This window comes from Streptomyces sp. NPDC005402 (assembly GCF_040606575.1).
GTDB lineage: Bacteria > Actinomycetota > Actinomycetes > Streptomycetales > Streptomycetaceae > Streptomyces.
Genome location: NZ_JBEXFB010000020.1, coordinates 57,097 through 114,767, shown reverse-complemented (window position 1 = coordinate 114,767; position 57,671 = coordinate 57,097). Strand labels below are relative to the sequence as shown.

The 57,671-nt window shown below is 70.3% G+C and carries 47 protein-coding genes and 1 pseudogene (2 of these 48 only partly in view); 26 read left to right on the top strand and 22 right to left on the bottom strand.

What is annotated here, in order from left to right; all coding sequences use genetic code 11:
• The 6 genes from ABZT02_RS32685 to ABZT02_RS32660 all read right to left on the bottom strand — a co-directional run.
• On the bottom strand, nt 1-2,025 hold the 5' portion of the coding sequence (locus tag ABZT02_RS32685) for a discoidin domain-containing protein (RefSeq protein WP_356023938.1). It extends 117 nt beyond the left edge of the window; the window shows 2,025 of its 2,142 coding nt (coding positions 1-2,025); it begins with the start codon at nt 2,023-2,025; its stop codon lies off the left edge, out of view.
• 89 nt (nt 2,026-2,114) lie between these two features.
• The gene (locus ABZT02_RS32680; protein WP_356023936.1) at nt 2,115-3,695 is read right to left on the bottom strand and encodes an alpha-amylase family glycosyl hydrolase; all 1,581 of its coding nucleotides are present in this window, start codon (nt 3,693-3,695) and stop codon (nt 2,115-2,117) included.
• A 26-nt stretch (nt 3,696-3,721) separates the two neighbouring features.
• Nucleotides 3,722-4,582 carry a carbohydrate ABC transporter permease gene (locus tag ABZT02_RS32675; RefSeq protein ID WP_356023934.1) on the bottom strand — a complete coding sequence of 287 codons (861 nt, stop codon included), beginning with the start codon at nt 4,580-4,582 and terminating at the stop codon, nt 3,722-3,724.
• Nucleotides 4,579-5,535: a sugar ABC transporter permease gene (locus ABZT02_RS32670; protein WP_356023931.1), complete on the bottom strand. Its 957-nt coding sequence runs from the start codon at nt 5,533-5,535 to the stop codon at nt 4,579-4,581. Before ABZT02_RS32670 ends, ABZT02_RS32675 begins: the two co-directional genes overlap by 4 nt.
• 5 nt (nt 5,536-5,540) lie before the next feature.
• The gene (locus tag ABZT02_RS32665; protein ID WP_356023928.1) at nt 5,541-6,887 is read right to left on the bottom strand and encodes an extracellular solute-binding protein; all 1,347 of its coding nucleotides are present in this window, start codon (nt 6,885-6,887) and stop codon (nt 5,541-5,543) included.
• Between the two features lie 121 nt (nt 6,888-7,008).
• Nucleotides 7,009-8,004 carry a LacI family DNA-binding transcriptional regulator gene (locus tag ABZT02_RS32660; protein ID WP_356023926.1) on the bottom strand — a complete coding sequence of 332 codons (996 nt, stop codon included), beginning with the start codon at nt 8,002-8,004 and terminating at the stop codon, nt 7,009-7,011.
• A gap of 70 nt (nt 8,005-8,074) precedes the next feature.
• On the opposite strand from ABZT02_RS32660, the pseudogene ABZT02_RS32655 reads away from it, so the two are divergent.
• Nucleotides 8,075-8,278, top strand: a pseudogene (locus ABZT02_RS32655) (hypothetical protein); the annotation flags it as partial.
• A 95-nt stretch (nt 8,279-8,373) separates the two neighbouring features.
• On the opposite strand, the gene ABZT02_RS32650 reads toward ABZT02_RS32655, so the two are convergent.
• On the bottom strand, nt 8,374-9,024 hold the full coding sequence (locus ABZT02_RS32650; RefSeq protein WP_356023924.1) for a hypothetical protein: 651 nt from the start codon (nt 9,022-9,024) through the stop codon (nt 8,374-8,376).
• 224 nt (nt 9,025-9,248) lie between these two features.
• On the opposite strand from ABZT02_RS32650, the gene ABZT02_RS32645 reads away from it, so the two are divergent.
• Nucleotides 9,249-9,905 carry a helix-turn-helix transcriptional regulator gene (locus ABZT02_RS32645; protein ID WP_356023922.1) on the top strand — a complete coding sequence of 219 codons (657 nt, stop codon included), beginning with the start codon at nt 9,249-9,251 and terminating at the stop codon, nt 9,903-9,905.
• Between the two features lie 32 nt (nt 9,906-9,937).
• Complete coding sequence (locus ABZT02_RS32640; protein WP_356024119.1) at nt 9,938-10,468, top strand: toxin-antitoxin system, toxin component; 531 nt, start codon at nt 9,938-9,940, stop codon at nt 10,466-10,468.
• A gap of 11 nt (nt 10,469-10,479) precedes the next feature.
• Here the strand turns inward: ABZT02_RS32640 and ABZT02_RS32635 are convergent, their stop codons facing one another.
• Nucleotides 10,480-11,502, bottom strand: a complete 1,023-nt coding sequence (locus ABZT02_RS32635; protein ID WP_356023920.1) for an alpha/beta hydrolase — start codon at nt 11,500-11,502, stop codon at nt 10,480-10,482.
• Nucleotides 11,503-11,743: 241 nt separating this feature from the next.
• Between ABZT02_RS32635 and ABZT02_RS32630 the strand changes: the two genes are divergently transcribed.
• Complete coding sequence (locus ABZT02_RS32630; RefSeq protein ID WP_356023918.1) at nt 11,744-11,983, top strand: hypothetical protein; 240 nt, start codon at nt 11,744-11,746, stop codon at nt 11,981-11,983.
• On the opposite strand, the gene ABZT02_RS32625 is transcribed toward ABZT02_RS32630, so the two are convergent.
• Together ABZT02_RS32625 and ABZT02_RS32620 are read right to left on the bottom strand one after the other, a co-directional pair.
• On the bottom strand, nt 11,980-12,690 hold the full coding sequence (locus tag ABZT02_RS32625; RefSeq protein ID WP_356023916.1) for a 4'-phosphopantetheinyl transferase superfamily protein: 711 nt from the start codon (nt 12,688-12,690) through the stop codon (nt 11,980-11,982). The genes ABZT02_RS32630 and ABZT02_RS32625 overlap by 4 nt on opposite strands.
• Nucleotides 12,687-13,547: a metallophosphoesterase gene (locus ABZT02_RS32620; protein WP_356023914.1), complete on the bottom strand. Its 861-nt coding sequence runs from the start codon at nt 13,545-13,547 to the stop codon at nt 12,687-12,689. The genes ABZT02_RS32625 and ABZT02_RS32620 overlap by 4 nt, the downstream gene beginning before the upstream one ends.
• Before the next feature lie 263 nt (nt 13,548-13,810).
• On the opposite strand from ABZT02_RS32620, the gene ABZT02_RS32615 reads away from it, so the two are divergent.
• Together ABZT02_RS32615 and ABZT02_RS32610 are read left to right on the top strand one after the other, a co-directional pair.
• Nucleotides 13,811-14,953 carry an ATP-grasp domain-containing protein gene (locus tag ABZT02_RS32615; RefSeq protein ID WP_356023912.1) on the top strand — a complete coding sequence of 381 codons (1,143 nt, stop codon included), beginning with the start codon at nt 13,811-13,813 and terminating at the stop codon, nt 14,951-14,953.
• A gap of 194 nt (nt 14,954-15,147) precedes the next feature.
• Nucleotides 15,148-16,824: a carbohydrate binding domain-containing protein gene (locus tag ABZT02_RS32610; protein WP_356023910.1), complete on the top strand. Its 1,677-nt coding sequence runs from the start codon at nt 15,148-15,150 to the stop codon at nt 16,822-16,824.
• Nucleotides 16,825-16,871: 47 nt separating this feature from the next.
• Here the strand turns inward: ABZT02_RS32610 and ABZT02_RS32605 are convergent, their stop codons facing one another.
• The 4 genes from ABZT02_RS32605 to ABZT02_RS32590 all read right to left on the bottom strand — a co-directional run bounded on the left by ABZT02_RS32605 (nt 16,872) and on the right by ABZT02_RS32590 (nt 23,348).
• A complete protein-coding gene (locus ABZT02_RS32605; protein WP_356023908.1) occupies nt 16,872-18,122 on the bottom strand; it encodes an alpha-L-fucosidase in 1,251 nt (416 codons plus the stop codon).
• Nucleotides 18,123-18,125: 3 nt separating this feature from the next.
• Nucleotides 18,126-21,173, bottom strand: coding sequence for a glycoside hydrolase family 38 C-terminal domain-containing protein (locus ABZT02_RS32600; RefSeq protein ID WP_356023905.1), 3,048 nt, complete (start codon nt 21,171-21,173; stop codon nt 18,126-18,128).
• 76 nt (nt 21,174-21,249) lie between these two features.
• Nucleotides 21,250-22,587 carry a 6-phospho-beta-glucosidase gene (locus ABZT02_RS32595; protein ID WP_356023903.1) on the bottom strand — a complete coding sequence of 446 codons (1,338 nt, stop codon included), beginning with the start codon at nt 22,585-22,587 and terminating at the stop codon, nt 21,250-21,252.
• Nucleotides 22,584-23,348, bottom strand: coding sequence for a DeoR/GlpR family DNA-binding transcription regulator (locus ABZT02_RS32590; RefSeq protein ID WP_356023901.1), 765 nt, complete (start codon nt 23,346-23,348; stop codon nt 22,584-22,586). Before ABZT02_RS32590 ends, ABZT02_RS32595 begins: the two co-directional genes overlap by 4 nt.
• A 127-nt stretch (nt 23,349-23,475) precedes the next feature.
• Here ABZT02_RS32590 and ABZT02_RS32585 point away from each other — a divergent pair, with 127 nt between their 5' ends.
• The 9 genes from ABZT02_RS32585 (at nt 23,476) to ABZT02_RS32545 (ending at nt 36,859) form a co-directional block, all read left to right on the top strand.
• Complete coding sequence (locus ABZT02_RS32585; RefSeq protein WP_356023899.1) at nt 23,476-24,528, top strand: carbohydrate kinase family protein; 1,053 nt, start codon at nt 23,476-23,478, stop codon at nt 24,526-24,528.
• A 66-nt stretch (nt 24,529-24,594) separates the two neighbouring features.
• On the top strand, nt 24,595-25,881 hold the full coding sequence (locus ABZT02_RS32580; protein WP_356023897.1) for an extracellular solute-binding protein: 1,287 nt from the start codon (nt 24,595-24,597) through the stop codon (nt 25,879-25,881).
• Complete coding sequence (locus ABZT02_RS32575) at nt 25,881-26,831, top strand: sugar ABC transporter permease (RefSeq protein WP_356023895.1); 951 nt, start codon at nt 25,881-25,883, stop codon at nt 26,829-26,831. Before ABZT02_RS32580 ends, ABZT02_RS32575 begins: the two co-directional genes overlap by 1 nt.
• Before the next feature lie 14 nt (nt 26,832-26,845).
• Nucleotides 26,846-27,685 carry a carbohydrate ABC transporter permease gene (locus tag ABZT02_RS32570; protein ID WP_356023893.1) on the top strand — a complete coding sequence of 280 codons (840 nt, stop codon included), beginning with the start codon at nt 26,846-26,848 and terminating at the stop codon, nt 27,683-27,685.
• On the top strand, nt 27,682-30,606 hold the full coding sequence (locus ABZT02_RS32565; protein WP_356023891.1) for a glycoside hydrolase family 2 TIM barrel-domain containing protein: 2,925 nt from the start codon (nt 27,682-27,684) through the stop codon (nt 30,604-30,606). The genes ABZT02_RS32570 and ABZT02_RS32565 overlap by 4 nt, the downstream gene beginning before the upstream one ends.
• 39 nt (nt 30,607-30,645) lie before the next feature.
• Complete coding sequence (locus ABZT02_RS32560) at nt 30,646-32,472, top strand: LamG-like jellyroll fold domain-containing protein (RefSeq protein WP_356023889.1); 1,827 nt, start codon at nt 30,646-30,648, stop codon at nt 32,470-32,472.
• 24 nt (nt 32,473-32,496) lie between these two features.
• A complete protein-coding gene (locus ABZT02_RS32555; RefSeq protein ID WP_356023887.1) occupies nt 32,497-34,170 on the top strand; it encodes a histidinol-phosphatase in 1,674 nt (557 codons plus the stop codon).
• A 1,308-nt stretch (nt 34,171-35,478) separates the two neighbouring features.
• Nucleotides 35,479-36,243 (top strand): Crp/Fnr family transcriptional regulator, encoded by a 765-nt coding sequence (locus ABZT02_RS32550; RefSeq protein ID WP_356023885.1) that lies wholly within the window; start codon nt 35,479-35,481, stop codon nt 36,241-36,243.
• 94 nt (nt 36,244-36,337) lie between these two features.
• On the top strand, nt 36,338-36,859 hold the full coding sequence (locus tag ABZT02_RS32545; protein WP_356023883.1) for a hypothetical protein: 522 nt from the start codon (nt 36,338-36,340) through the stop codon (nt 36,857-36,859).
• Here the strand turns inward: ABZT02_RS32545 and ABZT02_RS32540 are convergent, their stop codons facing one another.
• From ABZT02_RS32540 to ABZT02_RS32525, 4 genes are read right to left on the bottom strand one after another with little or no spacing between them, the layout of a single operon-like run.
• On the bottom strand, nt 36,860-37,315 hold the full coding sequence (locus ABZT02_RS32540) for a MaoC family dehydratase (RefSeq protein WP_356023881.1): 456 nt from the start codon (nt 37,313-37,315) through the stop codon (nt 36,860-36,862).
• Between the two features lie 14 nt (nt 37,316-37,329).
• Nucleotides 37,330-38,835: an o-succinylbenzoate--CoA ligase gene (menE, locus tag ABZT02_RS32535; protein WP_356023879.1), complete on the bottom strand. Its 1,506-nt coding sequence runs from the start codon at nt 38,833-38,835 to the stop codon at nt 37,330-37,332.
• Nucleotides 38,836-38,845: 10 nt separating this feature from the next.
• Complete coding sequence (locus tag ABZT02_RS32530) at nt 38,846-39,721, bottom strand: amidohydrolase family protein (RefSeq protein WP_356023877.1); 876 nt, start codon at nt 39,719-39,721, stop codon at nt 38,846-38,848.
• Nucleotides 39,721-40,638, bottom strand: coding sequence for an SDR family oxidoreductase (locus tag ABZT02_RS32525; RefSeq protein WP_356023875.1), 918 nt, complete (start codon nt 40,636-40,638; stop codon nt 39,721-39,723). The genes ABZT02_RS32530 and ABZT02_RS32525 overlap by 1 nt, the downstream gene beginning before the upstream one ends.
• Before the next feature lie 197 nt (nt 40,639-40,835).
• Between ABZT02_RS32525 and ABZT02_RS32520 the strand changes: the two genes are divergently transcribed.
• From ABZT02_RS32520 to ABZT02_RS32505, 4 genes are all read left to right on the top strand, one after another.
• Entirely contained in the window at nt 40,836-41,255 is a 420-nt protein-coding gene (locus ABZT02_RS32520; protein ID WP_356023873.1) for a MarR family transcriptional regulator, read from the top strand.
• Nucleotides 41,252-42,073: an IclR family transcriptional regulator gene (locus tag ABZT02_RS32515; protein ID WP_356023871.1), complete on the top strand. Its 822-nt coding sequence runs from the start codon at nt 41,252-41,254 to the stop codon at nt 42,071-42,073. The genes ABZT02_RS32520 and ABZT02_RS32515 overlap by 4 nt, the downstream gene beginning before the upstream one ends.
• Before the next feature lie 386 nt (nt 42,074-42,459).
• A complete protein-coding gene (locus ABZT02_RS32510) occupies nt 42,460-43,656 on the top strand; it encodes a sensor histidine kinase (RefSeq protein ID WP_356023869.1) in 1,197 nt (398 codons plus the stop codon).
• Entirely contained in the window at nt 43,653-44,321 is a 669-nt protein-coding gene (locus ABZT02_RS32505) for a response regulator transcription factor (RefSeq protein WP_356023867.1), read from the top strand. The genes ABZT02_RS32510 and ABZT02_RS32505 overlap by 4 nt, the downstream gene beginning before the upstream one ends.
• On the opposite strand, the gene ABZT02_RS32500 is transcribed toward ABZT02_RS32505, so the two are convergent.
• On the bottom strand, nt 44,318-44,725 hold the full coding sequence (locus tag ABZT02_RS32500) for a VOC family protein (protein ID WP_356023865.1): 408 nt from the start codon (nt 44,723-44,725) through the stop codon (nt 44,318-44,320). The genes ABZT02_RS32505 and ABZT02_RS32500 overlap by 4 nt on opposite strands.
• Nucleotides 44,726-44,921: 196 nt before the next feature.
• On the opposite strand from ABZT02_RS32500, the gene ABZT02_RS32495 reads away from it, so the two are divergent.
• On the top strand, nt 44,922-47,024 hold the full coding sequence (locus ABZT02_RS32495; protein ID WP_356023863.1) for an MMPL family transporter: 2,103 nt from the start codon (nt 44,922-44,924) through the stop codon (nt 47,022-47,024).
• Nucleotides 47,025-47,213: 189 nt separating this feature from the next.
• Nucleotides 47,214-48,449 (top strand): Ig-like domain-containing protein, encoded by a 1,236-nt coding sequence (locus ABZT02_RS32490; RefSeq protein ID WP_356023861.1) that lies wholly within the window; start codon nt 47,214-47,216, stop codon nt 48,447-48,449.
• A gap of 3 nt (nt 48,450-48,452) precedes the next feature.
• On the opposite strand, the gene ABZT02_RS32485 is transcribed toward ABZT02_RS32490, so the two are convergent.
• Nucleotides 48,453-49,238 carry a helix-turn-helix transcriptional regulator gene (locus tag ABZT02_RS32485; RefSeq protein WP_356023859.1) on the bottom strand — a complete coding sequence of 262 codons (786 nt, stop codon included), beginning with the start codon at nt 49,236-49,238 and terminating at the stop codon, nt 48,453-48,455.
• Nucleotides 49,239-49,302: 64 nt separating this feature from the next.
• On the opposite strand from ABZT02_RS32485, the gene ABZT02_RS32480 reads away from it, so the two are divergent.
• Nucleotides 49,303-50,112: an SDR family oxidoreductase gene (locus tag ABZT02_RS32480; RefSeq protein WP_356023857.1), complete on the top strand. Its 810-nt coding sequence runs from the start codon at nt 49,303-49,305 to the stop codon at nt 50,110-50,112.
• A gap of 1,008 nt (nt 50,113-51,120) precedes the next feature.
• Nucleotides 51,121-52,506 (top strand): glycoside hydrolase family 16 protein, encoded by a 1,386-nt coding sequence (locus ABZT02_RS32475; RefSeq protein WP_356023855.1) that lies wholly within the window; start codon nt 51,121-51,123, stop codon nt 52,504-52,506.
• A gap of 49 nt (nt 52,507-52,555) precedes the next feature.
• On the opposite strand, the gene ABZT02_RS32470 is transcribed toward ABZT02_RS32475, so the two are convergent.
• Nucleotides 52,556-52,942, bottom strand: coding sequence for a VOC family protein (locus tag ABZT02_RS32470; RefSeq protein WP_356023853.1), 387 nt, complete (start codon nt 52,940-52,942; stop codon nt 52,556-52,558).
• Nucleotides 52,943-52,970: 28 nt separating this feature from the next.
• The gene (locus tag ABZT02_RS32465; protein WP_356023851.1) at nt 52,971-53,885 is read right to left on the bottom strand and encodes an AraC family transcriptional regulator; all 915 of its coding nucleotides are present in this window, start codon (nt 53,883-53,885) and stop codon (nt 52,971-52,973) included.
• 146 nt (nt 53,886-54,031) lie between these two features.
• Between ABZT02_RS32465 and tkt the strand changes: the two genes are divergently transcribed.
• The 3 genes in view from tkt to zwf are tightly spaced (at most 19 nt apart) and all read left to right on the top strand, a layout consistent with a single transcriptional unit that may run on beyond the window.
• Nucleotides 54,032-56,107: a transketolase gene (tkt, locus tag ABZT02_RS32460; protein WP_356023849.1), complete on the top strand. Its 2,076-nt coding sequence runs from the start codon at nt 54,032-54,034 to the stop codon at nt 56,105-56,107.
• 19 nt (nt 56,108-56,126) lie between these two features.
• Complete coding sequence (tal, locus tag ABZT02_RS32455) at nt 56,127-57,272, top strand: transaldolase (RefSeq protein ID WP_356023847.1); 1,146 nt, start codon at nt 56,127-56,129, stop codon at nt 57,270-57,272.
• Nucleotides 57,269-57,671, top strand: the 5' portion of a protein-coding gene (gene zwf, locus ABZT02_RS32450; protein ID WP_356023845.1) for a glucose-6-phosphate dehydrogenase. The gene runs 1,133 nt beyond the window's last position; 403 of the gene's 1,536 nt are visible here — the first part of the coding sequence; its start codon is at nt 57,269-57,271; its stop codon lies off the right edge, out of view. The genes tal and zwf overlap by 4 nt, the downstream gene beginning before the upstream one ends.

Below are 57,671 nucleotides of genomic sequence, written 5' to 3'. Positions count from 1 at the left end.
CGTGTTGCCGGTCGCCGGGTCGAAGCGGTAGCCCTGGGCGCCGACGACGGTGCTGTAGGTGCTGCCGTCGGTGCTGCCCAGCACGGTGACGGTCTGGGTGCGGGCCTGCCAGGCGCTCTGGGGAGGCAGCTTCAGGACCAGCCTGCGCACGGGCTCGGCCGATCCCAGGTCCACCGTCCAGGACTGAGGGAAGGAGTTGTTGGCGGACTCCCAGTAGCTGTTCGCGTCGCCGTCGACCGCCCTGCCGGGCGTGTAGACGTCCTGGGAGCCGGTCGCGGTGGCCGGGCGGCCCTTGGCGAGGTTGCGGTTCGGGTCGGGGTCGGGGTTGCCCTGCCCGGGCTGCGGCCAGGTGGAGCAGTTCGACCAGGTGCTGGTCCAGCCGGAGTTGCCGCCGCCGTCGGTGAGGGTGAAGGTGCCGGAACTCGCCGGGTAGGGGCAGTTGTAGACGCCGGCCGCGCCGACACCCGTCGCCGTGGTGTTCCGGAAGGTCGCGGCGCCCTGGGCCTCCGCCTGCACGACGACCGTACCGGTGTTGCGAACGGTGGCGCCGTCCACGGTGACGTTGCGGACGGGGTAGCCCTGTCCGCCGCCGGACACGAACTCGAAGGCGCTGTAGGGGCTGTCGGTGATGGTCGTGTGGGTGATGTTCACGGTGGCGTTGATGGCGCTGTCGTACGAGTCGACCCGCAACGCACCCATCGGATGGTTCCAGTTGGGATTCATCGCGCCGGTGCGGACCAGGGTGTTGCCGTCGACCGTGATGGTGCCGGCCAGTGGGAAGAAGGGGTCGAGGAACTTCTGGTTGGAGATCGCGATGCCGCTGCCGAGGGCGTTGGTGTCGGAGACCAGGTTGTTCCTCACCGCGATGTCGGTGCCGCCGTAGATCGCGATGCCGTTGGCGAGGTTCGGCTGGGTGATGGTGTTGTTCTCGAAGCTGCTGTTCGTGTCGGGGGCGTAGAGCGACCACATGGCGAGCGCGTCGTCGCCCTGGTTGCGCAGGAAGTTGTTCCGGACCCGCACTCCACGGGCGTTGCCGTTGAGGTTGAGGCCGTCAGCCGTCATGTCGAGGAAGCGGTTGTTCTCCACGACGAGGTTGTCGTTGTTGCCCGTCAGCCAGAGGCCGACCTTGACGTGCTGGAGCCACATACCGGACACCGAACTCCCGGACCCCAGAGAGCCGTTGACGAAGTTGTCCGGACTGGAGTCGACGCGCTCGGTGACCTCGCCGACCACCGCGAAGTCCTTGATGTGGACGCCCCCCGAGGAGCCGGACTGGTCGATGAACCGGGAGGAGTGCACGATCGAGTGCCAGCTTCCGGCGCCCTGGAGGGTGACGTTCTGGACGCCGCTGAGGGCGGACGTCAGCCGGTAGTCACCCGGTGGGATCCAGACCACTCCCCCTTGGGCGGCCGAGATCGCGTCCCGGAAGGCCTGGGTGGAGTCGTCGCCGCCGGTCGGGTCGGCGCCCTTTGAGGTGACGGACACGGAACCGGCGGGCTGACCGTCGGCCGCCGCGACCTGCTCGAAGTCGGCGACGTCGAGGGCGACCTGGGTTCCGGTCGACTCGAAGGCCACCTTGTCGCCCGCCTGGACGTTCTGGCCGAGCAGGAGGCGGGCGTTGTCGAAGAAATGGTGGGTCCGGGCGCCGGGGATCCAACCGGTGTCGATGTAGGAGTACTTGGAGGTCACGGGGAGCGTCTTGGCGAGCCTGGTGCCGTTGACGTAGACGTTCAGCGTGCCCGACTGGCCGTCCGGGACGCTGTAGGCGACGTTCACGGCGTTGGCCGCGCGCGGCACGGTGAACTCGACGCGCTGCCCGGAGGTCAGCCGTACGGCCTGCCTCCCTGACGCCTCCGAGGCGAGCGTGCCCTGCGTGTGATCCGGGCCGATCCTCGTGCCGGTCGTGGTGGCGGACTCGGCCTCGACCGAGGTGAAGGGGAGGGTGGCGCCGGCGGCCGCGTGGGCGGTGGGTGCGGTGGCGGTGAGGAGGCCGGTGGTGAGGGCCACGGTGATGGCTGCTGACATGCTCCTGACAGAGCTGCGCATGTGCTGATCCCTTCGGGTGGGGGTCTGCGGTATCAGCGATCTGGACGATCCGGGTGATCTGCTCGGTCTCAGCCTTGTAGCCAGACCGCTGTGTCCTTCGGCAGCCGGCCCTCGGGGTCCAAGGGTCCGCTGGCGAGCAGTAGTTCGGTGTGCTCCGGCAGGTGCGCGCAGGCGTCGGCGAGATTCACCACGCACAGGACGCCTCCCGCACGGGCGAAGGCCAGGACGCCTTCGGGCGCGGGCAGCCAGGTGAGCGGGCCGTCGCCGAATTCCGGCCGGATCCGGATCGCCTCGCGGTAGAGGCTGAGCATCGACCCGGGGTCCTCGGCCTGCCGGTCGACCGCGTACGACGCCCAGTCTGCGGGCTGCGGCAGCCAGGGCTCGCCGCCGAACCCCGCATGAGGTGCCCCGGCCGTCCAAGGCAACGGCACCCGGCAGCCGTCCCGTCCGGGGTCCGTGCCGCCGGAGCGGAAGTGCATCGGGTCCTCGATGCGGTCGCGCGGGATGTCCGCCTCGGGCAGGCCGAGTTCCTCGCCCTGGTAGACGTAGACGGCTCCGGGCAGGGCAAGCGAGAGCAGCGCCGCCGCCCGGGCGCGCCGGGTGCCGAGGGCGAGGTCGGTCGGGGTGCCGAAGGCCTTGGCCGCGAAGTCGAAGCCGGTGTCCGCACGGCCGTAGCGGGTGACCGTGCGGGTGATGTCGTGGTTGCACAGCACCCAGGTGGCGGGGGCACCGACCGGGGCGTGCTCGGCGAGGGTCGTGTCGATCGAGGTGCGTAGCCGCGCGGCGTCCCAGGGGCAGGACAGGAAGGAGAAGTTGAAGGCGGTGTGCAGTTCGTCGGGGCGCAGATAGCGGGCGAAGCGCTCGGTGTCCGGGAGCCAGACCTCGCCGACGAAGACTCCGTCGTACTCGTCGGCGATCGCCCGCCAGGAGCGGTAGATGTCGTGGAGTTCGTCGCGGTCGACGAAGGGGTGCGGGTCGGGCCCGGTGGCGAGGTCGGGCAGCGCGGGGTCCTTGGCGAGCAGGGCGGCGGAGTCGATGCGGACGCCCGCCACTCCCCGCTCGAACCAGAAGCGCAGGATGTCCTCGTGCTCCTGCCGGACGGCCGGGTGGGCCCAGTTGAGGTCGGGCTGTTCCGGGGTGAACAGGTGCAGATACCAGTCGCCGTCGGGCAGCCGCGTCCACACGGGCTCGGCGGAGCCGACGAACTGCGACGGCCAGTCGTTGGGCGGGAGTTCGCCGTGCTCGCCCCGTCCGCGCCGGAAGTGGAAGAGCTCGCGTTCCGCGCTGCCGGGGCCCGCTCTCAGTGCGGCCCGGAACCAGGGGTGCTGGTCGGAGACGTGGTTGGGCACGATGTCGACGATCGTGCGGATGCCCAGTTCCCGTGCCTCCGCGATCAGCTTCTCCGCCTCGGCGAGGGTGCCGAAGGCCGGGTCGATGGCGCGGTAGTCGGCGACGTCGTAGCCGCCGTCCTTCATCGGCGAGAGGTACCAGGGGTTGAACCACAGGGCGTTGACGCCGAGTTCGGCGAGATACGGCAGCCTGGCGCGGACTCCGGCGAGGTCGCCGGTGCCGTCCCCGTCACCGTCGGCGAAGCTGCGGACGTAGACCTGGTAGATGACGGCGGAGCGCCACCAGTCCTGCTGTGCCACGGGGCCTGCCTTTCTGCGGATGGGGGTCAGCCCTTCGTGCTGCCCGCGCTGATCCCGGCGACGATGTGCCGCTGGAAGACGAGGAACAGGGCAACCATCGGGATGCTGGCGATCACCATCGCGGCGATGAGCACGGTCAGTTGGATGTTCTGCGACAGCTGGACGAGGGCCACGCTGATGGGCTGCTTGTCGGTGTCGGAGAAGACCATCAGCGGCCAGAGGAAGTCCTGCCAGACGGCGACCAGGGCGAAGATCGACACCACTCCGAGGACCGGCCGCGACATGGGCAGCACGATCGACCACAGGGTGCGCAGCTTTCCGGCCCCGTCGATCTCGGCGGCCTCCAGCACATCGCGCGGAAGCTGGTCGAAGAACCGCTTGAGCAGGTAGAGGTTGAAGGCGTTGGCGGCGGCCGGCAGCCAGATGGCGAGGGGGTCGTTGAGGAGGCCGAGGTCGGCCACGGTCAGGTACTTCGGTACGACCAGGGCCTGGGCCGGGACCATCAGCGTGGCGAGGATGCCGCCGAGGACCACCTTGCCGAAGACGGGCTTCAGCCGGGACAGGGCGTAGGCGGCGGCCGTGCACAGGACGAGCTGGAACGCCCAGGCACCGGCGGCCTGGACCACCGTGTTCCACAGGTGCTGCGGGAGCTGCATGAGGTCCCAGGCGTCGGTGTAGCCGTCGAGGTGCCAGTGCTCGGGGACGAGGGTGGGCGGGGTGCGCGTCACCTCGTCCGGCGACTTCGCCGCGCCGGTCACCATCCAGTAGACGGGGAAGAGGAAGGCGAGCGCGAAGAGCACGACGACCGTGGTGAAGACGGTCCAGTACAGGGCCCTGCCGCGCGAGCGGGCGAGCGTCGCCGGTGAGATGAGAGTCCGGGTGCTCATGCGAGATCCCCGTCTCCGGACCGGGTCAGCCGCAGATACACGGCGGAGAAGGCGCCCAGCAGCACCAGGAGCATGACGCTCAGCGCACACGCGCCCCCGAAGTCGTTGTAGAGGAACGCGTACTTATAGATCAGGTAGAGCACGGTGACCGTGGCGTTCTCCGGGCCACCGCCGGTGATCACGAAGGGCTCGGTGAACACCTGCATGGTCGCGATGATCTGAAGGAGCATCAGCATGAGGATGACGAACCTCGTCTGAGGGATCGTCACATGTCGCACGCGCTGGAGGAGGTTCGCGCCGTCCAGTTCGGCGGCCTCGTACAGCTCGCCGGGGATGGACTGGAGGGCGGCCAGGTAGATCAGGACCGTGCCGCCCATGTTGGCCCAAGTGGCCACGATCACCAGGGAGACGAGTGCGGTGTCGGCGCCGTTGGACCAGTTCGAGGTGGGCAGGTGCAGGAAGCGCAGCACCTCGTTGGCGAGGCCGGCTCCCGGGTCGTAGAACCACTTCCAGAGCAGGGCGCTGACCACCGGCGGGATCATGACGGGCAGGTAGACCACCACCCGGAAGAACGCCTTCGCGTGTCGCAACTCGTTGAGCACCAACGCCATGACGAAGGGGACCGCGAAGCCGATGAGCAGGGCAAGCAGGGTGAAGGTGAGGGTGTTGCGCCAGGCCGCCGTGAACTCCGGGTCGTGCCACACGCGGGTGAAGTTGGCGGTGCCGACCCATTCGGGCTCGGAGCCCGGCGTGTACTTCTGGAAGGCGATCACGACGGCGCGGATCGCCGGGTACCAGGAGAAGAGAGCGAAGCAGACGAGTCCGCCGAGGAGGAAGCCGTAGGCGCGGGCCTGGTCGGCGAAGCGGCGCCGCCTCCGGTCCCCTGCGGCAGGCGGCGCCTGGATCGGGGGTACGGCGATGACCTCGTGGGGTGGGCTTTCCACCGTCTTCATGCAGGTCAGCTCCGGGCCAGGATGCCGTCGATCTTGCCGGAGGCGTCCCGCAGGAGCTGGTCGATGTCGGCGTCCTTCTTGGTGAGGACGGCGGATACGGCACTGTCGAGGACGGAGTAGATCTGCTGGGCGTTCGGCGGCTCGATCTTCATCTTCAGGCTCTGGTTGCCGTCGAGGAAGGCCTGGTAGTTCTCCACGGGCACATTGGCGTTGGCCTTCTTGACCTGCTGGTCCTTGGCGTCGGCGGCGCCGGTGAACAGACGCGGTTCGGGCAGGCCCACCGGGGCGTCGGCCTTCTTGGCGCGGGCGTAGTCGCCGAGGAAGCCCGCGCCGGGCCTGAGGAACATGTGGTCGAGCCACTTCAGGCCGGCCCTGATCTGGTCGGGGCTCGCCTTCTTGTTGAACATGTAGCCGTCGCCGCCGATGAGGGTGCCCTTGCCGCCGGGCATGGGCGCCAGGGCGAGGTCCTTGTAGTTGCCGCCCTTCTCCTTGACCAGGATCGGGATGTTGTCCGGGGCGGAGAGGTACATGCCGAGTTTGCCCGAACCCATCATCTGCTGGACGTCGTTGATGACCAGGAGCTGCTTGCTGCCCATGGAGTCGTCGGTCCAGCGCATGTCGTGGAGGTTCCGCAGGACGGCGTGGCCCTCGGGGGTGTCGATCGTGGCCTTCTCGCCGTCGGCGCTCACCACGTCGCCGCCCTGGGAGTACAGCTCGGCCGTGAAGTGCCAACCGCCCTGGTTCTGGGCGCTGTAGTCGGCGTACCCGACCGTGCCATCACCGAGCGCGGCGATCTTCTTGGCGTCGGCGCGCACCTCCTCCCAGGTGGCCGGGGGTTGCTCGGGGTCGAGGCCGGCCTTCGCGAAGAGCTTCTTGTTGTAGATCAGGCCCATCGAGTAGCCGGTGCGCGGGATGCCGTAGATCTTCCCGTCGACCGTGTAGATGTCGCGGAGTTGCCGCTGGAGGGTGTCGTAGCTCTTCAACTCCTTGACGTACGGGGTGAGATCGGCGGCCTGGTTGATGTCCACGACGTGCTTGGCGTCGGTGAAGTACGTGTAGAACACGTCCTCCATCTGCCCGCCGGCGAGTTTGGCGTCGAAGGTCTTGGGGTCCTGGCAGGGGAAGGCGTCGTGCGCGACGACGTCGATGTCCGGGTGCTGCTTCTCGAAGGACGCGATGTCCTGCTCGAAGAAGCGCCGGTCGACCTTGGCGCTCTTGGGCGGCATGCAGTTGACCGTGACGCGGGTCTTGCCGCTCGCCGTGTCGTCGCCCGATCCGCAGGCGGAGACGGCCAGGGCAAGGGAACAGACACTGAGCGCGGCGACGGTACGGCGGAACCCGGTGCTTCTCATCGGTGGACCCCTCGTGGCAGGAGCGGTGGGCGCCGCACACTCAAGCACCGCCGACATCGGTCCGCAAGATGTCGCGCAGAATATGTAATTATTCGACAGAGCGGCGCCAGAGAAGGGGACCTCAGCCGCGAGGGGCTTGCGCGGTGGACCCCCGGACCACCAGCTCGGGTTCGAAGAGCAGCTCCTCGGCGGGTACGGCACTGCCGCCCACCTGTGCGTTCAGCAACTCCACGGCGGCGCGCCCCATGGCCTCGATGGGCTGGCGGACGGTGGTCAGCGGGGGCTCGGTGCAGTTCATGAGGGCGGAGTCGTCGTAACCGACGACCGACACCTGGCCCGGCACGTCGAGGCCCTTGCGGCGGGCGGCCCGGATGACACCGAGCGCCAGGGGATCGCTGGCGCAGATGAAGCCGGTGACCCCGCGGTCGATGAGCCGGGCGGCCGCCGCGTGACCGCCCTCGATGGAGAACATGGCCCGTGCGACCCGCTCGTCGGGCAGCTCACCGAGCCCCTGCGCGGCGGCCAGCTTGCGCGCCGACGGCAGGTGGTCAGCGGGACCCAGCACCAGCCCGATCCGCTCGTGCCCCAGGGAGGCGAGATGCCGCCAGGCCTGCTCGACGGCCACCGCGTCGTCGCAGGACACGCCCGGGAAGCCGAGGTCGTCGATGGACGCGTTGACCAGCACCACCGGGATGTTCCGGTCGGCGAGCCGCCGGTAGTGGTCGTGCGGCGCGTCCGCCTGGGCGTAGAGCCCGCCGGCGAACACGACACCGGAGACCTGCTGCTGGAGCAGAAGATCCACGTAGTCGGCCTCGGACACTCCGCCCTTGGTCTGTGTGCACAGCACCGGCGTGAGCCCCAGCTGGGCCAGCGCCCCGCCGATGACCTCGGCGAACGCCGGGAAGATCGGGTTCTGGAGCTCCGGCAGCACCAGCCCCACGAGCCGCGCCCGCTCGCCGCGCAACTGCGTGGGCCGCTCGTATCCGAGCACGTCCAGCGCGGACAGCACCGCCTGCCGGGTGCCCTCGGAGACCCCCGGCTTGCCGTTGAGCACCCGGCTGACCGTGGCCTCACTGACCCCGACCTTCTTGGCAACCTCAGCAAGTCGTCGCGTCATGCACGCAAGAATAGCGCAAGAATTGCAAGCGGCTTGCGTTCATGGGGACGGTACCCATCCGAGGAGGGCCCTGTCGGCGCCGGTCGAGGTGGCGGGCCGGTTCGCCGGGGCGGCCACGGCGGATGTGCACCTGCGGCACTTCGAGGTGGCCGTGATGCCGAAGCCGCACCAACTCCCGGGCCCCGCACGTCTGGTGAACGCCCGCGGCCGGCCGGGACGGGTCGGCGGGGCGCGGCTGACCCCGTGTGAAGGGGTGCTGGTGGTGGCGGAGTGAGCCGGGGGCGGGCCGCCCCGTGGAACACCCTGCTCCACGGGGGCCGAGAATCACTGACGAGGCGCCGTCGACGACCTGAACGCCGACGGTGCCCGTCAGGCCTCGGGGGCGGGCACCACCGTGAGGTGGGCCGCCGTGCGCCGCGGGCGGCGCCTGGTGGGAGCCGGGCGGAGCACCAGTGTCAGGCGCGTGTAGCCCAGGTCCCGCAGGGTGCGCGGGGTCTCGTCGACGACCCGGCAGTCGGTGGCGCCCCAGCGCGGGTCGGGGTGCACCAGGGGGCGTACGGCGCCGTCGTGCTCCACGGCCTGTTCGCCCACCGCGCGGATCCAGTGCGGCAGGCCGTGCCGGTAGGCGGCGTCCATGATCGGGTCCTGCGCGATGTCCCGGCGGATCGCCTGGAGGCCGTGGTCGTGGCCGTGCCGCTCCACCGCGGCCGCGAAGTGCGCGAGCATCGGCAGACACCACCGTGACTCGTGCTCGCCGAGGACGCTGCTCGCGTCGGGATGGAAGAGGACGAACCGGAGGAAGTTGTCACCCGGCATGGCCGTCGGATGCGGACCTACCGCACGGAAAAGTGACGCGAAAGCGGTGTTGGCGAGAACGACGTCCCAGCGGTGGTCGAGGACGACGGACGGGAAGGGGACGGCTTCCAGGAGCGTGGCGTAGTCCTGAAGGTACGCCTGGGCTTCGAGCCCCTCGGGGACGGGCCGCAGTTCCGACCGCTGCCCACCTGCCTGATATGCCATCGGGAGGTCACCCCTCTTGCCTATGCGGCCTTCACGCGGCGCCTTGATCCTGCTTCCCCGAAGCAAGTCGTGTCAACTATCGTGGCATTCCACAGCGGTTGACGGCTGAAATTGGCCACAGTTGTGGCGAGACCTGGATGTGAGTTCGAACAACGGGCTACTCTCCGGGAAGTTCACGGCGACCGCCTGTGAGAAGTCGAGTGAGAGACGTAGGAGATCTGTCGGTGTCGGATGGCTTCGAGAGCCCGGACGACGCGGCAACGGTCGTACTGTCGGCCGTCGTCGCCCGCGTCACCGCACTCGCCGGCCGGCTCGGCGTGCCGCACGCGCAGGTCTTCGACACCGGCCGTCTGTCCGTCGCCTCCGGCGTTCCCGAACCGGTGGTCAAGGCCCTGCTGAGCGGGCGCCCGGCGGGTGAACCGGACGTCCAGGCGCGGTTCCTGCAGCGGCTCGACCTGTTGCGCCGCACCCGGCTGAAGCCCAACGGGCGCAAGTACACCCAGCAGGAGATCGCCGACGGCGCCGGCATGTCGCGGCAGCAGGCGGGCGCCCTCATCAACGGCGACCGGCGTCCCACCATGGAGCACTGCGACGCCATCCAGCGGTTCTTCCGCGTGCACGCCGGGTTCCTGACGGCCGAGGACCCCGAGGCGCTCGCGGGTGCGCTCCAGCACACCGAGCAGGAGCTCCTGCACAAACTCGCCGACCGGGAGAGGGAGGCCGCCGCGGCCGCGCGCGACCCGTTGGAGCGGCTGCTGCAGGACCACGGCGTCCGCGGGATCGCATGGCGGGCCGCGCAGCTGCCCACCGACCAGCACCGTGACAAGGTCGCCGAGTGGCTGGACATGCTCCTGGAGAGCGTCAAGCGGCCCGAATCCTGATCCGGGAGAGAACTGTGGGCATCGGTAAGCACATGCGCCGCCTGAGCGGCGAGTTGGTGGCGGAGCTGGAACTCGACGCCCCGGCGCGGCCCGAGGACCTCTACGGTGCCCTGTGCGACGCGATGAGCAGACGCCGGGGCCGCCCGGTCCACTTCCGTACGGCGCCCTTCCCGGTCGGCACGGCCAGCGGGCTGTGGCTCGACATGGCCGACCAGGACCTCGTGGTGATCGAGGAACGCACCGCCCCCGACCACCAGTTGGTCATCCTCGGCCACGAGCTGTGGCACATGAACGCCGGCCACTGCTCCCACCACGTCGAGGGTGCCGCGGTCGCGGCCCGCCTCCTGCACGACGACGCCGATCTCCAGGCCACCGTGCGCAAGGTCGCCGCCCGCAGCCGCTTCGACCTCGACGAGGAGCGGGAGGCGGAGAGCTTCGGCCTGCTGCTGGCCAGCAAGTGCCGGACCTGGCTCGCGGGTTCGCCGCTGCGGGGGCCCGTGCAGCGGGACCGGCTGGCGGGGCGGATCGAGGCGTCGCTGGGGTATCTGGGGCCGCAGGGCTGAGTTTCACGAGGTCATGTCGCACTGCGCTCACTGGCCTCCCGCAACTCCCGCTCCCCACCGGGTGCCCGCGCGCCTTCCGGGCTGCCCTCCCGCAGCAGTTCTCTCCAGTGCTCCCGGCTCCAGTCGGCCGGGGCGGTGGTGGCGGTGAACTCCTCGACCAGGGAGACGAAACGCGCGGGGTCGGTGTGGAAGGGGAAGTGGCCCGCGCCCTCGAAGATCTCCAGACGGCTGCCGGGCATCGCCTCGTGCGCCCCGAAGGCGTGCCGGACGGGCACCACGCTGTCGCGGTCGCCCCACAGCAGCATGGTCGGCATGCCCTCGGTGAGATAGCAGCGGTCGAGCATGGTGACGACCTGGCCGCGCCAGTCGACGACCGCGCGCAGGGTGCGGATGAAGGCGTTGCGGGAGGTCTCGTCGGGGAGGGAGTCGACAAGGTTCAGCAGGTCCGGGGCGTCCTGGCCGAGGTCGGTGTCCAGGAGCTTCATCAGGCGGACGGCGAGGCCCACTTGGAGCCGCATGCCGGGCAGCCGCAGCGAGGACAGCATGAGGTGCGCGCCGGGCAGGGAGACCAGCCGCAGCACGGGGTTGACCTCGCGGCCCACACCGCCGGCGCTGACCAGGATGAGCCGCTCGGTGCGCTCGGGGAACTGGTAAGCGAACTGCATGGCCACTCCCCCGCCCAGCGAGTGCCCGACCAGAGTGGCCGACTCGATGCCGAGGGTGGTGAGCAGATCACGGACGCCGTTGGCGTACGCGGCCACCGAGTAGTCGGCGCGCGGCTTGTCGGAGTCGCCGTGGCCGAGCAGGTCGGGGGCGATCACGGTGTGGGTGCGGGCGAGGTCGGGAATCAGTTCGGCCCAGGTCGCCGAGGAGTCGCCGATGCCGTGGATGAGGACGAGCGGCGGTCCTTCGCCCGCCATCCGGAAGGCACGGCGGTACCCGTGCACCACGCGGTAGCGCAACTGAAGTTCTGCGTCGCTCACCGGGCGCAGCCGGACGGCGCGCACCGGGCGCCGGCGCGGGTCGTCGACCACGTGCTCGCCCTCCCGTTCTCCTGGCCGCGGCGAGGCGGCCGAAAGCCCTTCCTCCCAGCGTAGGACTGCTTTCCGCACAGTGGTTTCGGGGAGGTTTCGCCTCCGCTAAGCGGGCGAAGGACCGGGCGCGGAAGCCGGATTGTCAGTGGTGGGCGGCAAGCTGGAGACGCACGCCCGTGTGCGTGCGACCGACGCGCCCCGTCCGGGGGTGCGGCCGACGCCGACTTGGGGAGAGCCGCCGATGCCCACCGCCGTACTGACCGACCGTGAGCGCACCGCCGTCCAGGCGTATCTGCGGCTGCTGCACACGGTCCGGGCCGCCTTCGACACCGCGGCCGGCCCGCCCGACACCGCCCGACCACCGGTCGTCCCGCCGGTGGTCCTCGCCGAGGCCGAACAGGCCCTGGCGGACGCCGGACTCGCGGGCAACGAGGAGGAGTTCTTCAGGCTGCTGCACAGCTGGTGCCCGCCGGAGGTCTAGGCGAGACGGGTGACCGTGCCGTGGGTTCGGGTGTGCGGCACGGTCACCGAGGTCGCCACCAGGCCGTCCCGGACCGTCCAGCGGCCCTCGAAGACACCGCGCCGCTCACCGCCCACCAGCGGGCCGGGGACGAGGAGTTCGACGCGCAGAGTGCCGCTGAAGGGCTGTTGGGGGTCGACGCGGATGTCTATGTCGGCCTCGCTGAAGTCCAGCCACCTGCCGGTGAGCGGGAACCACGCCTTGTAGACGGACTCCTTGGCGCTGAACAGCAGCCGGTCCCCGTGGACCGCGGGGTACGCCTCGGCGAGTTGCCGCAGCCTGGCGCGCTCGCCCGGCAGGGAGACGCTCTCCAGCACGCCCTCCGGGAGCGGTCCGTGGGGTTCGGCGTCGATCCCGAGGGAGGCGAGATCGACGGCACGGACCAGGGCGGCGGCGCAGTAGCCGTCGCAGTGGGTCATGCTGCCGGTGAGTCCGGCCGGCCACCGCGGGGCGCCGCGTTCCCCGGGCAGGAGCGGCTGGGGCGGCACACCGAGCTTCTCCATGGCCCGGCGGGCGCAGGCCCGCACGACGGCGAACTCACGGCGGCGCTTGGGGACGGCGGGCGCGACGAGCGCGGCCTCCTCGGGATACAGCGCACCGATCTCCGGCTCGTCGTAACCGTGGACCTCGACGGCCACCACCGAGTCCGGCAGGAGTTCCTCGATCACAGCGCGCCGACCTCCCCGGGCACGATCCGGCGCAGCCGTCCCGGCGGCTCCGGCCGCTTGCGCCACTCCCGCGGGTAGCCCACCGACACCTCCTCGAAGCGGACGCCCTCGTGCCAGGTGGTCCGCGGGATGTGCAGATGGCCGTAGACCATGGTCTCGACGCGGAACCTGCGGTGCCAGTCGGCGGTCAGTGCGGTGCCGCACCACATGGCGAACTCGGGGTACCACAGGACGTCCGTCGGGTGCCGGTCCAGCGGGTAGTGGTTGACCAGGACGGTGGGCAGGTCGTCGGGGAGCGCGGCGAGTCTGCGCTCGGTCTCGGCGACCCGGGCCCGGCACCAGGCCTCGCGGGACGGGTAGGGGTCGGGGTGCAGCAGGAACTCGTCGTTGCAGACGACGCCGGTGCCGTGCGCGTACTCCAGGCCCTGCTCCTTGGTGGTGCAGCCGGGGGGCAGGAAGGAGTAGTCGTACAGCAGGAACAGCGGGGCGACGGCGACGGGGCCGCCGGGGCCGTCCCAGACCGGGTAGGGGTCCTCGGGGGTGAGCACACCGAGTTCCCGGCACATCTCGACGAGGCGCTCGTAGCGAGCGACCCCGCGCAGGGTGACGGTGTCCTTCGGGTGGGTCCACAGTTCGTGGTTGCCGGGGGCCCAGACGACCTTGCGGAAGCGCCCGGCGAAGGTCTCCAGGGCCCAGCGCACGTCGGCGACGGTCTCGGCGACGTCACCGGCCACCAGGAGCCAGTCGTCGTCGGTGCCGGGACGCATCCGCTCGACGAGCGAGCGGTTCTCGGGATAGCCGATGTGCAGGTCGCTGACGGCCAGAAGCTGTGCCGTGCCACCGGCCGTAGACGTCACCTCTCGCCCCCTCCGCGCACCCGGGTGGGACCACCAGAACACATTTGGTTTCCCGGTACAAGTGTGGACCGGGGCGGCGGAGCTTCATGATCGGGAATTCCGTAACACGGGCGTTGCACGCCTGGCCCCCGGAAAGCCGTATGATCGCCCCAACACCACCGCATGAACATCCCTTCACCAGGGGCGGTTTGGTGTCCCTCCAATCACCCTGCCCGGGCACGGGCCCGCTTCGCCGTGCCCGAAAACCCCGAAAGGCGGCCTGAATGCTTTCTCGCGTACGCGTCTGGCTCAACCGCACGTACGCGGAGAACGTGTTCTTCATGGATCAGCTGCGGCGAAATCCCATCGACAGAGCCGTCGAGATCCACGCGACGCACGGCGACCCCGACTCGCCCGTCCTGGCCGCCGCCGACACCGCCGAACTGGAGCCGGAGGGGCTGTCCCCGGCCGCCTACGTCGAGTTCGCCCTCGACCAGTGCCAGCGGCGTGGCATCGACGTGTTCGTGCCCCGGCTGCACCAGGCGGCGATCGTCGCCCACCGCGCCGACTTCACCTCGATCGGTACGGCGCTGCTCGCGCCGCCGCCGGAGGTTGTCGCCGTCTTCCACGACAAGGTGATCGCCTACGAGGCGGTCCAGGCCGTGGGTGTCCCGGTGCCGCCGTGGTGGCGGGTGCGGACCGCGGACGAGCTGGTCGCGGCCGTGGAGGAGCTGGAGGCCGACGGCCACAAGGCCTGCTTCAAGCCCGCGTCCGGTGCGGGCGGGGTGGGTTTCCGCGTCATCACGCGCGCACCCTTCTCCCTCGCGCAGCTCAACGGGTTCCCCAGCCCCTACGTCTCGCTCGACACGGTCGTCGAGGCGCTGGAGCGGGCCGACGAGCAGGTGGACTGGCTGGTCATGCCGCGCCTGGAGCAGCCGGAGGTGTCGGTGGACACGCTCACCGGGACCGACAACCGGGTGCGGCTCGCGATCGGCCGCACGAAGAACGGACGGCGTCGCGGGTTCACCCAGCACGAGCAGTGGCTGGAGCCGGCGCGGCTGATCGCCGAGGGGTTCGGGCTGCACTATTTGTCCAACATCCAGTTCCGGATGTTCGGTGACCGGCCGGTGCTCATGGACGTCAACACGCGGCCCGCGGGCGGCCTGCACCAGCTGTCCCTGTGCGGGGTCAACGTGCCTTGGGCAGCGGTGCAGTTGGCGCTCGGGGAGGACCCCGGGGTGATCGAACCGCCGTTCCTGGGACAGGACTACACCGTCGTGTCGGGAGCGCGTCCGCTGCGGCCGGTCTCGGTTCCGGCCCAGCGCATGGAGGCGGCAGAACCCCTGCTGCCTGCGGTGCCGGCACCGGTGCCGATGGTGGATGAGGTCGGCTCCGTCGGGACTACGGCTTCCGCCCTGCCGCTTTAGGTCGTCTGCCGGGTGCGGGGCATCTGTGGCTTGTCGCGCAGTTCCCCGCGCCCCTCAAAGCAACTCCCCTCACCGGTATGGACCAATTCGGCGTCAGGCCTTGACACTCCGATTGGTCCATACCAACTTGGTTGCGCACTCCCTGCACCACCTCTCTGCACTCCCGAACACCCCCATATCTTCAGGGAGATCGCGTGCGCAACCCACTCAGACGTCCCAGACTCGTCGCTCTCCTCGGCTCCGCCGCACTGGCTCTCGCCGGGGCCGTCGCGCTTCCCGGCACCGCCCAGGCAGCCAACGTCCTGCCCAACCCCGGCTTCGAATCCGGCGGCCTCTCCCCCTGGACCTGTACCGGCAACCTCGGTTCCGTCGTCTCCCCTCCCGTGCACGGCGGCACCAAGGCCCTTCAGGGCGCGGTGAGTTCGAGCGACAACGCCCAGTGCAGCCAGACCGTCGCCGTCCAGCCGAACACGACCTACCGTCTCAGCGGCTGGGTACGCGGCTCCTACGTCTACCTCGGCGTGAACGGCGGCGCCTCCACGTGGACGAGCTCCCCCACCGCGTACAGCCAGCTCACCACCAGCTTCACCACCGGCGCCTCGCAGACCAGCGCCACCGTCTACGTCCACGGCTGGTACGCCCAGGGCACCTACTACGCCGACGACATCAGCCTCGACGGGCCCGGCGGCGGAGGCTCGGACACCCAGGCGCCGAGCGCGCCGACCGCGCTGGCCTCCACGGGCAAGACGTCGTCCAGCGTGTCGCTGAAGTGGAACGCCTCCACGGACAACGTGGGTGTCACCGCCTACGACGTCTACAGCGGCTCCAACAACGTCCTCGCCGTCTCCGGAACGTCCGCCACCGTCAGCGGGCTGTCGCCCAGCACGTCGTACACCTTCACCGTGAAGGCGCGCGACGCGGCCGGCAACACCTCGGGCGCCTCCAACTCCGTGAGCGTGACGACCGACGCGGGCGGCGGGGGCGGCACCGGCTTCAAGCAGGCCGCGCCCTATCTGTACGAGGGCTGGGGTGATCCGCCGAGCCCGAGCACGGTGATGAGCGCGACCGGCGTCAAGTGGTTCACGATGGCCTTCGTGCTGGACTCCGGCGGCTGCAACCCCGCGTGGGACGGCACGCGGCCGCTGACCGGCGGTGTCGACCAGACCGCCATCAACCAGATCCGTGCCGCCGGTGGTGACATCGTGCCCTCGTTCGGCGGCTGGCAGGGCAGCAAGCTCGGCGCCAACTGCTCCTCGGCGAGCGCACTCGCGGCCGCCCTCCAGAAGGTGATCGACGCCTACTCGCTCAAGGCGATCGACATGGACATCGAGAACACCGACGAGTTCGAGAACGAGGCCGTGCAGGCGAGGATCCTGACCGCCCTGAAGACGGTCAAGGCCAACAACCCCGGCCTGAAGACGATCGTCACCTTCGGCACCTCGACGACCGGCCCGACCTACTACGGCAACCGGCTCATCGAGCAGGCACAGGCGCTGGGCGCGAACATCGACGTCTTCACCATCATGCCGTTCGACTTCGGCGGCGGCTCCGACATGTACGGCAACACCGTGAACGCCGCGGAGGGGCTGAAGGCCAAGCTGAAGTCCACCTTCGGCTGGGACGACGCCACCGCGTACTCCCACATCGGCATCTCCGGCATGAACGGTCTCTCCGACCAGCAGGAGAACACGACCCCGGCGATCTGGACCCAGATCCGTGACTGGGCGAACTCCCGTCACCTCGCCCGGCTCGCCTTCTGGTCGGTCAACCGCGACCGGCCGTGCCCGGGCGGCGGAGTCGTCAGCAACTGCTCCGGCATCAGCCAGAGCAACTGGCAGTTCACCTCGATCACGGCCGGATTCACCGGCTGAGCGAGCGGTGCCTGCCGGCCGACGGGCCGGCAGGCACCGCCACGGCATCAGAACCGGCCCGCGCCGCGGTACAGCTCCAGCTCGCCGTCCAGCTCGACCTTGAGCACCGTGGCGTACGGATCGAGGTCCGTCGCGGCCGGCGGGTCGATCCACACGATGCCCACGGCGTCATGGAGCCCGCCCACCTTCCGGTGGCCGAGTTCCGTGCCGGAGCCGAGGACGGTGACCTTGCGGACCGGGGTGACCAGTCCTCGCAGCCCGATCTCGGCGCGCGGTGCGTCGAAGAGCACGAGGTAGAGCGTCCGGCCGTCCGCGGAGAGCGTGCTGGGCCCGTAGTGGTGCCCGGCGGGCAGCCCGCGCACGGTCCCGTACACGGCCTCGGAGTGCCGGCGGATCCACTCCCCCAGCCCCTCCAGCCGCTCGACCTGGGGTTCCGGGATGGTCCCGTCCTCCCTCGGGCCGACGTCAAGGAGCAGGTTGCCGCCCCCGCCTATGGTCTCGGTGAAGTAGCGGATCAGCTGGGCGAGCGACTTGTGGTGGTGGTCCCGGTGCTGGTAGCCCCACGAGTCGTTGATCGTCAGGCACAACTCCCAGGGCCCGGCGGGCGGTTCGATGGGAGCGCCCTGTTCGGGGGTGGCGTAGTCGCCCTCACCGAGCATGCGCGCGTTGAAGACGACGTCCGGCACGTACGACCGTATGAGCGCGGCGAGTTCGGGGATGCGCCACTGCTCCTCGCTGCGCTCCCACTCGCCGTCGAACCACATCAGGTCGGGCCGGTAGCGGGAGGCGAGCTCCCGGATCTGACCGTCCCGGTAGGCGATGAACCGCTCCCAGGCCGCCAGGTCCTCGTCCTCGGCGGCGACCTCGGAGTAGCGGTTGTCCTCCTGCTCCGGCGGGCGGCCCGGCTTGCGCGTGGAGGCGTAGTCGGGGTGGTTCCAGTCGGAGTGCGAGTAGTAGAAGCCGACCTTCAGGCCCTTCTCGCGCAGGGCCTCGGCGTACGGGCCGAGGTAGTCCCTGCCGAGGTTGAGGTCGCCGAACTCCGTGTCCCACAGGGCCACTCCGTCGTGGTGACGGCTCGTCAGCACCGCGTACTTCGCGCCCGCCCGGGCGAACAGGTCGGCCCAGGCGCGCGGGTCGTACCTCGCCCCCGTGAAGCGCTCCAGCTGGGACATGTACTGGTCGTGCGGGACGATGCCGTCGTAGAAGGACCAGGACTCCTGGACGCCGTCCACGGCGTAGATGCCCCAGTGGATGAAGATCCCCAACTTGGCGTCGGTGAACCAGGGTTGCATCGGCACGGATCAGCCCCTCCGCAGCCGGAGGGTCAGCACCTGGAACGGACGCAGCGAGACCTGCACCCCGCCGTCGGCGATCTCGGCCCTCTCGTCCTCAAGGGGGCGCTCCAGCAGGTCGGTGACCTGGACGTCGGCCAGCGGGAAGCCGGTGCGCAGCACACCCTGGGCGCGGCCGCCGCCCGACTCGTAGAGACGGACCACGACGTCACCTGAGCCGTCGTCGGCGAGCTTGACCGCCTCGACGGTCACGCCCCGGCCGTCGACCGAGACGACCGGCTCGGGGGCACCGGCCGCGTCCGCCACCCGCAGCGGGAGGTTGAGGGAGTAGCCCTCGGCGACGGTGTCCTCGATGCTCGCGCCGGGCAGCAGCGAGTAGGTGAAGCGGTGCCTGCCCTGGTCGGCCTCCGGGTCCGGGATGCGCGGGGCGCGGACCAGGCTGAGCCGGACCGTGGTCGTCGTACCGCCGTCCTCACGGACCGTACGGGAGACGTCGTGGCCGTAGGTGGAGTCGTTCAGCACGGCGACGCCGTAGCCGGGTTCGCCGACGTGCACCCAGCGGTGTCCGGAGACCTCGAAACGGGCCGCCTCCCAGCTGGTGTTGGTGTGGGTGGGGCGCTGGACGTGGCCGAACTGGATCTCCGCGGAGGAGTGCGCGGCCCGGACGTCCACCGGGAAGGCGGCCTTGAGGATCTTCTCGGCCTCGTGCCAGTCGATGTCGGTCTCGAAGTCGATTCGAGGGCTGTCGGCGCGCAGGGTGATGGTCTGGGTGATCGTCGAGCCCTTGCCGAAGGACCGCGTCACGCGGATCGCACCGAGCAGCGGGTCCTCGGAGACGACCTCGACCGAGGTGGGCTCCAGGAGGTCCGTGTACCGGTTGTTGTAGTGCTTGTCGATGTCCCAGGCGTCCCAGTAGTTCGGGAGGTCGGTGTGCAGGCGGAGCAGGTTGCCCTTGTCGCCCAGGACTTCGCGCTGAGCCCGCAGGTCGTACACGGACGACAGCGTGCCGTCCTCCGCCACCTCCACGCGCACCAGGCCGTTGTCGAGGACCCGGCCCTCGGCCTTCACGGGCCGGGTGGGCTCGGCGCCGGTCAGCGGCGCGCTGCCGTTCGCGGGCACCTCGACGAACGCCAGGGCCCCCTCGGACGTGCGGACCACCTCGGCCCGGTCGTACGGGCCGGCGTTGAGGACCCGGGTGCCACCGGCGCCCAGCGCGGCCACCGCCTCTGCGGTCAGCACCTCCAACTCCTCGGCCACACGGGCGTATTCGGCCTCCGCCTCGCGGTGCACCCAGGCGATGGAGGAGCCCGGCAGGATGTCGTGGAACTGGTGCAGCAGGACCGTCTTCCACAGCCGGTCGAGCTTGTCGTACGGGTAGGAGTAGCCCGGCGCGTGCAGCGCGGCCGTCGTCGCCCACAGCTCGGCCTCGCGGAGCCTGTGCTCGGAGCGGCGGTTGCCCTGCTTGGTGCGGGCCTGGGAGGTGTAGGTGGCGCGGTGCAGCTCCAGGTAGAGCTCGCCGACCCAGACCGGGGCGTCCGGGTACTCCTCGCGGGCCTGGGCGAAGAAGTCGTCCGGGTGCTCTACGACGACCTTGGGCGAGCCCTCCAGGTCGGCGAGGCGCCGGGCCCGCTCCATGATCTCGCGGGTGGGGCCGCCACCGCCGTCGCCCCAGCCGAAGGGGGCCAGCGAGCGCGTACCGCCGCCCTTCTCGTTGTAGTTGCGGACCGCGCGGTCCATCTCCTCGCCGCTGAAGCGGGCGTTGTAGGTGTCGACGGGCGGGAAGTGGGTGAAGATGCGGGTGCCGTCGATGCCCTCCCACCAGAAGGTGTGGTGGGGGAACTTGTTGGTCTGGTTCCAGGAGATCTTCTGGGTGAGGAACCAGTCGTTGCCGGCCAGCTTGGCGAGCTGCGGGTAGGCGGCGGTGTAGCCGAAGGAGTCCGGCAGCCAGACACCCTTGGTCTCGACGCCGAAGTGCTCGATGAAGAACCGCTTGCCGTGGATGAGCTGGCGGGCGATGGCCTCGCCGCCGGGCAGGTTGCCGTCAGCCTCGACCCACATGCCGCCGACCGGCGCCCACTGGCCCCTCTTCACGGACTCCTGGATGCGGGCCCACACGTGCGGGTAGTTGTCGCGCACCCACTCGTACTGCTGGGCCTGGGAGCAGGCGAAGATGAAGTCGTCGTACTCGTCGGCGAGCGCGGTGACGTTGGAGAAGGTGCGGGACGTCTTGCGCTTGGTCTCGCGGATGGGCCAGAGCCAGGCGGAGTCGATGTGCGCGTGGCCGACGCCGGAGATGGTGTGCGCGCTCGCGTGGGCGGGCTTGGCCAGCACGGGCGCGAGGACCTCGCGGACGGCCGCGGCGCTGCCGGAGACGTCGTCCAGGTCGAGGGTGTCCATGGCACGGTCCAGTGCGTGCAGGATCTCGTGGCGGCGGGGCTCGTGCTCGGCGAGGTGCACCATGAGCTCGCGCAGCACCTGGAGGTCCAGGTCGAGGTGGAAGACCTCCTCGTCGAGGACGGCGAGGTCGGCGCGCTGGAAGGTGTAGAGGGGCGCGGAGCCGGCCGTGAGCTTGTCGCCCATCGGCGTGACCTTGGAGAAGTTGTCCTTGAGGATGTCCGGGTTGGAGGCGGCTTCGACCAGGTAGTCGATCTGCTCGCCGCCGTTCGCCGGGTTGGCGACGGGGACGTACTGGTTGAGCGGGTTCACGGCTTTCAGGGGGCGGCCGTCGGCCAGGTGGACCAGGGCCTCGGCCTGGTTGCCGGGCCAGTCGCCGACGAAGCCGAGGTCGATGACGGCCTCGACGCGCTTTCCGGCCCACTCGGCGGGTACCTGGCCGCGCATCCGGAACCAGGTGGTGCCCCAGGGCGGGCCCCACGGGCTGTCCATCGCGAAGGGCGTGTAGCGGGCGGCCGCGGCCTCCTCGAAGGAGACCGGCTCGCCCGGCGCCTGCCAGGCCTCGACCTCGAAGGGGACGGTGGCCGCGTAGATCGCGGGCTTGATGCGCTGGTCGTGGGCGCGCTGGACGCGCTCCTCGATGCGGCGGCGTTCGTCGTGCATGAAGGGTCTCCAGGGAGGGAGAGGGCGAGCTGGTGGGACCGGGGAGCGAGGGGAAAGCGCTTTCCAAAGTCGGACGCTATTTAAGGTACGCGAGCCCCGGATGCACCGAGGTGTAGCCCTCGACCAGCCTGCGGGCGACATTGACGGAGTCGACCAGCGGGTGCAGTGCGAACGCCTTCACCGCGGTCGTGCGCGAGGCCGACTCGGCCGCGGCCAGCACCTCGCGCTCGACCGCCTTGACCGAGCAGACCAGGCCGGTGGCGTGGTCGGGCAGCGGGGCGACGGAGACCGGGTGGGCGCCGTTGGCGTCGACGAGACAGGGGACCTCGATGACGGCGTCGCGGTCGAGCACGGCGAGCGTGCCCTGGTTGCGGACGTTGAGGATCAGGGTGGTGCGCTCGTCGCGCGCGATGGCCCGCATCAGGGCGAGGGCGACCTTCTCGTAGCCGCCGGAGAGATCGTCGGCGTCGCGCTCGCCGGCGCCGGCCGTCTCCCGGTTCTCGGACATGTAGGTGGCCTCGCGCTCGGCGCGGGTGCGGTCCCAGACGTCCAGCGCCTTCACACCGGGGGTGCCGACCTCGTCGTAGAACCGCGCCTGCTGGTCGGCGAGGAAGGCGCCGCGGGTCTTCTCGGCCTGCTGGTAGGAGCGGACGGCCTCGCGGTTGAAGTAGTAGTAGTGCAGGTACTCGTTGGGGATCGCGCCGAGCGACTGGAGCCAGTCGACGCCGAACAGCTTGCCCTCCTCGAAGGAGCCGAGCAGGTCGGGGTCGGCGAGCAGGCGGGGCAGCTCGTCCCGGCCGGCGATCTTCAGGCCGCGGACCCAGCCGAGGTGGTTGAGGCCGACGTAGTCGATCCACGCTTCGTTCGGGTTGCCGCCGAGCACGCGCGCGATACGGCGGCCGAGGCCGACCGGGGAGTCGCAGATGCCGATGACGCGGTCGCCGAGGTGGCGGGACATGGCCTCGGTGACCAGGCCCGCCGGGTTGGTGAAGTTGATGACCCAGGCGTCGGGGGCGAGCCGGGCCACCCGCCGGGCGATGTCCACGGCCACCGGGACCGTGCGCAGGCCGTAGGCGATGCCGCCCGCGCCGACCGTCTCCTGACCGAGGACGCCCTCCGCGAGGGCCACCCGCTCGTCGTCGGCACGGCCCTCCAGGCCGCCGACGCGGATCGCCGAGAAGATGAAGTCGGCGCCGCGCAGGGCCTCGTCGAGGTCGGTCGTGGTGGTCACCGTGGGCGCGTCGGGGACGGCGGCCGCCTGCTCGGCGAGGACCCGGCCGACCGCGGAGAGCCGGCCGGCGTCCAGGTCGTGCAGGACGACCTCGGTCACCCTGCCCTCGGCGCGGTCCGTCAGCAGCGCGCCGTACACGAGCGGGACGCGGAAGCCGCCGCCGCCAAGAATCGTCAGTTTCACGCTTGAGCCTTTCCTGCCAGGACGACCTCGACGCCCGCCTCCTCCAGGGAGGAGCGGGTCACCGCGTCGACCGGCGCGTTCGTCACCACCACGTCCAGGGCCTCGGGACCGCAGACCTTCGCCATACCCGTCCCCGGGAACTTGGCCGTGTCGGCGAGCAGGACGACCTTGTCGCTCGCCTTGATCATCGCCCGTTTGACCGGCACCTCGACGACCGTCGTGTCCATCACCTGCCCACCCGGGCGCACTCCACTGGTGCCGAGGAAGAGCCAGTCGGCGTGCAGCTGGCGCAGGTTGTCCTCGGTGAGGAAGCCGACCAGGGAGCGGTACTCACGGCGGACCATACCGCCGAGGAGAACCAGCTCGATGCCCTCGTCGTCGGCGAGCTCCTCGTAGACCACCAGGTTGCTGGTGATCACGGTGAGCCGGCGGCCGTGCAGCTGCCGGGCCAGCCGGTAGGCGGTGGTGCCGATGTCGAGCAGCACGGACTGGCCGTCCTGGACCAGGGCCGCGGCGCGAGCGGCTATCGCGTCCTTCTCGGCCACCCGGACCTCGGCGACCTCGGCGAAGGGCTGATCGCCCTCCTCGGCGCGCGCGCCGCCGTGCACCCGGGTGAGCAGCCCGTCCTCCTCCAGCTTGACGAGGTCACGCCGGATGGTGGCGGGGCTCACACCGAGCTGCTCGGAGAGGTCGGTCACAGCCGCGGGGCCGCCCGAGCGCAGGGCCCGCAGGATGAGTTGGTGTCGTCGTTCAGCCAGCACGCCGTGAACACTACTCGTCATCTTCAATCATTTCCATGCTCACTTCTGCTTAGGTATTGACCAATGTCGCCGAGCGGCGCACGATTCCCGTCATCGAAATTGACGAGTTTTGACGAGAGGTGCTCACGTGGACGACGACCGGCCCGAGGTGCTGCTGACCGGGCTGCTCTTCTACGACCTCGTCCTGACGGGTCTGGGAAAGCCGCCGACACCGGGTGAGGAGATCTGGACGGCCGGCATGGGCTGCGGCCCCGGCGGCATCGCCAACCTGGCCGTCGCCGCCTCCCGCTTCGGTCTCAGGACCTCTCTGGCCACGGTCTTCGGTGACGACTTCTACGGCGTCTACTGCCAGGAGATCCTCGCAGCTCAGGAGGGCGTCGACCTCGCGCTCTCACGGGTGGCGAACGGCTGGCACACCCCGGTCACCGTCGCGCTCGCCCACGGTCACGACCGTGCTCTGGTCACCCACGGCCAGGAGCCGCCGTACTCCCAGGACGCGCTGATGGGCGACCCGCCCGAGGCGCGCACGGCTCTCGTCCACCTGGAGGCCGAGCCGCGCGCCTGGCTCTCCAAGGCCGCCGCGAACGGCACGCACATCTACGCGGACGTCGGCTGGGACCCCACCCAGGTCTGGTCCACCGACCTCCTCGACCAGCTGGCCCTGTGCCACGCCTTCCTGCCCAACGAGGGCGAGGCGATGGCCTACACCCGCACCGACAGCGCGGTCGCGGCCCTCGGCACGCTCTCCGAGCTGGTGCCGGTGGCCGTGGTCACCCGGGGCGGAGACGGTGCGGTCGCCGTCGACCAGAACACCGGCGAGTACGCGGACGTCCCGGCCCTGCCCGTCGACGTCCTCGACGCCACGGGCGCCGGTGACGTGTTCGGCGCCTCGTTCGTCGCCGCCTCTCTGGGCGGCTGGCCGCTGGAGGAACGGCTGCGCTTCGCCGTCCTGGCCGCGGGTCTCTCCGTACGGCACCACGGCGGGGCCCTGGCGGCCCCGGGCTGGTACGGCGTCAACCAGTGGTGGCGCTCGCTGACCGACCCCGACCTGAAGCGCGCGTACGGCTTCCTCGCCGACCGCGTCCCGGCGGACGCGGGCCCCCCGGTCCACTACGCGCCGATCACACCACCGGCCCGCCCCGTCTGTGTCGCCCCACCCGACACCGCACGGCAGCACTGATCCGCAAGGCCCCCCACAAGCCCCCCGAATGCACGTCCCGAAAAGATCCGAAAGGCGGTGGGAGCTGTGCGGCTCTCACGAAGAGGCCTGCTCCGCGCGGGCCTGGGCGGTACAGCCGCCGCGGCACTCGGCGGCCTGGCCACCGGCTGTGCCGTTCCGACCGGTTCCACCGGCCGGAACATGGTGCTCTGGTACTGGAGCGGCGGTCTGAGCGACACCGTCGTCAAGAACGCCAAGGCCCGCTACGGCAGTTCGGTGGACCTCCAGGCCATCCAGATCGGCGGCCAGTACCGCTCCAAGCTCATCACCACCATCACCGGCCGAGCCCACATCCCCGACATCGCGGGGCTCAAGGGCGAGGACATGGCCGCCTATCTGCCGAACGCGGACCAGTTCATCGATCTGCGGACGCTGGGCGCGGAGAAGTACAAGGACCAGTACCTGTCCTGGAAGTGGGACCAGGGCATCGCCGACGACGGCACGATGGTCGGCTTCCCGATCGACTGCGGGCCGGTCGCGCACTTCTACCAGTACGACGTGTTCCGCAAGGCGGGACTGCCGTACGAGCCCGATGACGTGACCGCGGGCCTCGACACCTGGGAGAAGTACTTCGACGCGGGCGTGCAGTTGGGCAAGCGGATGCCGGGGGCGAAGCTGCTCACCGACATCAACTCGGTCTTCGAGAACGTCGTGCAGCAGGGCGCGAAGCGGTACGTCGACAAGGACCGCCACTTCATCGGCGACCAGGAACACGTGCGCCGGGCCTGGGCGCTGGCCGTGGAGGCCAAGCGGCGCGGGATCGTCTCCGATCTGGTCAGCGGCACCCCGGACCAGCTGTCCGCCATCCAGGACGGCAAGCTGCCGAGCCAACTGAACGCCTCCTGGGCCTCGTTCGACATCAAGAACGGCGTGCCGAAGACCAAGGGCAGGTGGCGGGTGGCGCAGATGCCCGTGAGTCCCGCCAACAACGGCGGCTCGTTCCTGTCGGTCACCAAGGAGTGCCGGGAGCCCGAGCAGGCCTTCGAGATCATCACGTGGATCCTCAACGCGTCCAACCAGGCGCAGGGTTACGTCGACGCGGGCCTCTTCCCCTCCACTCCCGCCTCGTACGGGCTCAAGCAGATGCAGGAGCCCGACCCCTTCTTCGGCGGCCAGGTCACCACCGATGTCTTCGGGCCGGCCGCGCAGAAGATCGTGGTCGCCTACAACAGCCCGTTCGACATCGCGCTCGGGCAGCCCCTCAAGGACGAGATCAAGAACGTCGGCGTCCTCGGCAAGGATCCCAAGAAGGCCTGGAGTGACGCCATGAGCAAGTGCCGTCGCATCGCGAAGCACCTGGGGGTGAGCTACTGATGGCCGTCCTCGAGCAGACCCCGCCCGCAGTGGCGCAGCCGCCCCTGACACAGCCCAAGAAGGGCTTCCGCACGTACTGGCACCTGTACGCCGCGATCTCCCCCTTCTACCTGATCTTCCTCGCCTTCGGCCTCTTCCCGGTCGGCTTCTCCCTCTACCTGTCCTTCCACCGCTGGGACGGCCTCGGCTCGATGGAGTGGGCCGGGCTCTCGCAGTACCGGTACCTGCTGAGCGACAGCGACTTCTGGAACTCGATCGGCAACACGATCATCATCTGGGCGCTGGCCACCTTCCCCATGATTCTCCTGGCGATGGTCACGGCCGTGATGCTCAACTCCGCGGTCCGCTTCAAGGGCCTGTACCGCGTCGCGTACTTCCTGCCGAACGTCACCTCGGTCGTCGCGATCGCCATCGTCTTCGGCTCGATCTTCTCCACCAACGCCGGCATGGTGAACGCCGTCCTGCACGCGGTGGGCATCGACCAGGTGGCCTGGCTGAACACGCCCTGGGGCATCAAGGTCACCATCGCGGCGCTGATGACCTGGCAGTGGACCGGCTACAACGCCATCATCTTCCTCGCCGGCCTGCAGACCATCCCGGGCGAGCTGTACGAGGCGTCCCGCGTGGACGGCGCCGGCCCGATCCAGACCTTCTTCCGGATCACGCTCCCGCTGCTGCGGCCCACCCTGCTGTTCGTGCTCGTCGTCTCGACGGTCACCGGTCTGCAGAGCTTCTCGGAACCCCAGGTCCTGCTCCAGACCTCCTCCAACGACTCGACCTTCGCGGGCGGTCCGGGCCACTCGGGCCAGACGATGGTCCTCTACTTCTTCCAGCAGACCTTCGACAACAACGACTTCGGGTACGGCGCCGCGGTGGCCTGGGGCATCTTCCTCGTCGTCGTCCTCTTCTCGATCATCAACTGGCGCCTCGTGCAGCGCCGCGGCGACTAGGAAGGGCGCGCATCATGGCTTCCATCAAGGGATCCCGCCGCAGAGGGATCGCGCTGCACCTCCCGCTGATCATCGGCACCCTGCTCTCGGCCTTCCCGTTCTACTGGGCCGTGATCATGTCGACGCACAGCTCGTCGGAGATCTTCTCGTACCCGCCGAAGCTGCTGCCGGGCACGCACTTCCTGGAGAACGTCCGCAATCTCTTCGACGCCGTCGACTTCTTCGGGTCGATGTGGAACTCACTGCTGGTCGCGGTGTCGGTGACCTTCCTGGTCCTGCTCTTCGACTCGCTCGCCGCCTTCGTGTTCGCCAAGTTCGAGTTCCCGGGCAAGAACGTGCTGTTCGGGCTGCTCATGGTCATCTTCATGGTGCCGGCGCAGCTGTCGGTCATCCCGCAGTTCGTGATCATGGCGAAGATCGGCTGGATCGGCTCGATGACCGCGCTGATCGTGCCGGCCGCGGCCAACGCCTTCGGCATCTTCTGGATGCGCCAGTACATGAAGACCGCCATCCACGACGAGCTGCTCGACGCCTCCAAGCTGGACGGCGCGAACTTCCTGCGCCAGTACTGGCACGTGGCCCTCCCGGTGGTCCGGCCGGGTCTCGCCTTCCTCGGCATCTTCACCTTCATGGGCCAGTGGAACGACTTCGCCTGGCCTCTGATCGCCCTCACCAACCCCGGCAACGTGACCCTCCAGGTCGCGCTGTCCCAGCTCAACGGCACCCACGGCACCACCGACTACGGCATCGTGATGACCGGCGCGCTGCTCGCCCTCGTCCCGCTGCTGATCGTGTTCGCGATCGGCGCCAAGCAGATCATCGGCGACCTCGCGAAGGGAGCCGTGCGCGGATGACGGACGATCCCCTGATCGCCCTGCGCCCCTGGGAGGCACCCGAGGTGACCTCCTGGGGGCGGCTGCCCATGAACGCCGTCGACCGGCGCTCCGGAGCACTCCCCCTGGACGGCGACTGGCGTTTCCAGCTGCTGCCCACTCCGGACGCGCCGGTCGGCGGTGCCTGGTCGTCGACGTACGTCCCGGGCGCCTGGACCGTGCAGGGCACCGATGACCTCCCGCAGTACACGAACGTCCGGATGCCGTTCCCCGAGTTCCCGCCCCACTCCCCCGCGGCCAACCCCACCGGCGTCTACGAGCGTGAGGTGGACGTCCCCGCCGAATGGTCCGGACGCCAGATCGTGCTCCAGGTCGGGGCCGCCGAGAGCGTGCTTCTCGTGCACGTGGACGGGCGGCCCGTCGGCATCTCCAAGGACTCCCATCTGGCGGCCGAGTTCGACCTGACGGGACTGGTGCGCGCCGGTGCGCGGAGTGTCGTACGGCTGACCGTGGTGAAGTGGTCGGACGCCTCCCACCTCGAGGACCAGGACCAGTGGTGGCACGGCGGGATCACCCGGTCCGTGCTGCTGTACGCGACGGATCCGCTGCATCTGTCCGACGTGACCGTGCGGGCCTGCTTCGACGGCTCGTTGCGGGTCGACTGCAGGGTGCGGGACGCGGGCGGCGCGCTGCCCGGGGGGTGGTACGTCAGCGGGGAACTGGAGGGTCACCTGCTCGCCCAGGACGCGGAGTTCGACCGGTTCAACGCCGAGGACGAGCGGGTCTCCGACTTCCTCGGCGAGGCCAGGATCCGCACGACCGTCGCGGACGTCCGCACCTGGAACGCCGAGACGCCGGAGTTGTACGCGCTGACCGTCCGGTTGCACCGCGCCGACGGCACGGTCGCCGACACCTCACGGCACCGGATCGGCTTCCGGGACATCGAGATCGCCGGCCGGGATCTGCTGGTCAACGGCGAGCGGGTCTTCATCCGGGGCGTCAACCGGCACGACTTCCACCCGCTGACCGGTCGGACGGTGTCGTACGACGACATGCGCGCGGATCTGGTCACGCTGAAGCGCTTCGGGTTCAACGCGATCCGCACCTCGCACTACCCGAACGACCCGGCGCTGTACGACCTCGCCGACGAGCTCGGCTTCTACGTCGTCGACGAGGCGGACATCGAGTCGCACGACCACGCCCACGAGATCGCCGACGACCCGCGCTACCTGAACGCCTTCGTGGACCGGGTCTCGCGGATGGTGCTGCGGGACAAGAACCACCCCTCGGTGATCATCTGGTCGCTGGGCAACGAGTCCGACTACGGGGCGAACCACGACGCGGCCGCCGGCTGGCTGCGCCGGCACGATCCGACCCGGCCGGTCCAGTACGAGGGCGCGGCCAAGCTCGACTGGGCGGCGGCCGACGACGCCTCCGACATCGCCTGCCCCATGTACGCCTCGCTGGAGGAGTGCGTGGAGCACGCGCTCTCCGGGCGGCAGACCAAGCCGTTGCTCTGGTGCGAGTACTCGCACGCCATGGGCAACAGCAACGGCACGCTCGCGGACCATTGGGCGGCCATCGAGTCCACGCCCGGTCTTCAGGGCGGGTTCATCTGGGAGTTCTGGGACCACGGCATCCTGCAGCGTGTGAACGACGGCAGACCGGTCGGGCGTGGGGGCGCCGGACTCCATGACAACGGTGTCGCCGCGCCCGGATACCGGTGGGCGTACGGCGGCGACTTCGGCGAGACGATCCACGACGGCGCCTTCATCGCGGACGGCGTGGTCTTCCCCGACCGCACGCCCAAGCCGGTGATGTACGAGCACCGGGAGATCGCGGCGCCGGTGCGCATCGAGTGCTTCCGGCACGAGGGCGTCGTGGTCGGCAACCACCAGCACTTCCGGGGCCTGGCCTGGCTGGCCGGGGTATGGGAGCTCTCCCTCGCCGACGGGCGGACCCTGACCGCACCCGCCGAGCTGCCCGATCTGCGGCCCGGTGAGACGGCGGCCGTGCCGCTGCCGTTCGAGCTGCCCGAGGACGGCGGCGAGGCGTGGCTGACGCTGCGGGTGACGACGGCGGCGGACGAACCGTGGGCGCCGCGCGGAACGGTGGTGTGTGTGCCGCAGGTCAGGCTGCGGGAGGCGGTGCCGCAGGCTCCCGCGGTCGTGCGGAACCGTTCCGTCAAGGTCGACGACGAGGGTCTCCTGGTCCACCCCCTGCTCACCTCCGCCCCCACGCTCTCCTTGTGGCGGGCGCCCACCGACAACGACGAGCTGGGCGGCATGGCACCGCGCTGGCGTGACTGGGGCCTCGACGCGCTGGTGCGCAAGGTCGCGCACATACGGCAGATCTCCGGACGTGTCACCGTCCGTGCCGAGTACGCCTGTGCAGCCGGCGTCGTCCGTCATGTGCAGGTCCTCACCGCCGTCGAGGGCGGAATCCATGTCGAGGAGTCGGCGGAGCTGCCGGAGGAGCTCGACGACGTGGCACGAGTGGGCTGCGTGTTCGAGACGATCCCCGGGCTCGACCTGATGGAGTGGTACGGACAGGGCCCCTGGGAGTCGTATCCGGACCGCGGCTTCGGGGCGCCGGTCGGCCATCACTCGGTGCCCGTGGACGAGTTGTTCACCCCTTATCTGCGCCCGCAGGAGAGCGGAGGCCGACACGGTGTACGGCATTTCACGCTCTCCGCGCCGGACGCCACCGGCCTCTCGGTCGTCCTGGACGAACCGCGCCAGGTCGGCGTGACCCGCTACCGCGCCGCGGACCTGACCGGCGTGACGCATCACGACGAGCTCGTCCCCAGGGCGGGCTGTGTGGTGCACATCGACGCGGCCCACCGCGGCCTCGGCACCGCCTCGTGCGGCCCTGACACCTTCGCCTCCTATCGCGTCGCGCCGGGCGTCCATCGCTGGAGCTGGACCCTGCGCGCGCTCTGAGTCCCCCTTCTTCCTCACCTCCCTCGTTACGGAGCACACGTGTGTACTTCGCATGAGCACGATCAGGGCGAGGCCGCGCAGGCCGGTGCCGGACGGCGCAGTTTCCTGCGGGCGACGGCACTGCTGGGCGCGGCCGCCACGGCCGGGGTCGCGCTGCCCACGGTGGCCGAGGCCGCCTCGGGTGCGTCCTGGCGTCCCGACACCGAGAGCAGGCGGTTCACGCTCGCCGTCATGCCCGACACGCAGTACCTCTTCGACGGGCCGAGCATCGACAAGGCGCCGGTCGAGGCCTCGCTGCGGTATCTGCTGGAGCACGGCAGGGACGAGAACATCGTGTTCCTGTCCCACCTGGGCGACCTCACCCAGAACGGGGCGGCGGCCGAGTTCGCCGCGATCGGCGACGCGTTCCGGCTGCTCGACCGGCGCGGGGTCGGCTACAGCGTCCTGGCGGGCAACCACGACGTGCAGTCGTCCACCACCGACCAGCGCGGCGCGACGCCGTACCTGGACGTGTTCGGTCCCGACCGGTTCCAGGGCCACAGGACGTTCGGGGGCGCCTCGCCCGACGGTTACAACACGTACCACCTCTTCGAGGCCGCGGGGCGCGAGTGGATGGTGCTCGCCCTGGACTGGCGGCTGTCGGACCAGGGCTACGCCTGGGTGCTGAGCGTCCTGGCCGCCCACCCGAAGACCCCGGTGATCCTGACGACGCACGAGCTGGTCGTCGAGGACGACGCCCTCTCGGACTACGGTCAGCAGCTGTGGGACCGGTTGGTCAAGGACCACGACCAGATCTTCCTCACCCTCAACGGCCACTACTGGCCCGCCGGTCGGGCGACCCGCAGGAACACGGCGGGCAACGACGTCCACCTGCATCTGACGAACTACCAGAACCGGTACTTCGGCGGCGCGGCCATGATCCGCCTGTACCGCTTCGACCTCGACCGCGGCGTGATCGACGTGGAGACGGTCTCCCCGTGGATCCTCGGCCGGGCCTCGAAGGGGCTCAACGAGCTGGAGCGGCAGGAGATCGAACTCAGCGGCGACGCCGACCGGTTCACCGTCGACATCGACTTCGCCTCGCGCTTCGCCGGCTTCGACCCGGTGCCCGCGCGGGCGGCACGACCGGTGTCGAAGATGCTGATACCGGAGACGGCCGCGTACTGGCGGTTCGATTCGGCGGTCTCCGGGACGGTCCGCGACCTCTCCGGACGCGGCAACGACCTCACCGTGGTGTCGGTGGGCGGCGGTTCGCTGGGCTGGTCCGCGGATCACCACCCCGACCAGCCCGGCCACGGCAGCCTGGAGTTCCAGGGGTTCAAGTCGCCGCTGAAGGGCGCCTATCTGCAGACGGTCGACAAGGCGCCGCTCAACTCGGCCGTTTTCAGGGACGGTTACACCATCGAGGCGTTCTACCGCCTCCCCGCGGACTGGGACCCGGACCACAACGCCTGGTCGGGACTGGTCAGTCGGCGGGGCACGGGCGGCGCCGCCGGCAAGTCCGCGGACGACCCCGACGAGCCGCTCGCCACGCTGTCGCTCTCCAACGACCGTGAGCCGCAGTGGGCCATGCGACCGCTCGACCAGGAGGGCATCGCCACCAACTGGGGCCAGGAAACGCCGCTGGAGACCTGGTGGCACCTCGCCGTAGTCAACGACGGCAGGCACACCACGTTGTACGTCCAGGGCTGCCCGGTGGTCCGCAATCCGAAGGCGTCCGCCGTCGGGATCACCTCGGTCGGCAAGCCGTGGCTGCTGGGCGGCTACACCTACGCCGACAGGATCGACCAGATCTTCCACGGCCGGCTCGGTGACGTCCGGATCGTGTCGCGGGCGCTGCCGGTCTCCTCCTTCATGACCCACTGAACCGACTCACCGACTGGGACCACGATGACCGAGCAGCAGCTGCCCTCCTGGGCCGATCCCTCCGTCCACCCCGCCGACCTCGACGCACAGGGTGTGTCGAGGCGCGGACTCCTGCGCCGCGCGGGCCTGTTCGGCGCCGCGTTCGCCCTCGGCTCGGCGGCCACCCCCGCCTTCGCCGCTTCCGGGAAGCGGGGTCTCGGCGGCGAGGACCCGCGCCTCGCCTACCTGGTGGGCGACCACCACGTGCACTCCGTGTACAGCCACGACGCCAAGTACACCTTTTCCCAGCAGGCGCAGGCCGCCGCGAGGTACGGCCTCGACTGGATGGTCTTCAACGAGCACTCCAACTTCGGACACGCCTACTACGGCGCCAAGCTGGAGCACGCGGAGATCGTCAGGGCCCGCGCGGAGAACCCGCGCCAGCTGATCTTCCAGGGCCTGGAGTGGTACATCCCGGCCGCCGAGCACTGCACGGTGTTCGCGGCCCCCGGCCCGCACGAGACCGACCTGCTCACGCGGTTCGAGCTGGCCTACGACGGCAAGCTCCTCAACTACACCGAGGGGTCCGCGGGCGCCGCCGACACCGCACGCAACGAGGCACACGCCGTCAAGGCGATCAAGTGGCTGGCGGAGCAGCGCCGTTCGGGCTACGTGGACGACGTCCTCGTCCTCGCCAACCACCCGCTGCGCCTCGGCATCGACTCCCCGCACGAGATGCGGGGCTGGCGGGACGCCGCCCCCGAGATCATGATCGGCATGGAGGGCGCGCCGGGCGCCCAGGGCGCGGCGATCCCCGGCTGGCGCGGGACGACGTCGATCCGCGGCGAGTACGAGAACAAGCCCTCGGCGCAGTCCTGGCCGGGCTATCCGGCGGACGCGTATCTGACGTACGGCGGCTTCGACTGGGCGACGGCGACCGTCGGCGGGCTGTGGGACTCGATGCTGGCGGAAGGCAGCCTGTTCTCGATCACCACGAACTCCGACAACCACCGCACCGTCTTCGACACCTGGAAGAACGGCGACTGGCCGGCCGGCCAGAACTTCGACAACACCGGCAAGCTGCCCGACCCGGTGAACACCGACACCCCGCAGCCCGGCAGCGACTTTTGGCCGGGCCAGTTCAGCCGCACTCACGTCGGCGTGACCCGCTACGGCTACCGCTCGGTCATGGCGGGCCTGCGCGCGGGCCGGGTCTGGGTGGACCACGGGCACCTCCTCGACGGGCTCGACGTCCGGGTGAAGCGGGACTGCGACCCGGGCCGCGGTGTGACCCTGGGCGGCCGGCTGCGGGTCCGCAAGGGCGAGAAGATCACGCTGTACGTGACGGTCACCAGCGCCTCCCGGGCCAACCCGCAGGGGATCCTGCCGGAGTTGGCGCACCTGGACGTGATCCGGGGCGCGGTGCGTGGTCCGGTGAGCGACCGGGACGGCTGGAAGGCGCCCGACACGAAGGTCGTACAGACGAAGGACGTGTCCGGCCGCAGGGGGACGTACACCCTGCGCATCCCGCTGACCGCAGGGGACGAGTCCTTCTACGTCCGGCTGCGCGGCAGCGACGGCAACCGGCACGGCACGGGCTACCTCGGCGCCTCGGTCGACCCGCACGGACCGATTCCCCACGAGCCCGGCAACGGTGACCCGTGGGCGGACACGTGGTTCTATTCCAACCCCGTCTTCGTTGACATCGCAGGATCCTGACGGTTGGTCACCTCCACGTTCACTTTGCGTAGGCGCCGGCTCACCGCAGGAGTGCGCGAAACGTGTCCGGATCGCTACTCAGAGTTGAAGAACGGATCGATGTCGATTGCCCCTGGCACACCGGTGCCGCCGTTTCGACGGGGCCCTCAGCGCCAATAGGAGGGCCGGGGCGAGGTGCGGTGATTCACCTCCGGCACCATTCGACGAAGAGGGTGGCCACGCCCCCCAATAAGCTCGCCGAATTTCCCGGTCCCCATATCGACAAAATCACATCACCCCATCACGGCAGGCCGGGCCGGGAGAATTCAGAGGCAGAAAATACGGTCCGGGCAGCGGTGAATATGCCGCGTAGATTTATGCAGGAGTGAACACATACTGCATACACCGAACACGCGAGCGACCTCACTTTCGGGCACGATCATCCCGGGCCGACCGGTCGGGAATGATCCTCAAGTGATCGCCATTCACCACTGATGCGCTTACACACAAGACAAACTGAACAAGGCGCGGAACATAGGTACCCAAACGTAACAAGAGGCTCTTTTCACCCGCGCCGAGGCCGCGCCGAGCGCCGTCGGCCCCGCCGCCCAAGTCGACTGCACAAACCCCTCCCCGTGGGGACCCGGGCCAGGGAGTTGCCACCTCGGGTGACCTTTTCCAGGCAGGTGGTGTTTACTGGGTATCGGTCTGAACCTCGACGGGTCCAGGCCCTTTGCGGGAGGCTTCGGGGGTGGTTCCCCGGAGCCTCCTCATTTTCCCTCGCGTTTACCAGTGGGCGCCTCGCCGCTCATCTGCGGTAAAAATTCGCAACAGAGCGCATGGATTATCAACGACCCCCTTGCAGATAAACCCGTATCGATCCATCCCACTCACGGCACTGTGATGCACATCACATGCCCGTGGAAGCGGATGCGGGAACTCCCTCTCGCGAGGGAGAGATTTCCCTCTCCGGGCCCTCGACAGGAAACTTTGCTCTCCGTCATCCGTGACTGGCGATTTCCTGGGGCAGGGGGGTAACTTGTCAAAACGTCTTCGCCTCGCAGCCGACTAACCACCGGACCGACACGCGAGGGAGAGGACCTGGACCCGTCGCCCGGGTGGGCCGCAGCCAGCGGTGCACCCGGATCCCACCCTCACCGGCAAGAAGGACCTCAGACCGATGGACACCGCCATCGCCGACGGCTTCGGCATATCCCCCGCCCGATCTCGTGACACGGCGTCACACCTGACACTGCGTGACGACCCCGGTGCGGCACCGCGGCACGACCGCCCACCCATGACCGCGGCCCGCGCGACCGGGGACCGCTGATGGTCCCCAAGGTCGACGCCTTCCGGACCGCCGACGTCCTCAAGGGGCGCCAGGCCATGCGGCCCGGCAGCTTTCTCGCTCATCTTCCGGACGGGGCCTGGCCGTTGCTGGTCAGCTCCTGGGGTGCCGACAGTCGCGTCTACCAACGCGACGACGAACTGCCCATCGGGCGGGGCGACGAACACGTGCACATCGTTTTGGGCGGCTGCGTCCGACAGGAGCGCCACCCCTTCGGCCCCGGCAAAGGCGCACCCAAGATCATCCGCTTCCGAGGCGTCGGCGAACTGCTCGGCGAGGCCAAGCTCATCGAGCCGGACGCCACGGTCAAGACGACCTGCCTCACCACGACCTGGGTCATGCCCTGCCCCCTGCAGGACATGAACCTCCTCCTGCGTCGGCGCCCCCACATCCAACTGGCCCTGCTGCGCAGCCTGGAGGACCGTAACCGCACCGACGAGATGATCTACGGCACCTTGACCCGCCTGCCCGTGCAACGGGTCAGTGCGCTGCTAGTCCATCTCGCGGCGATCGCCGGGACCGCCGACCCCGCCGAGCCCGGCCAGGTCACCATCCAGGGCCCGAGCCAGAAGGACATGGCGGACGCCCTCCTGCTGGGCGTGTCGACCGTGGAGAACACGCTCCGTCTGCTGCGCAAACCCGGCAAGGACAGCGGTCTGCCCCGTGACGGCGTACTGCGCAGCGGATACCGACAGTTCGTCGTCACGGACCTGCCCGCGCTCCGCCGCACGGCCGGGATCTCGTAGACCAGCGCGACCGCTCCTGGCCCCCGCCCCCGAACGTGTCCCGCGCGCTTCCTCAGGGGGTGTGCGTGCGCGTTCTCATGAACGGATCACACCCATGATGTCCAGCACGACCATCTCGGCCGCCGGAGGAGACACGGGATCCGCCCTGGTGGGCGTCGTCTGCGGCGTGGCCGCGACCTTGATCGCGGTTCTCACCTTCCGTCATCACCGGCAGGCGCTCGCCTGGATCAAGCGCATGCGCAGGTCCGACGAAGACGGACACGACTTCGACGACGCCACGACCTACCTCAAGAGGCTCGTCGAGAAGCTGTGCGGAGACGCTCACAAGCCGTGCCGCGCGGCGGACTTCGAGCCGCTGCACGGCCTGCGCCACCTCCTCGAGGACACCGCACAGGGTACGGAGCCCATCCGCCCCGAACTCCAGGCCGTCGTGGAACGCCTCGACCGCTATCTGGCCACGGTGCTTTCGCCGGTACCGGCGACGGGCCAGATCGCGAGCGCCGAACTGAACGCGCGCCTGGAGGCCGCGATGCAACAGGAATACGCCCGCATCGAGCTCAAGAACGCCGTCGGCGTCGCGCTGCAGCGGATCCGCACCCTGCGCAGGGCGACCTGATCAGGCGTAGAACCGCGACAGGCTCTGGAGCACCGCCGCCGGCTTGGCCCCGCCCTCGATCTCTATCGCCCCGTCCACGGTGATCTGCACACCGCCCGGCACCTCCTCGACGTCCGTGAGCTTGGCGACGAGGCGGATGCGGGAGCCCACCTTCACCGGGGAGGGGAAACGGACCTTGTTCAGGCCGTAGTTGACCTTCGTGGTGACGCCCTGGACGTCCAGGAGCTCGGTGAAGAGCGGGATGAACAGCGAGAGGGTGAGGTAGCCGTGCGCGATGGGGGCGCCGAAGGGGCCCGCCGCCGCCTTCTCGGGGTCCACGTGGATCCACTGGTGGTCGCCCGTGGCGTCGGCGAAGGTGTTGATGCGCTCCTGGGTGACCTCGATCCACTCGCTGGTGCCGAGGTCGCCGCCGGCGAGCTTCTTCAGTTCGTCGATGCCGTTGACGGTGACGCTCATGTAGCTGTCCTTGCCTATGAGTTGGAGCCGTAGCGCTTGCGCACCCGGGACTTGAGGAGCTTGCCGGAGGCGGTGCGCGGAAGTTCGTCCGCGACCACCACCGACTTGGGGATCTTGTACTTGGCGAGTCGCCCGGCCAGCGAGGCCAGGACCTCGTCGGGGTCGGGGGTGGCGCCCTCGCGGGGGACGACGACCGCCCGCGGCACCTCGCCCCACTTGTCGTCCGGGACGCCGATGACCGCGCACTCGGCGATGTCCGGATGACCGAGGAGCAGGTCCTCGATCTCGGCGGGGTAGATGTTCTCGCCACCGGAGATGATCATGTCCTTGATGCGGTCGACGATGAAGACGTATCCGTCCTCGTCGACCCGGGCCGCGTCCCCGCTGCGGAACCAGCCGTCCGCGAAGGAGGCGGCGGTCTCCTCGGGCAGCCCCCAGTAGCCGGGCATGACGTGCGGGCCGCGGAGCACGACCTCGCCGGTCTCGTCGGCGTCGACGGGCGCCAGGTCCGGCCGTACGACCCGGACGTCGCTGAAGAAGTGCGGCACACCCGCCGAACCCGCCTTGCTGATGGCGTGCTCGGCGTCCAGGAACAGGGTTCCGGGCGAGGCCTCGGTCATGCCGTAGCCCTGGAGGAAGGTGAGCCCGCGCTCCTGGTAGGCGGCGATGAGGGGTGTCGACACCGGTGAGCCGCCACAGGTGAGGATCCGCAGCGACGACAGGTCCGCGTCCGCCCAGCGCGGGTGCCTCGCCACCTGCTCGAACATCGTCGGCACCCCGAACATGAAGGTGATCCGGTGCTGCTCGATCAGGTCGAAGGTGGCGCTCGGGTCGAAGGCCTCGACCAGGACGCAGGTGCCTCCCTTGAGCAGCACCGGGAGCGTCAGCATGTTCAGGCCCGCCGTGTGGAACAACGGGGCGGAGACGAGGGCGCGTTCGTCGGCGATCAGGTCGGTGTCGACGAGGACGTTGATCGCGTTCCAGGTGAGGTTGCCGTGGGTGAGCATGGCGCCCTTGGGGCGGCCGGTGGTGCCCGAGGTGTACATGATGATGCAGGTGTCGTCGGCCGAGACCGGCTCGTCGATCGGCTCGGCCGGTGACTCGGCGAGCAACTGCTCGTACTCGGCGCCGACTTCGACGTACGTCCGCACGTCGGTGCTGCCCGGCAGTCCGGCGACGAGACCCGCGTGCGAGGGGCCGTAGACCAGTGCCCTGGCTCCGGAGTCGGAGAGCTGGTAGCCGATCTCCGGTCCGGCGAGGCGGGTGTTGAGGGGGACGAAGACCGCGCCGAGGGTGCCGGCGGCGAACAGCGTCTCCAGGTAGGAGGGGTGGTTGGGGCCGAGGTAGGCGACCCGGTCGCCGCGCCGGATGCCCCGGGCACGCAGGGCGTGCGCGAGGCGGGTGACGCGGGTGTGCAGCTCGGCGTAGGTGACCGTCGTGTCGCCGTGGATCAGGGCGGTGCGGTGCGGGGTCTTGCGGGCCCGGCGTGCGGGCCACGAACCCAGTCCCTCGTTGCGCATCTGGGGCCCCTTACGGCTTGGTCAGCCCGAGCAGACGGGCGGCGTTCTCCTTGAGGATCTTCGGCTTCACCTCGTCCTTGATCGACAGCTTCGCGAAGTCGGCGAGCCAGCGGTCGGGGGTGAGGACGGGGAAGTCGGAGCCGAAGAGGACCTTGTCCTTGAGCAGCGTGTTCGCGTACTGCACGAGCTGCGGCGGGAAGTACTTCGGCGACCAGCCGGACAGGTCGATGTGCACGCCCGGCTTGTGGGTGGCGACGGCGAGGGCCTCGTCCTGCCAGGGGAACGACGGGTGCGCCAGGATGATCTTCAGGTGCGGGAAGTCGGCCGCCACGTCGTCCACGTGGAGCGGGTTGGAGTACTTGAGGCGGATGCCGCCGCCGCCCGGGACTCCGGCGCCGATGCCCGTCTGGCCCGTGTGGAAGAGGGCGATGGTGCCCGTCTCCTCGATCACCTCGTAGAGCTCGTAGGCCACCGCGCGGTCGTTGGGGAAGAAGCCCTGGATGCTGGGGTGGAACTTGAAGCCCTTCACCCCGTACTCCTCGACCAGGCGGCGGGCCTGCTTGACGCCCGCCTTGCCGCGGAAGGGGTCGATGGAGGCGAAGGGGATCAGCACGTCGGAGTTGGCGGCCGCCGCCTCGGCGACCTCCTCGTTCGGGACGGGCGCGGTGCCGGTCGCGGACTCGGCGTCCACCGTGAAGATCACGGCGGCCATCTTCCGCTCGCGGTAGTAGGCGGCGGTCTCCTCCAGGGTCGGCTTCCGCTTGCCCTCGACCTTGAAGTAGGCGGAGGAGGCGTCGTGCAGATCGTCGTCCAGCGAGGAGTGCCCCTTGGAGGAGACCTCCGCGTGGGTGTGCACGTCGATGGCGACCAGCTCGTCGATGTCCATCAGGCCTCCGGAAGCTTCGGTGCCGGGATGCCGACGGTCTGCAGTTCGGCGCCGACCGACGTCGGGAAGGCGTCGGCCAGGGTCTCGGGGGTCCAGCCGCCGTCGGCGTAGGCGGTCTTGATCTCCTGCGGGTGGGACCAGAGTGCCACCTTGTCGCCGCCGATGCCGATGGCCTGACCGGTGATGCCCCGGGCGGCCTCGGAGGCGAGGAAGGGGACGAGGGCCGCGCAGTCCTCGGGGGTGCCGAAGCCCTCGCCCTTGCGCAGGAAGTCCGGCAGCGCCTCGCCGTTCTTCATGGCCTCGATGTACGGGGCGAAGGCGGGGATGGTCTCGGTCATCGCGGTGGCCGCGACCGGCACGATCGCGTTGACCGTGATGTTCGCGCGGCCCAGCTCCATGGACCAGGTGCGGGCGAAGGCGGCGATGCCGGCCTTGGCGGCGGCGTAGTTCGTCTGACCGAAGTTGCCGCGCTGCCCGGCCGGGGAGCCGACCAGGATCAGGGTGCCGCCCTCGCCCTGCTCGCGCATCCGGACGGCAGCGGCCCGGGCGCAGGTGAAGGTGCCCTTGAGGTGGGTGGTGATCACCGCGTCGAAGTCGTCGTCGGTCATCTTCCACAGCACCTTGTCGCGCAGGATGCCCGCGTTGGTGACCAGGACGTCGAGCCGCCCGAACTCCGCCACGGCCCGGTTGACCAGGCGCTCCGCGGCCTCCGTGGTGCCGACCGGGACGACCTCGGCGACGGCGGTGCCGCCCGCCTCGGCGATGGACTTCACGGCCTGCTCGGCGACCGCCTCGTCGACGTCGTTGACGACCACGGAGGCGCCGTGGGCGGCAAGGGCGTGCGCGTAGGCGAGGCCGAGGCCCCGGCCACTGCCGGTGACGACGGCGACCTTGCCGGAGAGATCGATGCTGGGCACGAGCGGGTCCCTTCACGAGCTGATGCTTCGGGTGCGGCTACGAGATCGAAGCTAAGAGCAATAATTGGTGACGTCAATAGTTGTTGGCGACCTTCGGGTGCGTCATGCTGGAATCTCCCTGACACACCGAGCACGAGGAGCCCGCCATCACACGCCAGCACGTCACCCCGAAGCCCATCGACTCGGAGGAGCCGTGGATGCGCGGGCTGCACGCGGACACCGGTTACCTGCTGTACCGCCTGGGCCTGCGCTCGGGTCAGCTCTTCAACACGTTCCTCCAGGAGTCGGGGCTCAGGCTGCGGCACTACGCGGTGCTGCGCTATCTCGCCGGCGCCGAGGGCGCCCTCCAGCGGGAGCTGAGCACCCGGCTGGGTTACGACCCCAGCGCGATCGTCGGCCTCGTCGACGACCTGGAGAAGCTCGGGATGACCGAGCGCCGCCCCTCCCCGGACGACCGCCGCAGCAAGATCGTCGTACTCACCGAGAACGGCCGGGCCTTCCTGCGCGGCACCGACGAGGCGGGCCGCCGGGTGACCAACGACCTGCTCGCGCCGCTGGACCCCGCGGAACGCGAGACGCTCCAGTCCCTCCTGCTGAGGGTCGCCGACCGGCCATGACCGCCCTTCCCGACTCCCGGCCGGGCTCGGGCCGCGGCGCCCCCACCGCCCCGGACCGGCTGCTGTCCGTGCTCGCCGCGTTCGACCACGACCACCCGGCGCTGTGCCTGACCGACATCAGCCGACGGGCCGGGCTGGCGCTGACGACCACACACCGGCTGGTGGGCGCGCTGACCGACTGGGGCGCACTGGAGCGGGACGACGCCGGGGTCTACCACGTCGGGCTCCGCCTCTGGGAGGTCGCCGCGCTCGCGCCGCGCGGCGTCGCGCTCAGGCAGCTGGCGCTGCCGTACCTGGAGGACCTGTACGAGGCCACCCACGAGAACGTGCAGTTGGCGGTGCGGGACGGCTCGGACGTCGTCTACATCGAGTGGATCGCGGGGCGTTCGTCGGTCGGCGTGCACATCCGGGTCGGGGCGCGCTGGCCGCTGCACGCCACCGGGGTCGGCCTGGTGCTGCTGGCGCACTGCGAGCCGCGGGAGCAGGAGGAGTACTGCGCGGCCCCGCTCGCGATCTTCACGCCGTACACCATCACCGAACCGGCGAAGCTGCGCCGGGTCCTGGCCGAGGTCCGGCGCACCGGCGTGGCGGTGAGCAGTCGTCAGGTCACCGACGACGCCCTGTCGGTGGCGGCCCCCGTGTGCGGACCCGACGGGACGGTGGTCGCGGCCGTGTCGGTCGTCGTGCCCCAGGCGGACGCCCAGGTACCGGCGCTGATCCCGGCGGTACGGCTCGCGGCGCTCGGGATCTCGCGGGCGCTGGGCTGGCAGCCGACGGTCACGCCACGGTCGGGCGCGGGACATCCCTCTCACCGGTGAGGCCCCGACGCCGAGGAGCCGCTCATGTCCGCCGCCCGGTCCAGGTACGGGACCCGATGACTGATCCCCACGAGGGGACCCGCAGCGCCAGGGATCTCCCGGCCCCTGGGCCGAAGCCCGCGAACGCGCCCCGTACCGGCACCGGATATCCCCCTCACCGGTGAGGCCCCGACGCCGAGGAGCCGCTCATGTCCGCCGCCCGGTCCAGGTAAGGGACCCGACCACTGATCCCCACAAGGGGACCCGCAGCGCCAGGGATCTCCCGGCCCCTGGGCCGAAGCCCGCGAACGCGCTCCGTTCCGGCACCGGATATCCCCCTCACCGGTGAGGCCCCGGCCCCACCGGCGTCGTGATACTGGAACGGCCCCGGCCCCGAGGAGCCGCTCATGTCCGCCGCCCGGTCCTGGTACGCCCCCGTCGTGACCCGTATGAGGACGACGAACCCGTACGTCGTCGACAGCGCGCTCGCCGTGCTCGTGCTGTTCGCCGCTTCCCTGCAGTGGATGTTCCCGGACGAGGGCGACGACCGGCTGACCCTGGTCGGCTGGCTGTTGGGCGCCGCCACCGCCGTCCCCCTGGTCTGGCGCCGCCGCCACCCCTACGCGTGCGCCCTGGCCGTCTCGGCGGCCACCACGGCGATGGCCTACTACCACGCGCCACCGCCGGACGTGCTCTACGGCGGACTGGTCGTCCTCTACACCATGGCCGCCCAGGGTCTGCCCTGGCAACGCCGCACGATGCTGGCGAGCTGGCTGCTCGGGGCCGTGCTGACCATGCGGCACAAGGAGCACTCCGAGCCCTTCGAGTACGCCTTCCACATCACCGGCATGATCTGCGCCTACGGCCTCGGCGTACTGGCCCGCGTCCAGCGCGCGTACACCGCCGCCGTCGAGGACCGGGCCCGCCGGCTGGAACGGGAGCGGGCCGCGGAGACCGCGCGGGCCATCGCCCAGGAACGCTCCCGGATCGCCCGGGACATGCACGACATCCTGGCCCACGCGGTGAGCCTGATGGTCGTCCAGGCGGAGGCGGGACCGGTCGTGGTGCGCAGTGATCCGGCCCGCGCCGAGGCCGCGTTCGAGGCGATCGCCGCCAGCGGCCGGGACGCGATGGCCCAACTGCGACGGATTCTGGGCGTGTTGAAGGAGGAGGAGCGCCGGGGTGGCGCCGCCCGGCTGCCTCAGCCGGATCTCGCCGGGCTCCCGTCCCTGGTCCGGCAGGTCTCCGAGTCGACGGGACTGCGGGTCGAGTCGACCGCGCGGGGCAGACCGCGCCCTCTGCCCCCGGACACCGAGGTCGCCGCCTACCGCGCGGTGCAGGAAGCCCTGACCAACACGGTGAAGCACGCGTACGCTTCCTGCGCACAGGTGGAACTCGACTGGGCGGAGGACGAGTTGACCCTCACGGTGACCGACGACGGCAGGGGGCCGGCGGGCACGCGCGGCGGGCACGGGCTGATCGGCCTCAGGGAGCGCGCGGCCGCCTGCGGGGGCAGCGCGGAGACCGGCCCGGGACCGGAGGGGGGCTTCCGGGTCGTCGTACGGCTGCCCGCCGTCGCGGACCGGGAAGCGGCCCTCGGGTGAGCATCCGGGTGGTCGTCGCCGACGACCAGGAACTGGTCCGCAGCGGCTTCACCATGATCCTGGAGGCGCAGCAGGACATCGAGGTGGTCGCCGAGGCCGGGGACGGCGCCGAGGCGGTCGCCGCGGTGGAGCGTCACACCCCGGACGTTCTGCTCCTCGACATCCGGATGCCCGTCATGGACGGCCTGGAGGCGGCCCGGCGGGTGTGCGCCCGGTCGAGCTGCAAGGTGGTCATGCTGACCACGTTCGACCTCGACGAGTACGTGTACGACGCGCTGTACGCCGGAGCCAGCGGCTTCCTCCTCAAGGACGTGCGCCGCGACGACCTCGTGCACGCGGTCCGCGTGGTCGCGGGCGGCGACTCGCTGCTCGCTCCGACCATCACCCGCCGCCTGGTCGCGGACATCGTGCGCCGCCGCCGCGAGGAGGCCACCACCGGGGCCACCCCGGACCGCCTGGACGTCCTGACGGCCCGCGAGGTGGAGACCCTGCGGATGCTGGCCCGGGGCCTGTCCAACGCGGAGATCGCCACGACCCTGTTCGTGAGCGAGCACACGGTCAAGACCCATGTCAGCAATGTGCTCGGCAAGTTGGGGCTGCGGGACCGCGTCCAGGCGGTGATCTGCGCGTACGAGACAGGCCTGGTGGCCCCGGGTGCTCCCTAGTCCCCGAGTTCGGTGAAGAGGGTCAGCTGAAGCGAACCAGGCGCTTCCAGGCGGGAGTTGAGCGAGTTCCAAGGCGTGCTGGTCGGTTCGGCGACCACCTCCGCACCCGCCTCGGCCAGCCTGGCCGTCATGACGGTCGAGTCGTCGACCTCGAAGGCGACCCTGATGTGCCCGGCGACCCGCCGGCCGACCTCCACCTCGTCGATGAACGCCGCATGGTTAGGATCCGTCAGCTCCAGCGTCGCCCGCCCCGCCTCCAGAATGGTCACCCGCCCGTCGGGCGAAGAGAACGCGGCGCGTTCCGGCAGCCCGAGGACGTCCCGGTAGAAGCGCAACGCCTCGTCGTAGTCGTCCGCCGTGACGACGAGACGGAGTTCACGGACGGCGGGCGGTACCTCGGACATGCGGCCTCCTAGATGGTCTCTCCCGTCTCCAACTCCGCGACCGGTACCGAAGATTCCTCCCTCCCCGGAGTGAGGGAGAATCCCGTCTCACCCGTACGGCGGAGGCCCGGAAACCGCCCGCCCCGGCGATCCGGTGATCACGCCCGCGGCATGAGTCTGAGGTCGGTACCACTCCTCAACTCGCCGGGAGGCGACCGTGCTCTCCACACTCGCCAGGGCAGCGACCCGCCGCCCGCTGACCGTCATCGGCCTCTGGGCCGCCTTTCTGCTGCTGGGCTTCGGCCTCGGCACGGGCGTCTTCGCCGACCTCTCCGACGATGTGCCCGACGTGCCCGGCACCGAGTCCGACGCGGCCGACGACCATCTCTCCGGCGTGGACCCGGCCGGCGAGTCCGTCACCGCGGTCGTCGCGGGCGAGTCCGTCTCCGACGCGGCCCTGCGCGCCCAGGTCGAGCGAACCGTCGCCGAGGTCCGCGGGATCGCCGGGGTGGCCGACGTGCCGGACCCGTACACCACCCCCGGTCTCCTCGCCCGTGACGGACAGGCGCTCGTCATCCCCGTCACCTTCGAGGGCGGCCTCAGCGACGAGGCCGAGGAGAAGGCGACCGACACGGCCGTCAGGACGATCAAGCGGATCGACGCGCCCGACGTCCACGTCAGCGGCGGCGAACTGCTCGGCCGACAGCTCGGCGAGCGCGCCCAGGAAGACGTGAAGAACGCCGAGTTGATCTCCCTTCCGGTCGTACTCGCCCTGCTGCTGGTCGTGTTCGGGGGACTGCGCGCCGCCGCGCTGCCGCTGGTGATCGCGGTGAGCGGGATCGCGGGCGCGTTCCTCGGACTGTTCGCCTTCAGCCAGGTCACCGACATCTCGGTGTACGCGATCCAGGTCACCACCATGCTCGGCCTCGGACTCGCCATCGACTACGCCCTGTTGATGCTGGTGCGCTTCCGCGAGGAACGACGGCACACCGACGACCTGGTCGAGGCCGTGCACCGCACGGTCGACGCGGCCGGCCGGACCGTCCTGTTCTCCGGGCTCACCGTGGCCGTCAGTCTGACCGGGCTGCTGGTCTTCCCGAGCGTGTTCCTGCGCAGCATGGGCCTGGCGGTCGCCGCCGTCGTGGTGGTCGACATGCTGGCCGCGATCACCCTGCTGCCCGCGCTGCTCACGAAGTTCGGCGGGCGGATCCGGCCCTCGAAGGCACGCTCCGCGGACGAGGAGGGCCGGGTCTTCGCTCGCCTGGCCCGCTTCGCGCAGCGCCGCCGGATCGCCGTTCTGGTCATCGTCGTCCCGGCTCTGCTGGTCCTCGCCCTGCCCGTGACCGGCCTGCGCATCGCCATCGGTGACGCCCGGCAACTGCCCGCAGGCACCGAGGCCCGGCAGTTGTACGACACCGTGGGCGCGCACTTCCCGAAGGGCACCGGCGTCTCCCCCGTGGTCGTCGTCCTCAAGCCCGGCACCGACACCGCGACCGCCGACCGGATCCGCGCCCTGGTCCCGAACGCCGAGTCCCGCCGACTGCCGGGCGGCAACACCGTCGTGGAGCTCCAGCCGCCCGGCAGCGCGGACGGCGGGGCGGCCACCGGCCTGGTCGAGCGGGTACGGGACGTGCGTGGCGACGAGCCCGTCGAGGTGACCGGGGTCGCGGCCCGGCTGGTCGACTTCCGCGCCATGCTCGCCGACCGGGCGCCCTGGGCGGCGCTGACCGTCCTGGCCGCCGTCTTCGTCCTGCTGTTCGCCTTCACCGGCTCGGTGCTGATCCCGCTGCGCACCATCGCGACCACCCTGCTCAGCCTGGGCGCGGCGCTCGGCGTGGTGGTGTGGGTCTTCCAGGACGGCCACGGGGCCGGGCTGCTCGGCGGCGAGGGCCTGGGCGCGCTGAGCCTGACCGCCCCGCCGCTGATCGTGTCGATCGCCTTCGGGCTCGCCATGGACTACGAGCTGTTCATCCTGGCCCGGATGCGGGAGTCCCGGCAGCGCACCGGCGACGATCAGGGAGCCGTGGTGACCGGGCTGCGCCGCTCCGGGCGGGTCGTCACCTGTGCCGCGCTGCTGCTCGCCGTGGTCTTCGGCGCCTTCATGACCGGCGGGTTCTCCCCCATCCTCCAGATCGGTCTCGGCCTGACCCTGGCGGTGCTGATCGACGCGACGGTCGTACGGATGCTGCTGGTCCCGGCGACCATGGCGCTGCTCGGCCGGCGTGCCTGGTGGGCGCCCGAGCCGCTGCGCGCGCTGCACGACCGGTTCGGGCTGCGGGAGGCGGCCACGCCCGAGCGGTCCGTGTCGGCGAACGTCTGACGGACGGGCGGCGGTGCCCCGGCGGTCGGTGGCCGGGGTTCCGCCGTTCCCCGTGTCCGTCGGTGGTCGAGGCGTCTCTCGACGTCTCCTCATCGGAATCTCAGCCAGTGGCCCGGCGATTCAAAGGATCGCCCCAGGTGCGAGGCGCACGCTGCACCCGCAAAGGCGGATATCTCAGGAAGGCCTGCAGTGGGCGACTCGCACATATCGAACCGGTCCGAGCAGTCGGAGAAGTGGTCCCGGCGCGGGATCCTCGCCGCGCTCGGCGCCCTACCGGCCGCGACCCTGCTGACGGGGTGCAGCGGCGGTTCGGCGGACGCCTCCCAGGGGTCGGAGGCGACCACGTCCGTGCGGGCGGCGGCCAAGAAGGCCGTCGTCTCGGTCACCCCGGCTGACGGCACCACGAAGGCCGGCTTCGCCACCCCCGTCGAGATCACGGTCACGGACGGCACCCTCACCTCGGTGAAGGTCACGGGCAACGACGGCTCCGCACTCGACGGAAGCTACAACGCCACGAAGACGAAATGGACCTCCTCCAGGAACCCGTACTCGGGCACCAAGTACACGGTCGCGGTCACGGCGGCGGGCGGCACCGAGGAGACGGCGACCTTCACCACCAGGTCCCCCGGCGAGACGTTCGTGGGCTACTTCACCCCCGAGGCCGGCTCCACCTCCGGCGTCGGCATGCCCGTGTCGATCAACTTCACCCATGCCGTGTCCGACAAGGCCGCCGTCCAGAAGGCCATCACCGTGACCGCGGAGCCCGCGGTGGAGATCGTGGGCCACTGGTTCAGCGACACCCGGCTCGACTTCCGGCCCGAGACCTACTGGGCGGCCGGCACGAAGATCACGCTCAGTCTGCGGCTCAAGGACGTCCAGGGCACGGACGGCGTCTACGGCGTCCAGTCGAAGGACGTCACCTTCCACATCGGCCGCGAGCAGATCAGCACGGTCGACCTGTCCGCCAAGGAGATGGTGGTCGCGCGGAACGGTGCGACGACCGCCACCTACCCGGTCAGCGGCGGCGACTCCGACCACACCACCTGGTCCGGGATCATGGTGATCAGCGAGCGGTTCAAGCAGACCCGCATGGAGTCCTCGACGGTCGGGCTCGGCGACGAGTACGACATCTCCGACGTCCCGCACGCCCAGCGCCTGACCACCTCCGGGACCTTCGTGCACGGCAACTACTGGGCGGCCACCTCGGTGTTCGGCCACGAGAACACCAGCCACGGCTGCGTCGGCCTGCATGACGCCAAGGGCGCGAACGACAGCTCCGTGGACGGTTACGAGTTCTACGAGAGCTCCCTGCTCGGCGACGTCGTCATCGTGAAGAACTCCGGCGAGAAGACCGTCGAACCGTCCAACGGACTCAACGGCTGGAACCTGTCGTGGTCGGACTGGAAGGCCGGCAGCGCGGTCTAGAGGTCACAGGAGCCTGGCCAGCGCGGCCTCGGAGGGGCTTCCCGGCACCGCCTGGTAGACGATGATCACCTGCTGCTCGGCGCCCCCGACGGTGAGTGCCTGCCGCCGCAGGGCGAGCTCACCCACGACCGGATGCGCGAAGCGTTTGAGCTCGTCTCGGGAGGGCCGCACGTCGTGCCGCGCCCAGAGGCCACGGAAGTCCCCGTCCGCCTCCAGTTCGGCGACGAGCCGCGCGACCCCGGGATCGCGCGGGTCGGCCTCGGCGCGCAGGGCGGCGGCCGTCTGCGCGGCGATCCCGGGCCAGTCCGGGAACAGCCGGCGGGCCGCCGGGTCGAGGAACATGTCCCGGGCCAGGTTGCGCCCGGGCTCGTACATCGGGGCGAGCGCGCGGGCCCACTTGTTGGCGGCCAGCACGTCGAACCGCCGGTCGCGCACATACGCCGGGGTGCCCGCCCACGCGTCGATCAACTGGTGCAGGTCCGGGGCCACTTCGGTCTCCGTCGGCCGTACGGGACCGGGCGCGGCGAGCGCGAACAGGTGCGCCGAGGCGTCCGTGTCCAGCTCCAGCGCCCGGGCGAGCGCCCGCAGCACCTGCGGTGACGGATGCTGGTCGACGCCCTGTTCCAGACGGGTCAGATACGGCTCGCTGATGCCGGCCAGCCGGGCCAGTTCGTCGCGACGCAGTCCCGCGACCCGGCGCCTGCCGTGCGCGGGCAGGTCCGCACGCGAGGGCGGGATCCGTCCCCGCCGGGCTTTGAGGAACTCTCCGAACGCGTTGTCGGCCGCCATGCCGGGAAGGGTAACCCTCCGGGGGTGCTGGCTGCCGTCCGGTGGAGGGCGCAGGGTCGAGGGCATGGAGAAGACCTGGTTCATCACCGGCGCGTCCCGCGGCTTCGGCCGGATCTGGGCCGAGGCCGCACTGTCCCGAGGCGACCGCGTGGCCGCCACCGCCCGCCGCGTCGAGTCCCTGAAGCCCCTCGCCGACACCTACGGCGACAGCGTCCTGCCCCTCACCCTCGACGTCACCGACCGAGCGGCCGCCTTCACCGCCGTGCAGCGGGCCGCCGACATCTTCGGCCGCCTCGACGTGGTCGTCAACAACGCGGGCTACGGCCTGTTCGGCATGGTCGAGGAGACCACCGAGGAACAGGCCCGCGCCCAGCTGGACACGAACGTGCTCGGCCCGCTGTGGGTGACCCAGGCCGCTCTGCCGGTCCTGCGCGCCCAGGGCGCCGGGCACATCCTTCAGGTGTCCAGCATCGGCGGCCTGGCCGCGTTCCCCTCCCTGGGCCTCTACAACGCCTCCAAGTGGGCGCTGGAGGGCATGAGCGAGGCGCTCGCCCAGGAGGTCGGCCCGCTCGGCGTCCGCGTCACGATCGTCGAACCCGGCCCGTACGGCACCGACTGGTCCGGCTCCTCCGCGGTGCACACCGAGCCCCTCGCCGCCTACGAGCCGATCCGCGAGGCACGCCGGGCCGGGGCCGCGGCCCGCGCACCCCAGGACCCCGCGGCCACCGCCGAGGTCATCCTCGAACTGGCCGACACGGACAAGCCACCCCTGCGGCTCTTCCTGGGCACGTACCCCTATCCCGTCGTCGAGGCCGCCTACCGACAACGACTCGACACCTGGAACGCCTGGCGCCCACTCGCCACCAAGGCCTGACGGCCGGTCGCGACGCCGACACACGGGAGTTGGGCGGACACATCGACGGTGCGGGCCCAGGGGCGGCCCCGGGGGCGGGCGCCCCGCATGGACGGCTAAAACACCTGACACCCACCCGCCACGAAAGCCCGCCGTCGAACCCGACCCCGACACACGGCCGTTGGTCCAACACACCGACCGGACGACCCCCAGGGCGGGGCGCCCCGCATGGACAGCTGGAACACCTGACACCCACCCGCCACGATGGCCCGGCCGTCGAACCCGACGCCGAAACCTGGCAGTTGGGCGACGCATGGGCAGGACGGTCCCCAGGGCGGGCGCCGCGCTGGACACTGGAGCGTCTGGCGCCCACTCGCGACAAGTGCCTGACCACCTGTCGCGACGTCGGCACACGGCAGTCCGGCGAGCGCATCGCCAGGGCGGCCCCCAGGGTTGGCACCCCGCCTGGACACCTCGAACACCTGACACCCACTCACCACGGAAGCCCACCGCCGAATGCGACCCGGCACAAGGCAGTTCAGCAAGCACACCGCCAGGGCGCGCCCCCGGGCGCGGTGGTTTCGCACGGGGCGCCTGCTCGATCGAAAGCGTCGCGTGTCCCCCGAGCCGAGACCTGACTGCACACGGCATCCGGGCCCGGGTCCCGGTCGACGCGAACAATCCGACCACCGCTGCACTCGCCCTGCCCACGCTCACCGACCAGGCCCACGCGAGGCCCACGTCTCAGCGCCCCCCACCGGACGTCGAGCGGATCGGACCCACGCCGGAGACCGACCGGACGACCTGCACCGGGCACCGCGTCGAATCCCGCGCGCCGGGACCGTGGAGTCGGATTCACGGGGTGAACTCACCTGGGGCGCAGCGACTTTCACTGTTTCACCTCTTGACGACCGGAGTGGCCGAGAGCACATTGGGCGCACTTTGAGAGCGCTCTCAGACAGTGCGCTCGAAGAGCACGCAACCCCGCACGCAACCCCGCACCCCACCCCGTACCCGAGAGGCTCCCCCATGAGTGAAACCTCCGGCATACCCAGACGGCGACGGGCTCTCGTCGCCGTGCTGAGCACCCTCGGCCTGGCCGCCGCCCTAGCGACGGCCGCCACCCTCCCCGCCGACGCCTCCGCCCCCACGCCTCCCACGGGCTGGTCGCAGGTCTTCCTGGACGACTTCAACGGCTCCGCCGGAACCGGCGTCTCCACCACCAACTGGCAGTACGCGACCGGGACCTCCTACCCCGGCGGCCCCGCCAACTGGGGCACCGGCGAGGTCGAGAGGATGACCAACAGCACGAGCAACGTCGCGCTCGACGGCAACGGCAACCTGCGCATCACCCCGCTGCGCGACTCGGCCGGCAACTGGACCTCGGGCCGCATCGAGACCAACCGCACCGACTTCCAGCCCCCGTCGGGCGGCAAGCTGCGCGTCGAGGCTCGCATCCAGATGCCCAACGTCACCGGCACCGCGGCCGAGGGCTACTGGCCCGCCTTCTGGATACTGGGCGCGCCCTACCGCGGCAACTACCAGAACTGGCCGGGCGTGGGCGAGCTGGACATCATGGAGAACGTCCAGGGCATGAACCGGGTGTGGGCCACGATGCACTGCGGCACCAACCCGGGCGGCCCCTGCAACGAGACGACGGGTATCGGCAACAACGTCGCCTGCCCCGGCTCGACCTGCCAGTCCGGCTTCCACACCTACACGATGGAGTGGGACCGCTCGGCGAGCCCCGAGACGATCCGCTTCCTCGTGGACGGCACCCAGTTCCACTCGGTCAACGCGAACCAGGTGGACGCGACGACCTGGGCCAACGCCACCCAGCACGGCTTCTTCATCATCCTCAACGTGGCGATGGGCGGCGCCTTCCCCGACGCGTTCGGCGGCGGCCTCGACTCCGGCACCCAGTCCGGCGTGCCCATGGTCGTGGACTACGTCCAGGTGCTGTCGGCGGGTGGGGGCGGTACCACGCCGCCGCCCACGGGTGGTGTCGACGCCTACAGCACCATCCAGGCGGAGGCCTACAACAGTCAGAGCGGTGTCGGTACCGAGACCACGACCGACACCGGCGGCGGCCAGAACATCGCCTCGCTCGCCAACGGTGACTGGGCGCTGTACCAGAACGTCAACTTCGGCTCCACGGCGGCGACCCAGTTCGTCGCGCGGGTGGCGAGCGGCGCGGCGGGCGGTGTCAGCGGTCTGGTCGAGGTGCGCCTGGACAGCCGTACCGCCACTCCGGTCGGCAGCTTCGCCCTCGCCAACACCGGGGGCTGGCAGTCCTGGAGGACGGTCCCGGCGAACATCGGCGCCGTCACCGGCACCCACAACGTCTATCTGACCTTCACCAGCGGCCAGCCTGCCGACTTCGTGAACGTGAACTGGTTCAACTTCGGTCACTGACCCATCTGTTCGTGATGCCTCGCGAGAGCGGCCCACGCCTCGTGAGGCATCACGTCGCACCGTAGAGACAGAACTCGTTGTCCTCGGGATCGACGAGCACGAGATGGTCCGTGAACCGCTCCCGGACCGTCGCACCGAGCCCGACGAGCCGTCCGGCCTCCGTCTCCAGGTCGTCGGCGGACAGGTCGAGATGCACCCGGTTCTTGCCGCCCTTCCCCTCCGGCACGCGTTGGAAGAACAGCCGGGGCCCGCCCTGCGAGGACTCGACGAGCACGGTCGGGTCGTCCTCGACGTCCGTGATCCCGAGGGCCCTCAGCCGGGCCAACTCCTCGTCGTCGTACGGAGCGACGGCGTACCCGTCCATGGCGGCCGCCCAGAAGCGCGCGGTGGCGGCGGGGTGGGCGCAGTCGAAGACGATGTCTCGCAGTCGGGCCATCGGGCCCCCTCCTGTCGAAGGTCCGCTCCTATCGTAGGTCCGCGCGGAACGCCGCCGGTGTCATGTCGGTGTGCTGCTGGAAGAACTTGGAGAAGTTCGCGGCGTCCGGAAATCCCACCGCGGCCCCCACCCGCCCGATCGGCATGTCGGTGTGAGCCAGCAGCCGCTTCGCCTCCAGAACGACCCGCTTGTCGATGAACCCCTTCGGCGTCTCCCCCGTGGCGGCGCGCACCGCACGCACCAGGGTCCGGCGGGAGTAACCCAGCGCGTCGGCGTACGCGCTGACACTGTGGTTGGTGGCGAAGCCCTTCTCCACCGCGTCCCGGAACAGGGTGAACGTCGACTCGGCCCGCCGCCCGGCCTCCGCCGAACTCGCCGCGAGGTGGGCCAGCCGCAGCAGGTACGCCGTCAACGAGTGCCGCAGCACCGAGGTGTGCAGGCTCAGCGGAAGGGTCGCCGTGTCCTCGTACTCCCGCTGCAACTGGGCCAGTGCGGCCTGGAGGCCCGCCAACTGGGCGTCGGAGGGCCGCAGCAGCGGCGGCAGGTCGTAGCGGTAGAGCCCGGTCGCCTCCACCGTCGCCCGCGGCAGGAAGCCCGGTTGCATGGTCAGCACGGTTCCGCGGTACTCGCTCGTCGGTGAGAAGCGGTGGACCTGGCCCGGACGGATCCACAACAGGTCGCCCGCCGTCGCCTCGTACTCGGCGAAGTCGATCATGTGGCGCACGGGACCGCCGTCGAAGAGCATCACGACATGGAAGTCGATGCGGTGGACGCGCTCCAACGGGGCATCCGCGTGCCAGGTGCGGCCGGCTCCCATGGGGCCGACCTGCATGCCGACTCCGCACACACTCAGCTCGCTGGGGAAGGGGAACGTTCTGATCCCGTCCACTGTGCCGTCACCGTCTCCACCTTGGATGGAGGCTTGGGTTGTTCTGTCCGCCATGTCCTGCTCGTGCCGCCTGCCTGGAGCGTTGCGTGTCCCACTTTCACCACAGGCTGGCACACCGCGACCTTCCCCCGTAAAAGTCAGACTTTTAAGTTTGAACACGTCAGACCAGCTATCCCGCTCCGATCGAGGATTTCTTGAAGATGAGCACGCAGACACCGGACAGCTTCGAATGGACCGAACTCGACCGGCGTGCCGTCGACACCGCCCGCCTCTTGGCGGCGGATGCCGTGCAGCAGGTCGGGAACGGCCACCCGGGCACCGCGATGGCTCTGGCGCCCGCGGCGTACACGATCTTTCAGAAGGTGATGCGTCACGACCCGGCCGATCCCGAGTGGACCGGCCGTGACCGCTTCGTCCTCTCCCCCGGGCACACCTCGCTGACGCTCTACACCCAGCTCTACCTCTCCGGGTACGAGCTGGAGCTGGACGACCTCAAGGCCTTCCGGACCCACGGCTCCAAGACGCCCGGTCACCCCGAGTACGGGCACACCGCCGGCGTCGAGACCACCACCGGGCCGCTCGGCCAGGGCGTCGCGAACGCCGTCGGCATGGCGATGGCCGCCCGCTACGAGCGCGGCCTCTTCGACCCCGAGGCCCCCGAGGGCGAGTCCCCCTTCGACCACACCATCTGGGCGATCGTCTCCGACGGTGACCTGGAGGAGGGCATCTCCGCCGAGGCCTCCTCCCTCGCCGGCCACCAGAAGCTCGGCAACCTGGTCTTCGTCTACGACGACAACCACATCTCCATCGAGGGCGACACCGCCACCGCGTTCTCCGAGGACGTGCTGAAGCGGTACGAGGCCTACGGCTGGCACACCCAGCGCATCGAGCCCGGCGCCGACGGCGACATCGACGTCCACGCCCTGTACGCGGCCCTGAAGGCGGCCCAGGCCGAGACCGAGCGGCCTTCGATCATCGCGATGCGCACGATCATCGCCTGGCCCGCCCCGAACGCCCAGAACACCGAGGCCGCCCACGGTTCCGCGCTCGGCGCCGACGAGGTCGCCGCCACCAAGCGTGTCCTCGGGTTCGACCCGGAGAAGAGCTTCGAGGTCCCGGACGAGGTCATCCGTCACACCCGTCTGGCCCTGGACCGGGGCGCCGAGGCGCACGCGGCCTGGGACAAGCAGATCTCCGGGTGGCGCGGTGAGCAGCCCGAGCGGGCCCGGCTCTTCGACCGGATCGTCGCCGGGCAGCTCCCCGAGGGCTGGGAGTCCGCGATCCCGGTCTTCGAGGAGGGCACGTCCGTCGCCACCCGAGCGGCCTCCGGCAAGGTCCTGCAGGCGCTGGGCCCGGTGCTTCCCGAGCTGTGGGGCGGTTCCGCCGACCTCGCCGGGTCGAACAACACCACCATCGACAAGACGAGCTCCTTCCTGCCGAAGGGCAACGCGCTGCCGGAGGCCGACCCGTACGGCCGTACGGTCCACTTCGGGATCCGCGAGCACTCGATGGCCGCCGCGATGAACGGCATCGCGCTGCACGGCAACACGCGCATCTACGGCGGCACCTTCCTGGTGTTCTCCGACTACATGCGCAACGCGGTGCGCCTGTCCGCGCTGATGCAGCTGCCCGTCACCTACGTCTGGACGCACGACTCGATCGGCCTCGGCGAGGACGGCCCGACCCACCAGCCGGTCGAGCACCTCGCGTCCCTGCGCGCCATCCCGGGCCTGAACGTCGTCCGCCCGGCCGACGCCAACGAGACCGCGATCGCCTGGGCCGAGATCCTCAAGCGGCACGCCACCGATCCGGCCCCGCACGGCCTCGCGCTCACCCGCCAGGGCGTCCCGACGTACGCCCCGAACCCGGACGCGGCCAAGGGCGGGTACGTGCTCCGGGAGTCCTCCACGGAGATTCCGGACGTCGTCCTCATCGCCACCGGCTCCGAGGTCCAGCTCGCCGTCGCCGCGCGGGAGCAGCTGGAGGCGGAGGGGACCGGCACCCGGGTGGTGTCGATGCCGTCCGTGGAGTGGTTCGAGGAGCAGCCGCGGGAGTACCGGGAGAGCGTCCTTCCGCCGTCCGTGCGAGCCCGCGTCGCAATCGAGGCCGGTATCGGTCTCACGTGGTACCGCTTCACAGGTGACGCAGGACGCATCGTCTCCCTCGAACACTTCGGCGCCTCCGCCGACGCCAAGACTCTGTTCGCCGAGTTCGGCTTCACCGCCGAGAACGTCGCCGCAGCAGCCAGGGAATCACTGGCCGCCGCGCGTGGTTGATCCGACCGCCAGAAAGAAGATGATCACTGTGACCGAAGCGACCGCGACCGCGGGAGCACTCAAGCGCCTGTCCGACGAGGGCGTCTCCATCTGGCTGGACGACCTGTCGCGGGGGCGGATCGAGTCGGGCAACCTCGCCGAGCTCGTCGCCACGAAGCACGTCGTCGGCGTCACCACCAACCCGTCCATCTTCCAGGCCGCCATCGGCTCCGGAGCGGGCTACGAGGAGCAGCTCGGCGACCTCGCCACCCGGGGCGTGACGGTCGACGAGGCCGTACGCATGATGACCACGGCCGACGTCCGCGCCGCCGCCGACGTGCTGCGTCCGGTGTACGACGCCACCGGCGGCCGGGACGGCCGGGTCTCCATCGAGGTCGACCCGCGTCTCGCCGACGACACGCGGGCGACGATCGCCGAGGCCAAGCAGCTCGCCTGGCTGGTGGACCGCCCGAACGTCATGATCAAGATCCCGGCGACCCAGGCGGGCCTCCCGGCGATCACCGAGGTCATCGGCCTCGGGATCAGCGTCAACGTCACGCTGATCTTCTCGCTGGAGCGCTACCGCGAGGTGATGGACGCCTACCTCGCCGGCCTGGAGAAGGCCGCCAAGAAGGGCCTCGACCTTTCGGCCATCCACTCGGTCGCCTCCTTCTTCGTCTCCCGCGTCGACTCCGAGATCGACAAGCGGCTCACCGTCCTGGGCACGGACCGGGCCCTCGCGCTCAAGGGCAGGGCGGCGCTCGCCAACGCGCGGCTCGCCTACGAGGCCTACGAGGAGGTCTTCGGCGGTGAGCGCTGGAACTCCCTCGGCGGCGCCCGCGCCAACAGGCAGCGTCCGCTGTGGGCCTCGACCGGCGTGAAGGACCCCTCCTACAAGGACACGCTCTACGTCGACGACCTGGTCGCGCCCGGCACGGTCAACACCATGCCGGAGGCCACGCTGAACGCCACCGCCGACCACGGCGAGATCACCGGTGACACGGTGACCGGCGGCTACGCGCAGGCCCGCGCCGACCTGGCCGCCGTGGAGGCGCTGGGGATCTCGTACGACGAGGTCGTGCGGCAGCTGGAGGTCGAGGGCGTGGCCAAGTTCGAGGCGGCCTGGCAGGAACTGCTGGACGCCGTCACGAAGTCGCTGAACAGCAAGGGAGTTGACGCGGAATGACCATCACCGCCGACTGGGAGAACCCCCTGCGCGACGAGCGCGACCGGCGTCTCCCCCGGATCGCGGGACCGTCCGGGCTCGTCATCTTCGGTGTCACCGGCGACCTGTCCCGCAAGAAGCTGATGCCGGCCGTCTACGACCTCGCCAACCGCGGCATGCTGCCGCCGGGCTTCTCGCTCGTCGGGTTCGCCCGCCGGGACTGGGAGGACGAGGACTTCGCGCAGATCGTCCACGACTCCGTGCGCGAGCACGCGCGGACCGAGTTCCGTGAGGAGGTCTGGCAGCAGCTCGCCGAGGGGATGCGGTTCATCCCGGGTGACTTCGACGACGACACGGCGTTCAAGCAGCTGCGCCAGACCGTCGAGGACCTCGACAAGGCGCGCGGCACGAGCGGCAACT

Coding starts and splice junctions, on each gene's coding strand:
- ABZT02_RS32615 (WP_356023912.1), top strand. CDS start 13,811: ATGCTTTCTCGCGTACGCGTCTGGCTCAACCGCACGTACGCGGAGAAC.
- ABZT02_RS32470 (WP_356023853.1), bottom strand. CDS start 52,942: ATGGCCCGACTGCGAGACATCGTCTTCGACTGCGCCCACCCCGCCGCC.
- tal (WP_356023847.1), top strand. CDS start 56,127: ATGATCACTGTGACCGAAGCGACCGCGACCGCGGGAGCACTCAAGCGC.
- ABZT02_RS32485 (WP_356023859.1), bottom strand. CDS start 49,238: ATGGCGGCCGACAACGCGTTCGGAGAGTTCCTCAAAGCCCGGCGGGGA.
- ABZT02_RS32475 (WP_356023855.1), top strand. CDS start 51,121: ATGAGTGAAACCTCCGGCATACCCAGACGGCGACGGGCTCTCGTCGCC.
- ABZT02_RS32640 (WP_356024119.1), top strand. CDS start 9,938: ATGCGCCGCCTGAGCGGCGAGTTGGTGGCGGAGCTGGAACTCGACGCC.
- ABZT02_RS32500 (WP_356023865.1), bottom strand. CDS start 44,725: ATGTCCGAGGTACCGCCCGCCGTCCGTGAACTCCGTCTCGTCGTCACG.
- menE (WP_356023879.1), bottom strand. CDS start 38,835: ATGCGCAACGAGGGACTGGGTTCGTGGCCCGCACGCCGGGCCCGCAAG.
- ABZT02_RS32510 (WP_356023869.1), top strand. CDS start 42,460: ATGTCCGCCGCCCGGTCCTGGTACGCCCCCGTCGTGACCCGTATGAGG.
- ABZT02_RS32515 (WP_356023871.1), top strand. CDS start 41,252: ATGACCGCCCTTCCCGACTCCCGGCCGGGCTCGGGCCGCGGCGCCCCC.
- ABZT02_RS32530 (WP_356023877.1), bottom strand. CDS start 39,721: ATGGACATCGACGAGCTGGTCGCCATCGACGTGCACACCCACGCGGAG.
- ABZT02_RS32465 (WP_356023851.1), bottom strand. CDS start 53,885: ATGGCGGACAGAACAACCCAAGCCTCCATCCAAGGTGGAGACGGTGAC.
- ABZT02_RS32670 (WP_356023931.1), bottom strand. CDS start 5,535: ATGAAGACGGTGGAAAGCCCACCCCACGAGGTCATCGCCGTACCCCCG.
- ABZT02_RS32575 (WP_356023895.1), top strand. CDS start 25,881: ATGGCCGTCCTCGAGCAGACCCCGCCCGCAGTGGCGCAGCCGCCCCTG.
- tkt (WP_356023849.1), top strand. CDS start 54,032: ATGAGCACGCAGACACCGGACAGCTTCGAATGGACCGAACTCGACCGG.
- ABZT02_RS32665 (WP_356023928.1), bottom strand. CDS start 6,887: ATGAGAAGCACCGGGTTCCGCCGTACCGTCGCCGCGCTCAGTGTCTGT.
- ABZT02_RS32550 (WP_356023885.1), top strand. CDS start 35,479: ATGGTCCCCAAGGTCGACGCCTTCCGGACCGCCGACGTCCTCAAGGGG.
- ABZT02_RS32630 (WP_356023918.1), top strand. CDS start 11,744: ATGCCCACCGCCGTACTGACCGACCGTGAGCGCACCGCCGTCCAGGCG.
- ABZT02_RS32675 (WP_356023934.1), bottom strand. CDS start 4,582: ATGAGCACCCGGACTCTCATCTCACCGGCGACGCTCGCCCGCTCGCGC.
- ABZT02_RS32570 (WP_356023893.1), top strand. CDS start 26,846: ATGGCTTCCATCAAGGGATCCCGCCGCAGAGGGATCGCGCTGCACCTC.
- ABZT02_RS32540 (WP_356023881.1), bottom strand. CDS start 37,315: ATGAGCGTCACCGTCAACGGCATCGACGAACTGAAGAAGCTCGCCGGC.
- ABZT02_RS32660 (WP_356023926.1), bottom strand. CDS start 8,004: ATGACGCGACGACTTGCTGAGGTTGCCAAGAAGGTCGGGGTCAGTGAG.
- ABZT02_RS32600 (WP_356023905.1), bottom strand. CDS start 21,173: ATGCACGACGAACGCCGCCGCATCGAGGAGCGCGTCCAGCGCGCCCAC.
- ABZT02_RS32545 (WP_356023883.1), top strand. CDS start 36,338: ATGATGTCCAGCACGACCATCTCGGCCGCCGGAGGAGACACGGGATCC.
- ABZT02_RS32650 (WP_356023924.1), bottom strand. CDS start 9,024: ATGGCATATCAGGCAGGTGGGCAGCGGTCGGAACTGCGGCCCGTCCCC.
- ABZT02_RS32520 (WP_356023873.1), top strand. CDS start 40,836: ATGCGCGGGCTGCACGCGGACACCGGTTACCTGCTGTACCGCCTGGGC.
- ABZT02_RS32565 (WP_356023891.1), top strand. CDS start 27,682: ATGACGGACGATCCCCTGATCGCCCTGCGCCCCTGGGAGGCACCCGAG.
- ABZT02_RS32480 (WP_356023857.1), top strand. CDS start 49,303: ATGGAGAAGACCTGGTTCATCACCGGCGCGTCCCGCGGCTTCGGCCGG.
- ABZT02_RS32555 (WP_356023887.1), top strand. CDS start 32,497: ATGACCGAGCAGCAGCTGCCCTCCTGGGCCGATCCCTCCGTCCACCCC.